Source organism: Leisingera sp. ANG-S5 (assembly GCF_000813925.1).
Classification (GTDB): Bacteria; Pseudomonadota; Alphaproteobacteria; order Rhodobacterales; family Rhodobacteraceae; genus Leisingera.
In genome coordinates this window covers 395,287-448,523 of record NZ_JWLH01000010.1, presented here as the reverse complement: position 1 = coordinate 448,523, position 53,237 = coordinate 395,287, and the positions used below count along the sequence as shown (strand labels likewise).

Sequence of the window (53,237 nt, the reverse complement as noted above, 5' to 3'; positions counted from 1 at the left end):
TTCCAGCACCGCTTCCCCGCCCCGCGCGGGAGCGGCGGCTGCCAGCAGCACCGGGTCCACCCCGGCGCGGTAGCCGCGCATTGGCTGCCACAGCTGCACCCTGCCGCCGAGGAAACCGTTGCGGGTCAGCTCATCTTCAGGGAAGCCGGTCATCGTGCAGGCCTCATCGCCCGAGCGGGATTTCGTTGTCGCGCATCACCACAAGCGCGTCGTCATAGTCATCCTCGTGAACCATCAGACGGCGCGGGAAAATTCCAATCCCGCCTTCCAGGATGCTCATATTTACGTCCATTTGAAAGCAGTCTATATCCTCTCCCTCAAGGAGGGCGGAGGCAAAGGCCATGATCGTCGGATCGGTGCTGCGCAGAAGCTCTTTCATGGGGATGGATCTAAGGGCAAGGCGTCCCCCTTGTCGAGACTTGCGAGCGGGAAAGTGATGGACCAAGTGATGACCAGGAAACCGCATGAGATGCTGGCCGCAACGCTGAGCCAGGAACTGGACGCGGTGAACACGCTGATCCGCACCCGGATGGCCTCCAAACACGCGCCGCGTATCCCTGAAGTGACCGCACATCTGGTCGAGGCGGGCGGCAAGCGGCTGCGGCCGATGCTGACGCTGGCGGCGGCGCGGCTCTGCGGTTACGAGGGCGACCATCACCTGAAACTGGCGGCAACGGTGGAGTTCATCCACACCGCCACCCTGCTGCATGACGATGTGGTCGATGAAAGCGGCCAGCGGCGCGGGCGCCCCACGGCGAACCTGCTGTGGGACAACAAGAGTTCCGTGCTGGTGGGCGATTACCTGTTTGCCCGCAGCTTCCAATTGATGGTCGAGACGGAAAGCCTGCGGGTGCTGGACATTCTGGCGAACGCCTCTGCCACCATTGCCGAGGGTGAGGTGCTGCAGATGACCGCGGCGTCGAACCTGAAGACAGATGAGGACGTCTATCTGCAGGTGGTGCGCGGCAAGACCGCGGCGCTGTTCTCGGCTGCGACCGAAGTGGGCGGGGTGATTGCCGGCGCACCCGAGGAGCAGGTGAAGGCGCTGTTTGACTATGGCGATGCGCTGGGGATTGCCTTCCAGATTGCCGATGACCTGCTGGACTACCAGGGCGACAGCAAGGCGACCGGCAAGAACGTCGGCGACGACTTCCGCGAGCGCAAGCTGACCCTGCCGGTGATCAAGGCGGTGGCGCAGGCGACAGATGAGGAGCGCGCGTTCTGGACCCGCACCATCGAGAAGGGTAAGCAGGAAGACGGCGACCTGGAACAGGCGCTGGCACTGATGGCAAAATACAAGACGCTGGAAGCCACCCGTGAGGATGCCCATGGCTGGGCTGCCAAGGCGCGAGCGGCGCTGAAGGTGCTGCCCGATCACGAAATCCGCACCATGCTGAGCGATCTGGCGGACTACGTAGTGTCGCGGCTGAACTGATACGCGGGAGGGGCTTTGCCCCTCGCGCCTGCGGCGCTCACCCCAGAGTATTTTCAACCAGAAAGAAGCGGCAAGACGATGCCGCGCTGCGTGTCAGCGCAGCGCCAGGCCCAACGGCGGGCACGCATCTTCGATGCGCCGCTCCGCGGGCGGGAGAGCCCTGTCCGCAGAGTGGCGGGTCAGGTCAGGGTGACCGCACTGCACCACCACTCGGGATGTTCCGCCCCGATCTCATAGGCCGCCATATGGGCGGCCTTTTTCGTAGGATAGAGCGCAAAGCAGGTGGCGCCGGAGCCGGACATCCGGGCCAGCAAGGCCTGGCGGGAGCTGCGCAGGTCCGACAGAACCCGGCCGATTTCCGGCGCAACGGTGATCGCCGGAACCTCCAGGTCGTTGCGCTGTTCGGCTAGCCAGGCGGCGCAGTCTTCACCTGACGTGAAAGCAGGGATGTCCTGCGGCATCGGAGCGTTGTAGCGCGAAGCAAGCGCAGAGAACACGGCCCCTGTCGGGACATGTGCACCCGGATTGACCAGCAGCGCGTGCAGGTCCGGCAGGTCCACCGGCATCACTTGTTCGCCGATGCCCCGCATCCGGGACGCCCGTGCCGCCATGCAGACTGGCACATCGGCACCCAGTTTCAGCGGCAATTCTTCGGGGATACTGCCGCCCTGGCTGGCAATTGCGCGCAAGGCCGCCGCAGCGTCGGACGAGCCGCCGCCTATGCCGGCGCCGTGGGGCAGCTGCTTGTCCAAGCTGATCTTGCCGGTCCAGCCCGCAGCAGCGGCGGCTCTCCACACCAGGTTCCGCTCATCCGCGGGCACGCCCGCTGCGAACAGGCCGGAGACCTGCAGCGACAGTTCCTGTCCCGGTTCAAGCCGCAAGCGGTCGCCGGTGTCCGCAAAGACCACCAGCGAATCCAGCAGGTGATAGCCGTCCTCGCGGCGGCCGGTCACATGCAGGGTCAGGTTGATCTTGGCGGGTGCCGCGACCTCAGCCGCCATTGGCGACCTTCAGGGGCTGCGCGCCTTCCTCGGCCAGCACCGCGTCCAGGCCCACCTCCAGCTTGCGGCGGATGCGCTCGGGGTCCGCTTCGCCATCCGTGTCCTCAGGGTCGATGAAGGAGAGCGCCCGCTTCCACTGGAATTCCGCCTCGCGCGCGCGGCCCACGGCCCAGTAGACATCACCCAGGTGGTCGTTGACCACCGGGTCCACCGGCATCAGCTCCACGGCGCGTTCCATATGGGCGACGGCCTCGTCAAACTTGCCCATGCGGTAGAGCACCCAGCCCAAGCTGTCGACGATGAAACCGGAGTCGGGGCGCGCGGCGACGGCGCGTTCGATCATGTCCAGCGCCTCGTCCAGCTTGCTGCTTTTCTCGACCAGCGAATAGCCGAGGTAGTTCAGCACCTGCGGCCGGTTTGGATCCAGTTCCAGCGAGGCGCGGAAGTCAGCCTCAGCCTGCGGCCATTGATCCAGGCGCTCGTGGCAGATGCCGCGGGCATAGAACAGGAACCAGCGGCTGGAAGAATCCTCCGGCGTCTTGTCCAGCGCCTTGTCATAAGCGCGCGCGGCAGCGGCGTAGTCCTCCTGCTGGCGCAGAAGGTCGCCAAGGCTGATGTAGACGCTGGGCTGTTCAGGGAAGTCGCGGGCCAGTTTCTCCAGCACCTCGATGGCGGCGTCCGGCTTGGCGGCGCGGCGCAGGGCCTCGGCGCGGCCCATTTCGGCGGCGTGATAGTCGGGGTGGCTGCTTGGCACCTGCTTGTAGGTGGCAACCGACAGCTCATACCGGCCCAGCTGGTCCAGCAGGCCCGCGCTGAGCAGGATCGCATCCACATGGTCCGGGCGCAGCGAAGCCGCCATGCGGGCATACATCAGCACATAGTCATTGGCGGTATCGCCGTTCAGCGCCGCACCAAGGGTGAAGAACACCTCGGCAATGCCGTCCTGCGGGCTGGGGGCGATGGTATAGGCCAGGGTTTCCCCAGCGGCGAGCTGTGCATCCAGCGCCTCGAGCCCTGGATCGAGGCTGCTGCCGAAGGCGGCGGCCAGCGCCTCGCGGGCGTCATCATTGCGGCCGAGCTGCGACAGGATCTGAACCCGCGCCACCGCAGCGCGGCGGCTGAGGGTGGCCAGGCGCCCGTTCTCTTCGGCAAACAGCGCTTCCGCCCCGCCGTAGTCGCCGGCGGAGGCCAGCGCCAGGGCGCGGTGATAGAGCACGAAGGGTTTCAGGCTGCCGTCCTTGGCGAGCCGGTCAAAGCTTTCCAGTGCGCTGGAGACGGAGCCCGCGCCGACATGCGCCCAGCCTTCGAGCAGGCCATCCACCAGCGGGTGAATGGCGTCCCGTTCCAGGTCGCGGTCCAGGATCGCCTGGTAGTCACCCTTGGCGGCAAGGCCGCCGGCGCTGACGATATTGGCCACCTGGCTGCGGGCGCCGGTCTGGCGCAGCCGTTCGGCCACTGGCACGGCAAGCTCCGCCTTGCCCATGGCGAGCTGGGCGAACACCACGTTTTCCATCAAGAGCGGGTTTTGCGGGTCGCGCGCCAGCGCCTGGGTGTAATAAAGCGCCGCAGCGGCAAAGTCGCTGTCATAGGTGGCGGCCCGTCCGGCCAGGTAGGATCCCGCCAGTCCTTCGGCCTGCACGGCGGGTGCGGCGGCGGCGGCCATCAGGGCCGCACAGGACAGGGTGCGAAGAATGGATACGGGCACTGGGGACCCCCTTACGGTTTACTGCTCTTGCCTGAATTGAAGCGTAGTCCCGTGACGGTTAACGCGCAATGGGCGTTGGGTCACGCTGCTGTCAGTTTTCAAGCCTTGTGCAATAAAATAACGCGTGCGTGAAGCCGCCTCTGCCGGTTTGCGCGACCCTTCGCCTACCAGAAAACAGCCCAGCACAGGCCAAGCAGCACAGCTGCCGCAAGATGCCGCCAATCAGGCAGGTGAGCGGCAAACCCCAAGTCCTTGATCGTGTGCTCCGGGTAGTCATAGCCCCATTTGCCAGCCAGAACCGCTTTTTCGAGCAGTTCCAGAGTGATCGGCTGGTAGGGGATGACCTTGCCAGACGCATCAAGCGGCAGCACGCGCCGCCTGCCGGGCGGCTCATCAGCGTTGTAGTGGAACTCCCAGCGAAGGCCTGACAGGTCTACGCTGAACCGCTTTGAGAAAGCCTCCAGGAATTCGTCTGCATCGTCTCCTTCCAAGCCAAAGGCGCCGAACAGATCATGCTGTTCGACGCCTTTGAGTTTCCGGCATGAATACTGCGCTGCAAAATCGAGAATCTCCTGCTGCAGCGCAGATCCCATTACATGTTCGGGTAGTTCGGGCCGTCGCCGCCCTGCGGCGTGGTCCAGGTGATGTTCTGCGACGGGTCCTTGATGTCGCAGGTCTTGCAGTGGACGCAGTTCTGGAAGTTCACCACGAACTCCGGCTTGCCGTCCTTTTCGACCACCTCGTAGACGCCGGCCGGGCAGTAGCGCTGCGCCGGTTCCGCGAATTTCGGCAGGTTGACCGAGATCGGAGTGTCCTCATTGCCCAGGCGCAGGTGGCAGGGCTGGCTTTCCTCGTGGTTGGTCATCGAGAAGCTGACGTTGGTCAGGCGGTCAAACGACAGCACGCCATCGGGCTTGGGGTAGTCGATGGGCTTGTGCTTGGAGGCTTCCTCGGTCGACTGGGCGTCGTTCTTGCCGTGGCCCAGGGTGCCGAAGAAGGAGAAGCCAAACAGGTTGTTGGTCCACATGTCCAGGCCGCCCAGCGCCAGCGACGCGGTGAGGCCCCATTTGGACCACATCGGCTTGACGTTGCGGACCATCTTGAGGTCCTTGCCAATGGCGCCGTCGCGCACGTCCGCCTCATAGGCGGTCAGCTCGTCACCCGAACGCTCAGCCTTGATCGCGTCAAAGGCGGCTTCGGCCGCGGCCTTGCCCGACAGCATCGCATTGTGGTTGCCCTTGATGCGTGGCACGTTGACCATGCCTGCGGAGCAGCCCAGCAGCGCCACACCGGGTGCGACCAGTTTCGGCATCGACTGCCAGCCGCCTTCGGTGATCGCACGGGCGCCGTAGGCCACGCGCTTGCCGCCCTTCAGCAGGTCGGCAACAACCGGGTGGTGCTTGAAGCGCTGGAATTCCATGTAGGGGAACAGGTGCGGGTTCTTGTAGTTCAGGTGCACCACGAAGCCCACGTAAACCTGGTTATTGTCCAGGTGATAGATGAACGAGCCGCCGCCCGCGTTGGAGCCCAGCGGCCAGCCCATGGTGTGGGTGACGGTGCCTTCCTTGTGCTTGGCCGGGTCGATCTCCCAGATCTCTTTCATGCCGACGCCGTATTTCTGCGGCTCCTTGCCGTCGGAAAGGCCGTATTTGGCAATCACTTCCTTGGAGAGCGAGCCGCGTACGCCTTCGCCCAGGAAGACATATTTGCCGTGCAGTTCCATGCCGGGCTCATAAGCCGGGCCGGGGGTGCCGTCGGGGTTCTTGCCGAATTCACCGGCAACCACGCCTTTGACTTCGCCGTTGTCGCCATAGACCAGCTCAGAGCAGGCCATGCCCGGGAAGATCTCGACGCCCATTTCCTCGGCCTGCTCCGCCATCCAGCGGCAGACGTTGCCCATGGAGACGATGTAGTTGCCGTGGTTGTTCATCAGCGGCGGCATCGGGAAGTTGGGGATGCGGACCTGGCCGGCTTCGCCCAGCATCAGGAAGTTGTCTTCCTTCACTTCGACGTTCAGCGGCGCGCCCTTTTCCTTCCAGTCGGGGATCAGCGCGTTCAGGCCGCACGGATCCAGCACCGCGCCGGACAGGATATGCGCGCCGACTTCGGAGCCTTTTTCCAGGACCACGACCTGCAGGTCGGCGTCCAGCTGTTTCAGGCGGATGGCCGCAGACAGACCGGCAGGGCCGGCCCCGACGATCACCACGTCGTATTCCATCGCTTCGCGTTCAATCTCGGCCATTTGCGGCGCTCCTTGGCTTTCTATTCGCTACCGGCCCCACAACACACTGCGGGCGCAATTTTCTTTCGCGGTGCTTATCGTTTGGCGCCCCCATGGGTCAATCCAAACTCCGCGTCAAACACCTGTAAAACAGGCAACTGAGACAAAAAGTGCGTCCATTTTCGTCACTCAAGGATCATTTTCCGCCTCAGCCTCTGTCTCAGGCCGGTCTCCCATAAGATACCGGGGTCCCTGCCCCTTCTGTGCCGCCCGGTCTTCAGGGTTGTAAAGTTTGCAATTCGGAAGCGAAAGACAGCCGCAGCCTATGCAGCCGTCCAGATTGTCGCGCAGTTTGACCAGAGTTTCGATTCGCTGGTCCAGGTGGCTGCGGAAGTCTTCCGAAATGCGGGCCCAGTCGTCCTTGGTCGGTGTGCGGCTGCCCGGCAGGCTGCGCAGGAAGCCGCGGATTTCCGGCAGCGAGAAGCCGAACTGCTGCGCAATCATGATGAAGCTGAGCCGCCGGATGTCGGCCCGGTGAAAGCGGCGCTGGCCGCCTGTGTTGCGCCAAGGCTCCACCAGGCCTTGCGCCTCGTAGTAGCGGATCGCGGACACGGCGAGGCCGGTGCGTTCGGCCAGGTAGCCGATGGAAATGCCTGCGGACTGGGGCATGGCAAACTCCCTGAAGAAATTACTTGAGCTAAAGTTAGGTTTAGGAATTACGGTGAGTCGCATCAACAGGTTTGCTCAAGATGAGAAGGAGATTTTCAATGAGCGCAGTTTTGGAACACGCAAATGTCACCGTGGCAGACCCCAATGGCACCGCCGCCTGGATGGAAAAGATCTTTGGCTGGCATGTGCGCTGGGAGGGTGAAGCCAAAAACGGCGGCTACACCGTGCATGTGGGCGGCGAAAACAGCTACCTCGCGCTTTACACCCCGCGCACTGCAGCAGGTCAAGCGCCGGAAAGCTATGGCATCATTGGCGGGCTGAACCATCTGGCGGTGATCGTTGATGATCTGGACGCCACTGAGGCCGCGGTAAAGGCCGCGGGCTTCACGCCGATCAACCACGGCGATTATGAGCCGGGCCGCCGGTTCTACTTCCATGATGAGAACGGCATCGAATACGAGGCGGTTCAATATGATTGATCTGCTGTGGCTGGCGGCAAGGTCCGGCTCCCCTGCCCGCGGCATTTTTCCGCGCAAACCTGTGGAAAACCCGCACAATCTGCCGCGTTAGGCGGAATTGCGTGCGGCAAAGCCCTGCGGCCACTTGAATTCAGGCGCAGGATTGGGTCAGGTATTTGTCAACCGGACCGGAGGCCCCGCGGCACATGCTGCGGGGCTGCGGTTTTCATACTGACAAGAACAATAGAGCGACCTGGACCAATCACATGGAAAAGATCCCGATGACCCCCACGGGTCACGCCGCGCTGGAAAGCGAACTGAAGAACCTGAAATCCGTCGAACGCCCGGCCATCATCCAGGCGATTGCCGAAGCGCGCGAACTGGGCGACCTGTCGGAAAACGCCGAATACCATTCCGCCCGCGAAAAGCAGTCCTTCATCGAGGGCCGTATCAAGGAGCTCGAAGGCATCCTGTCGCTGGCCGATGTGATCAACCCCGCCAAACTGTCCGGCGCCATCAAGTTCGGCGCCAAGGTCACTGTGGTGGACGAGGACACCGACGAGGAAAAGACCTGGCAGATCGTGGGCGAGCATGAGGCCAACATCGAAGCCGGCCTTCTTAACATCAAATCCCCGATTGCACGCGCCTTGATCGGCAAGGACGAAGGCGACAGTGTGGAAGTGCGCACGCCCGGCGGCGAGCGCGCCTACGAGATTCTCAAGATCGTCTATTCCTGATCCGGGAGGCCGCGAGGTCATGACAGGCTCCAGCAGCAGTCCGGGCTCTGGCCAGAAACCAGGCGGCAGCCAGCCGCTGCGCCGCCTTGACGGCCCCGCTGCGGCCAATGGCCTGGGCGGTGCGGAGCTGGCCGCCATCGGGCTGGGGGCACTGTGGCTGCTGGTGGTGACCGGGGCATTTGTGCTGGCGCCCGAAGATGCCGGGCTTTCGCAGTGGGCAGATTTGATCATCAGCGTGCTGGCAGTGGTGCTGCCCTTGGCAATGCTGTGGGTTGCGGCCTCTGCCGCGCGCTCAGCCCGGGTGATGCGGGAAGAGAGCGAGCAGCTGCAGGCCGCCATTGACGGGTTGCGCCAGAGCTATCTGGCACAGTCGCAGCAGCATGCGGCAGTGGCGGAGACGTCGGTTGCCAAGCGGCTGGAGGAAATCGCCGAGGCCACCCGCAAGACCGAAACCGCACTGGCGACCTTCCACACCAGCCGCCGCGCCAACCCGCTGCGCCCGGCGATCCCGGAGGCGGCGGCAGAGATGACGGCGGCTGACCAGGGCTCGCTGGCGCTAGGCACCCAGGCCGCAGACACTGCGCCGCCCTTGCCCGCCGAACAATTCATCCGGGCGCTGAATTTCCCGGAAACCGCCGAGGACGCGGAAGGTTTTGCGGCGTTGCGTGCAGCGCTGCGCGACCGCAAGGCGGCTCAGGTGATCCAGGCGGCGCAGGACGTGCTGACTCTGCTGAGCCAGGACGGCATCTATATGGACGACCTGCGCCCCGACATGGCGCGGCCCGAGATCTGGCGCCAGTTCGGCCAGGGCGCCCGCGGCCGGGCAGTGGCAGCGCTTGGCGGCGTGCGCGACCGGACCTCCCTGGCGCTGACCGCGGCGCGGATGAAGCAGGACCCGATCTTCCGCGACGCGGCGCATCATTTCCTGCGCCGGTTCGACCAGATGTTTGCGGATTTCGAGGCTGAGGCCAGCGATAGCGAGATTTCCGCGCTTGGCAATACCCGCACCGCCCGCGCCTTCATGCTGGTGGGGCGTGTGGCCGGGACCTTCGACTGAGGGGGCGGCCCCGCCGGGCCGCCGGCTGCGGAGCGGGTATTTAGGACCAGAAAGAAGCAGCAGGCAGTGGCGCGCCGCGTGCCAGCGCGGCGCCTGGCCCAACGGCGGGCAAGCATCTGCGATGCGCCGGGCCGCGGGCGGGAGCGCTACGCCTGCATCGCGAAACTGCCGTAAGGGATGAAACGAACCGGATCGCCGGGCTTGATCTCAGCCGCGCCGTCGCCGAGTTCCACCAGACCTTCGGCCCAGCTGAGGCCGCTGATCCGGCCGGAGCCTTCGGACTTGAACACCTCCGCCTTGCCGTCCCGCACCCGCGCCCGCAGGTATTCGCGGCGGCCCGGTTTCTTGCGCTTTTCGAATGCCGCCGGAACTTCAAACGCTTGCGGTTCCTGCCAGCCCGCCCCCGCCATCAGCCCCATTGCGGGGCGGGCAAAGATCAATGTGCAAACCAGCGCCGCCACCGGGTTGCCCGGCAGCCCGAAAACCGGCGTGCCCTGCCACATTCCAAGCGCCAGCGGTCGGCCCGGTTTCAACGCGATGCGCCATTCCTGCATCGCCCCCGCCTCACGCAGGAGCGCCGACATGTGGTCCTCATCGCCCGCCGAGGCGCCGCCAGAGGTCAGAATCACATCCGTTTTTGCCGCCGCACTGTCCAAATGCCGCCTCAGGGCTTCCCTGTCGTCAGCGGCCTTGCCCAGGTCCACCGGCACAAAGCCCAGCTGACGGATCAGCGCCAGCAGCATGGGGCGGTTTGCGTCAAAAATCTGGCCCTTGCCAGCAGGTTCCCCGGCCTCGACCAGCTCATCGCCGGTGGAGAGCACGCCCACCCGCAGCGGCAGCCTCACGGTCAGCTCCGCCAGCCCTGTAGCAGAGGCCAGGGCCAGATCGGCAGGGGTAATGACCCGGCCTGCGGGAAGGATGACCTCATCCGCGCAGACATCCTCGCCGGCCTTTCGGGTGTTGGCGCCCTGTTTCAGCGGGCCATTGAAAGCAATCTGCTCCCCATCGGTGTTGACGTCTTCCTCCAGGATCACCGTGTCCACGCCCTCAGGCAGCGCGGCGCCGGTCAGCACCCGGATGGCGTTGCCTTCAGCCACGGTACCGTCAAAGGGTACACCTGCGGCGGCCCTGCCCTCCACCAGCGGCAGCACATGCGGCCCCGCTGCCCGGCCACCGGCAAAGCCGTATCCATCCACCGCCGTGTTCGGCAGCGGCGGGTTGGAGCGTTTGGCCACAGCGTCTTCCGCCAGCACCCGGCCGAGCGCGTCTGCCAGCGGCACGGTCTCGGCACCAGTGACCGGCCCCAGCCTGTCCCGCAACAACGCCAGCGCGTCATCCACCGGGGTCCAGTCGACGCCGGCAGGCAGCGCAAAACAATCGTTGCTGAGCGGCGGCGGTGTCAGCCCTTCTGCCTCATCCTCAGCCAGCGCGTTCAAGCGGTCTTCAAAACCCGTGCCCAATATCCAGGCCTCCTCTTGTGCTTCGTCAGGTGCAGCAGCCAGCATTGCGGCCAGCTCCTGTGCTGGCAGCCGGCTGAGCGCCTGCGACAACAGCCGCATTTGCACCCGGTCGCGTATTTCATCCCGGCCGGCAACAGCCATTGCGGCCTTGACGGCCGGTTCGATCAACCCTGGCCAAATTTCTGCAAACACAATTTGCGCGTCCGCAATGTTTTGAAAAGGCCAGACAGCAGCCATGTGCCGGAGCCGCAACCGCTGCAGCACCGGCAGCCCCATCAGGACCTGGCTGCCAACCGTTGGGTTGAAGAACAGCTGGAAACAGGAGGAGGACGCCTTGGCTGCCAAGTCTGCGCGGCGCCGTTCCGCGACGTCTTCATATCTTAAGCCGACCTTGCGGTAGGGAATGTCCGGCCAGCTTGCGTCGTCCGGCTTGCCCCAGAACGGACCGGCGCCGGCAAACTGCCGGTTCATTTCCGAGGCGACATCAAACCGGTTGTTGTTGCCGTTCTGTGCGTCTTCGATCCGTTCTTCCAGCCATGCCCATATGGCAAAGGGGTCATTCGATCCGGTGATCCGGCGTGCAAATCCGCGCGGGTATCCGAAGGGGAAATCAAAGGCTGCCAGCACCCGCCGCCCTGCGGCCTGCTCCGCAGCAAGAAAGCGGCTGATCCAAGATTCTGCCTCAATCCGGCTGCGGCAGTAAACCGGCTGCTCTGCGATGCCGCCGCGCGCCACTCCGAGCCAGATCGCGTCCTTGCTGGGGCGCCGGGGTTTGCGCTTGGCCGCGGACCAGTCGACGGCCAGGACGGTATCAAAGGGGGTCACAGCCCCAATTCCGCCTGAACGAAATCCGCGATCGCTGCCGTGTCGTTCAGATCGAACACCGGGCGGTCGAGCTCCAGCGTTGTGTCGCTGGCGATAGCGCGGATGCTGGGATCCCTTGGCGCGATCAGTTCGGTGCCTGCAGCTTGCCGGAAGGCCTCGATCTTGGGGTGCGGTTCACGCTTGTAGCCCTCCACCAGCACCAGATCGACGGGGTTCAGGCGGGCCAGCAGCTCTGCCAGCGGCGGCTCGGCCGCACCGCGCAGCTCCTGCATGATCGCGACGCGGCCAGCGGAAGCCAGCACCACCTCTGACGCGCCGGCCTGGCGGTGGCGGTGGCTGTCGGTGCCGGGCTGATCCACATCAGTGGAATGGTGGGCGTGTTTGATGGTGGATACAGAGAACCCGCGGGCACAGAATTCAGCGACCAGCCGCTCCATCAGCCCGGTCTTGCCGTTGTTCTTCCAGCCGGTGACGCCGTAGATTTTCATTTCAAGAGCGCCTCGGCTTTGGCCAGATCTTCTGGGGTATTGATGTTGAAGAACGGGTCAAAGGGATCGGCCTCAAACAGCGCCTCGCGGCCGTTGTGCTGGTCGGTCCATAGGACCACCTTGCGCAAGCCGTCATGCAACGCGGCACGCAGGTCATCGCGCAGGGCCACGGGCCAGAGGCCAAAGGCCGGGTGCCGGTTAACGCGCTTGCCGCCGCCGGATTTCAGCGCCTCGTCGCCGGTGCGCGGGGTGGTGGCGAGCACCAGCGGCTGATCCATGCCCTCGGACGCTGCGGTCAGCCGGGTGACCAGATCCTGCGGGAAGAACGGCGTGTCGGCAGCGGCGGTGACGATGGTCTCTGCGCCCTGCTCTGCCGCCCAGTCGAGACCAGCCAGAACGCCAGCCAGCGGACCGGCGAAACCCTCAATTGAGTCGGCAATGACTGGCAGGCCCAGGTCAGCGAACCGCTCCGGATCGCCATTGGCGTTTAACGCCAGGCCCGCGACCTGCGGCGACAGGCGGTCAACAACACGGGAGAGCAGGCTTTGGCCGCCGACCTGCAGCCGCCCCTTGTCGCCGCCGCCCATCCGGGTGGCGAGGCCGCCTGCGAGGATTACGCCCAATGGCTTCTGTTCTGTCATCTCTTCTCCTCACGCGCCGGAAAACACGTGTTTTCCGGGCCGGATTTCGCGTGAAATCCGGTTACCCGTCCGCACTCTTCCGCCTGTGTTTCTTCTCTTCCACCGGCGCGTCCTTGGGGTCCATGTCGCGCATCAGACGTTCCTCGCCCGACAGGCAGATGAACCGCTGGCCGCGCATCCGGCCGATGAGGGTGAGGCCAACCTCGCGGGCGATTTCCACGCCCCAGGCGGTAAATCCGGAGCGCGAGGCCAGTACCGGGATGCCCATCATCGCGGTCTTGATCACCATTTCGGAGGTCAGCCGGCCGGTGGTGTAAAGGATCTTGTCCGCAGCTTCCGCCTGCTCCGACAGCATCCAGCCTGCGATCTTGTCCACCGCGTTGTGGCGGCCGACATCCTCCATATAGACCAGCGTGCGGTCCTGACGGCAGAGCACGGTGCCATGGATGGCGCCGGCCTCCAGATAGAGCGATGGCGTGCGGTTGATCTTGTGCGCCAGTGCATAAAGCCAGGAGGTTTTCACTTCCACCTGCGGCAGGCGCACGTCCTCCAGCCCCTCCATCATGTCGCCAAAGACGGTGCCGACCGCGCAGCCCGACGTGCGGGTTTTCTTCTTCAGCTTTTCCTCGTGGCTGGTTTCCACCGCGGTGCGCACCACCACGGTTTCCAGGTCCTCGTCATAGTCGACGCGGGTGACTTCATCCTCGTCGCGCAGCATCCGCTGATTGCGCAGGAAGCCGAGCGCCAGATATTCCGGGTAGTCGCCGATGGTCATCGCGGTGACAATTTCCTGCGAATTCAGGAAGATGGTCAGCGGGCGTTCCTCGACCACGGCGATCTCGCTTTGCTCGCCGTTCTGGTCGACGCCGGTGACCGCGCGCGTGAGCCGCGGGTCGGAGACACCGGGGGCGATCAGGTATTCTGACGTGATATCCATACTCACCAATTGCATTCCTTCTGCGTCCGCCGTAGGGCGGGTCAAGGCAATCTAGGACGCGCAGATGGCAATCACCACCACCAAATCGGCCTTCTGGAAAGGGTTTCGCGACAGCGCGCCGTTTCTGTTCATGGCCTCGCCCTTCGGCTTCCTGTTCGGAGTGCTGGCCGCGGAGGCCGGGCTGATCGTGCCGGAGGCCTTTGCCTTCTCACTCACTGTCTTTGCCGGCGCCGCCCAGTTCACCGCGCTGCAGCTGATGCAGGAGAATGCGCCGCTGATCATCATCCTGATTTCGGCGCTGGCGGTGAACCTGCGGATGGCGATGTATTCGGCCTCGTTGACGCCCTACCTGGGCGATGCACCAATGTGGCAGCGGGCAATTGCCGCCTATTTCATCGTCGATCAGTCCTATGCGCTGTCGGTCGTGCAGTTCGAACAGGAGCCGGAAATGCCGCTGGCGCAGCGGATGGCCTATTTCTTTGGCACCAACGGGCTGATCACACCGGCCTGGGTCATCGCCACCGCACTGGGTGCGCTGGTTGGCACCCGCATCCCGGAGAGCTGGGGTGTGGACTTCGTGTTGCCGCTGGCGTTTCTGGCGATGATCGGCCCGATGCTGCGGACCCCTGCCCATGTGGCGGCCTGTTTTGTTGCGGTGGCGGCTTCGCTGCCGGCCTCTGCCCTGCCCTATAATCTGGGTCTGATCGTGGCGGGCATTGCCGGAATGGTCGCGGGTGCGCAGGCGGAACTGTGGCTGGAGCGGCAGAAGGCCAAGGCGGAGGGCGCAAAATGAGCAGCATCCCCACACCTATCTTGTGGACCGTGATCATCGGGCTGGCGCTTGGCAGCTACGGCTTGCGGTTTGCCTTCATCGGCTTCATGGGCGGCAAGCCCATCCCTGAATGGCTGATGCGTCATCTGCGCTATACCGCAGTGGCAATCATCCCGGCGCTGGTCGCGCCGCTGGTGGTCTGGCCCGCCCCCACCGGCGGCGATCCCAGCCTGATGCATTTTGCAGCCGCCGCCGCGACCTTTGCAGCGGGTTATCTGACCCGCAATGTGCTGATCGGGCTCGGCACCGGCGGGCTGTGCCTGCTGCTCCTGTTTCTCGCCGCCTGAGCGCTCTGCACCCCGGGCGGAAGAATTACTCGGCAGTGCTGAGCGCAGCGTCGCTCTTGATGATGCCCGCTTGCAAGTCGGCGCTGTCGTTTTCGTAGTAGCGTTCCGTCACCACCCCCGGCAGCTGGCCGAACTGGGCGGAGAGCTTTTCCGGATAGAAGGTACGGTCGAGGCTTTCGAAGCCCGGGATCTGCTGCAGGATGCCGATGGTGGCCTGGGCGCAGTAGGCCCCCGGCACGCGGCCGTTGGTCACTGCCAGCTGATAGGCCTTCTGGGCCTGTTCTGGCGTCACCTCAACCCGCTGCACCACCACATGGAAAGTGCTGCGCGCATGGGCGCCGCGGTAGGCCTTTTCCACTGCCGGGGTGATACCATAGAGGACGTCGTTCCGCTCCGGCACGACTGAGGCGTAGAAAGAGCCTGCGGGATCGAAGATCACCCGTTCAGACGCGTTGATCATCAGCGACGCGTGGCCGCCCTTGCCGGTGCGGTTGTTGATCATCGTGTACAGGGTGAGCGTCGCGGGGCCGGGGTGGCGGTAGGCCACCTTGGCCAGGGTTTCAGCATCCGCATTGGGCTGCTGCGGCGCCGCGCAACCCGCAAGCGCCAGCATCACCGCGCCGAGGCAGAGCAGATTGCGCATAAGCAGGTCCCGGAATCAGGTGGCGAAAACGGCCAGGAACAGCGCGAGGAAGACCATCGCGATGCAGAAACGGGTCACGAAGGTCATGAAGCTCGAGAACATCTTCTCCTGAACGGTGATGTCCATGGTGCCGTGCTGATGATCAGCCATGTGAGTTATCCCTCAAATTCACGTGCGTTTTCCCGGTGATTACCGGATTTGCCGGGCCCTGTCACCACGTCATTCGGGCGCATCCCTGGGAAATGCCGCCCGAAAACCACAGAAAACCGCTGCGGATCCTGCGGCTGCGGCCCGGGCGGCGAATCGTGCGGCTCACTCCTGCTGCAGGTCCGAGGCGAGGCGGAAGCCGATGCGGTTGGCGGGTTCTTCCTCGCGCGCCTTGGGCACTGCGCGCAGCATCACATTGAGCTGGCTGACGTGCTGCACCAGCTGAGTGCGGGAGCCATCCGGTTCGCTGCCGTAGTAGGTGATGATATCGGGATCGAAATAGCCCATGCCCTCAATCCGGAGCACGCCGGTATTGCCGCCAGTAAAGCCCATTGCGACCTCATGCTCAGCGTCCAGCTGCTGTTCGAAATTCTGGATGTAAAGGATCAGCCGCTCATAGGCCCAGCGGGCCGGGCTTTTGGCGGCATCCGGTTTCTGCAGCTTCTCCGGCACTTTGGTGAGGCCTGCGCAGGCCTCCGGGTCGGCGTGGACTTCATGCACGCAGGGCAGCACCGCCGCCTCTGCCGCCTCGGCGCTGGTGGAAATTTCGTCGCTCATGGTGCCTCCCCTTTCCGGGGTGCGGATCACCCCTTGCTTTGATAGAGCCAGGCACCGTCTTCGCGTTTCCAGCGCGCCACCTGGCCGGTGTGGTACAGGTGATTTACATGGGCTACTGCCTCGACCAGTGCAAGCCCGTACTCACCTTCACCGATTGTGCGCTTGAACAGCGGCGCAAAGCAATCAGCAGCTGTCCGCGGCACGGAAAGGTGATCCATCAGCCGCTCCAGCGCGCCGTGGTGGTTGCCAATGAGCTGCTGCATCCTGAGCGGCAAACGTGAGAACGGCAGCTTGTGGCCGCCAAGCGCCAGATGATCCGGACGCGCCAGTTTCGCCAGCCGTTCGCAGGCTTCCAGCCATTCGCCCAGCGGATCGGCCATCGGTTCGGTCGCATAAACACCGATGTTGGGGCTGATGGTCGACAGGATCTGATCCCCGGTAATCACCAGGTTGTCGTCGCGGCTCCAGAAGGTTGCGTGCTCCGGGGCGTGGCCGTTGCCGGTATGCACATCCCAGTCGCGCCCGCCCATGCGGATCACGTCGCCCTGCTTGATGCGGGTGAAGCCCAGCGGCATCGGATGCACGGTGTCGGCAAAGTTGAAGGGCCGGTCATTGACGCGCTTCTCATAGACCTCAGGCGCCATGCCGGCGCTGCGGTAATAGGCCAGCGTCTCTTCCGGCCACGTCTCTTGCACATCCAGCGTCAGCATCCGGGCGAACAGCCAGGCGGTGCGGGTGGTGACCAATTCGGCGCCGTGGACGCTCTGGAACCAGCCCGCCAGCCCGATGTGATCCGGGTGATGATGGGTGACGACGACGCGCGTCACCGGCTTGCCCTTCAGGGGGCCGGCCATCAGGTTCTCCCAGATGCCGCGGCTTTTGCGGGAGTTGAAACCGGTGTCGATCACCGTCCAGCCGTCGCCCTCATCCAGCGCGTAGATGTTGACATGGTCCAGCTTCATCGGCAGCGGCTGGCGCATCCAGAGGACGCCCTCGGCCACTTCGATCGCCTCGCCCAGCGCGGGCGGTTCTTCCCAGGGGGTGCGGGGGGAGACGTCGGGGATGTCGGTCACGGCTGTCAGCCCGCCAGTTCGTCAAGGCTGAGGGCGAAGGTGCCTTCTGCCCCCGCCTGTGCATGGGCCAAGAGCGCACTGTGCTCCGGCAGCATCCGGGTGATGTAGAAGCGGGCCAGCTTCTCCCGCGGGCCGCCCTGATCCGCCATCGCGGCCGCCAGGTGATAATGGCCGCCCAGCACCCGGGCAAAGGCGCGCAGGTACGGAACCGAGCCCGCAAAACGGTCCTGCATGTCCTGCTGCGACACCAGCCATTCGGTGGCTTCGCGCAAGGATTCGCACGCCTGCCAGACGGATTCGGCCATGTTGGGATGGGTGGCGCGGGCGCGTTCAGCCTGCTCCTCAATCTCGTCGATCAGGGCAAAAGCCATTTCGCCGCCGTCCATCATCTTGCGCGCCACCAGATCCATCGACTGGATGCCGTTGGTGCCCTCGTAGATCGCGGTGACGCGCACGTCGCGGTAATATTGCGCTGCACCGGATTCCTCAATGAACCCCATGCCGCCATAGACCTGCACCCCGGTTTCCGAGACGCGCATCCCGGTGTCGGTGCCAAATGCCTTGGCAATCGGCGTCAGGAAGGCCGCGCGGGCCGACCAGTCACTGCCGCCGGTAGCGGTGTGCATGTCGATGGCACGGGCGCAGGCCATCAGGATTGCCCGGGAGGCAAAAAGATCCGCCTTCATTTCCATAAGCATCCGGCGCACATCGGCGTGGTCGGCGATGAAACCGCTGGCGGTCTTGCCCTGCTTGCGCTCCAGCGCATAGGCCAGCGCGTGCTGATAAGCGCCCTCGCCCGCACCGACGCCCTGGCCGCCGACACCGAGGCGCGCGTTGTTCATCATGGTGAACATCGCTGCCATGCCGCCGTGCTCCGGCCCGACCAGCCAGCCGGTGGCACCGTCGAACTGCATCACGCAGGTGGGGGAGCCGTGCAGGCCCATCTTGTGCTCCAGGCTCACGACCTTGAGATCATTGGGTTTGCCTGGATTGCCGTCCGCATCCGGCAGGTATTTCGGCACCAGAAACAGCGAAATCCCCTTGGTTCCCGGCACCCCGTCGGGCAGCCGGGCGAGCACCAGGTGGCAGACGTTGCCGCAGAAATCGGTGTCGCCCCAGGAGATGAAGATCTTCTGGCCGGTCACCGCATAGGTGCCGTCACCGTTCGGCTCCGCCTTGGAGCTGAGTGCGCCGACATCGGAACCGGCCTGCGGTTCGGTCAGGTTCATGGTGCCGGACCATTCGCCGGAGATCAGCTTGGGCAGATACAGCTCCTTGATGGCGTCGGAGGCGTGGTGCTCCAGCGCTTCGATCTGGCCCTGGCTCAGCAGCGGCGCCAGCTGCAGCGACAGGCAGGCGCCTGCCATCATCTCGTAGACTGCGACGGCAAGTGTCTGCGGCAGCCCCATGCCGCCGAACTCCTCAGCCGCGCTGATGCCGACCCAGCCGCCTTCGCGAATGGCCTGATAGCCATCGGCAAATCCCGGCGATGTGCGCAGCACGCCGTTTTCCAGACGTGCAGGATGCAAGTCGCCATTGCGCTGCAGTGGCGCCATCACCTCGTCGCACAGCTTGCCTGCTTCTGTCAGGATCGCGCTCACTGTGTCGGTGGTTGCCTCGGCAAAGAGGTCTGTGGCCGGGATGCTGTCATAGCCCACGACGTGGTTCAGCAGAAATTCATACTCGGAAACGGGGGCGCGGAATGTCATGGGCGTCCTCTGGCGGGGGTTTCTGGGGCCTGCGGCGCAGGCAGTCTTGGCTTCCCGGCGCTGGCCCATTATGGTCTGTGGCTTGTCCGATTACCTAACCGGGCGCTTATTTCAATCAACCAAAACGCCGCGTCACCCGGAATGCCCCAGCAGAGCACTGAAATCCTTGCCGCAACGGCAAGCGGCATCGCCCGCGCCGCCCGGCTTTTGCAGGCCGGGCAGCTGGTCTCCTTCCCGACTGAGACGGTTTATGGCCTTGGCGCTGATGCCCGGCAGGGCACCGCGGTTGCGGCGATCTATGAGGCCAAGGGGCGGCCGTCGTTCAACCCGCTGATCGCCCATGTGCATTCGGCAGAGGCCGCGCGGCTCTACGTGGCATGGAATGACGTTGCGGAACAGCTGGCCGCGGCGTTCTGGCCTGGCCCGCTGACCCTGGTACTGCCGCTGCGGGAGGGGCACGGGATCTCACCGCTGGTCACGGCAGGGCTGGAGACGCTCGGCGTGCGGGTGCCTGCGCATCCGGCGGCACAAGCCCTGCTGCGGGAGCTGGACGGGCCGGTGGCCGCACCATCCGCCAACCCTTCGGGCAAGATCAGCCCGACCATGGCTGCGCATGTGAAGGCCGGGCTGGACGGCCGCATTGCCGCAATCCTGGATGACGGGCCCTGCGGTGTCGGACTGGAATCCACTATCATCGGTCTGGCCGGGCCGGAACCGTTGCTGCTGCGCCCCGGCGGGCTGGCGGCGGAAGAAATCGAGGCGGTGCTGGGCCAGAAGCTGGTACAGCGCGATGTGCATGATCCGCTGACAGCGCCCGGCCAGCTGCTGTCGCATTACGCGCCCGGCGCGCCGGTGCGGCTCAACGCAGAAGCGCCGCGCGAAGGTGAGCTTTTTCTTGGCTTTGGCCCTGGTCCCTGCGATCTGAACCTGTCTGAAAATGGCGACCTGGCAGAAGCTGCTGCCAATCTCTTCGGCCATCTCCACCAGCTCGATGCGCTTGGCAAACCGATCGCTGTCACCCCGGTGCCGGAGCACGGGCTGGGCGAAGCCATCAACGACCGCCTGCGCCGCGCCGCCGCGCCGCGGGACTGATCGCCGCAGGCCCCTGCGCCCATCGCAGATGGGTGCCCGGCCCAAGGGTTTTGGGGTTATCTGTGATAATCAGAAAACGCGCGGGAGCCCTCCCGCTGTGCATCCAGATATGCGTATTCAGGCGTGGCCTGCGCTGGCCGAGAGCGTCAGCGGATCTACTCCAAGAGTCTTGAGCGCTGCGCCCCATTTGCTGTCATCCGCAAGGCCGAATACCAGCTCCGGGCTGGCTTCTGCTGTCAGCCAGCCGTTCATGGTGATTTCCGACTCCAACTGCCCTGGCCCCCAGCCCGCATATCCCAGAAGCACCAGCAGTTGCTCCGGCCCCTGACCTTCGGCGATGTCCTCCAGAATATCCAGCGTCGCGGTCATCGAGAAACCGCCAGGTACCTTCAGGGAACTCACATCCGATTCGTAATCCGGCGTGTGCAGCACAAAACCGCGCTGGGTCTCTACCGGGCCGCCAAAGCGCACCGGCAGCGCCGCTGCCGCGTTTCCGTCGCCGCCCAGGTCCAGCTGCTCCAGCAGATCGCCCAGCGCCACGCCGTCAGCGGGCTTGTTGACGATCAGGCCCATCGCGCCTTCCTCGCCATGCGAGCAAAGGAAAATCACCGAATGCTCGAACCTCGGGTCGCCAATACCAGGCATTGCAATCAAGAGCTTGCCAGTCAGATCCATGAATTTCCGTCTTTCTGCTGCCTCCCCCCACCATGACGCGCACCCGCTTGCCGCGCAAGGGGCGCATCGGCGCAACTCCGCGCAGGCTCCGGCAAATTTGCCGCAAACACAGGAGGATGAGGGAGATATGACCGGATCGTGACTTGGCAAACCAGGCTGGCAGGCGCATGTATTCACGTATGAAACGGACAATGCTCAAAACCGCTGCTGCCGCGGCAGCTTTGCTGGCTGCTGCAAGCGGGTTGCCTGCGTTTGCCGGCGCTGCGGACGGCGATATCGTTCAGGTCGAGGTGCTGGATGGCGGGATGACCTCCCGCGGCACCCATCTGGGCGCGCTGCGGATCACCCTGCAGCCGGGGTGGAAAACGTATTGGCGAGCGCCCGGCGATGCCGGCATCCCGCCCAGTTTTTCCTGGCGCGGGGCACGCAATATCGGCGGGCTGTCGATCACCTGGCCGTCACCAGAAGTATTCCTGACCTCCGGCTACCGCACCATCGGCTATCATGACCAGCTGGTGCTGCCGGTTGAGATCACGCCTGAAACCCCCGGCAAGCCTGTGCGCCTGAAGGGCCGGATGCAGCTGGGGGTGTGCAAGGACGTCTGCGTGCCGGCCGAACTGAAGTTCGACCATGAGCTGGACAGCAGCGCCGGCCGCAACCCTGCAATTGCCGCCGCGATGGCCAGCCGCCCCTGGTCGGCCAAAGAAGCGGGCGTGCGCAAGGCCACCTGCAGCCTGCGTCCGTCGCAGTACGGCATGACGGTTACCGCACGCATCTCGATGCCCTCTGCCGGCGGCGAGGAGGTTGCGGTGATCGAACCCGGCAACCCCAAGCTTTATGCAGGTGAAACCACCACCCGGCGCGATGGCGGGCAGCTGGTGGCGGAGACCGAGTTCCTGCCTGCAGACGGCAATGCCTATGCCATCGATCGCTCGCAGCTGCGGATTACGGTGCTGGGGAAAAATCACGCGGTTGATATTCAGGGCTGCAGCGCCGGATGAGCGCAGCCAGCAGCCCTGCCCGCCCGGTTCTGGGCACTATTGCCGTGGTCTGCCGCCATTCCGGCGGGCAGGACCAGGTGATCCTGGTGCAGCGCGGCAAGGAGCCGAACGCAGGCTGGTGGGGCTTTCCCGGCGGCCATGTGGAGATGGGCGAGACGGCCTTGCAGGCCGCGGCGCGCGAGCTGATGGAAGAAACCGGCGTGGCCGCCCGGCCGCTGGAATATCTCACCAACGTGGATGTGATCTCGCGCGATGCATCCGGTATGGCGCAGCGGCAGTATCTGCTGACCGTGGTGCTGTGCGAGCACCTGAGGGGCGAACCGGTGCCGGATGATGACGCCGAACAGGCCGAATGGATTCCGATTGCAGAAATCGAATCCCGCGGGCTGCAGCTTCTGGATCAGGTCGGCGACGTGGCGCGGCTGGCTCAAGCCCGCTGGCGAGCGTTGAGCCGGTAGGCAATTCCGCCCGCGGCATAGGCCAGCAGTGCCAGTGTGAAGGCCCCCACAATGAAGGCCAGCAGCCCTGCCCGCACCGGCTCCATTGCCGCCAGCGCCGGGATCATCCGCAGCGCAGGATGCAAGGCTCCGGTTGCCATCGCCCAGCCCAGCGTGAGCACCAGCCACCCAAACTGTGCCAGCGCGGTGCCCAGAACCAGCCAGCGCAGGCGCCCAGCCCCCTGCCGCAGCGCGCGGCGCAGGGATGTCAGCGGCCGCGACAGGTCGCGCTGCATGGCCACCAGCGCTGGCACCACCAGCAGCACCAGGAACATCCCGAATCCCAGGCCATAGACAAGCGTGATCACCGTGGGCTTCAGGAATTGCGCTTGCTGGGAACGTTCAAACAACAAAGGCGCGAGACCCAGCACCGTGGTCATGGTGGTCAGCATCACCGGGCGCAGCCGGTCTGCCGCCGCGTCGATGATGGAGGGGATCAAGCCGCGGTCCTGCGCATACTGGTCGATGGTGGTTACCAGCACGATGGAATCGTTAATGATGATCCCGGTCATCCCCAACAGGCCAACCACGGTGAACATGCTCAGCGGCACCTCCCAAACGTAGTGCCCCCAGATGGTGCCGACCAGACCGAAGGGAATGATCGCCATCACAACCAAAGGACGGGTCCAACTGGCGAAAATCCAGGACAGCACCAGGTAGATGCCGGTTAGGCAGAGGATAAGCCCGGTACCCGCCTCCTGCAGGAACGTCTGTTCCTGCTCTGCCAGACCGGACAGGCGCCATTCCACTTGCCGCTCGCTGGCAATGTTCGGCAGGATCTCGTTCTGCAGCGCCTTCGTCACCGCCTCGGCGCGGGCCGGATCGTCCTCAGAGATGTCGCCGGTCACGCTGATCACCCGGATGCCGTTCTCGCGGCGCACGGTGGAGAAGCCGGTGCGCTGAGTGACCGAGACGATATCGGCAAGCGGCACATAGATGCCGCTGGGGGCCCGCATCAGGGTGCGCTCCAGGAAGTCGGCGGTCAGCTCGTTTCCCGGCAGTTCCACCCGGATTGTGGCGCTGCGCGGACCGTCGGGATAGGTCGCCGCCTCGATCCCGTTGAGCCGCGCCCGAAGCGCCTGCCCCAGGCTGCCAATTGTAAAGTTCAGCGCCTGACCCTGCGGCGTAAGGTCGAGGATCACTTCTTCCTTGTCGTAGGCGAGATTGTCCTCCACTGCCGAGACTTCCGGGAAGCGCAGAAGTGCGGTTTTCAAATCTTCGGAGGCATCTTTCAGCACTTGCACGCTGGGGCCCGAGAACTGCACGTCCAGCGCGTCGCCGCCAGGCCCTGAACGCCAACTGCGGAAGGAAACCGTTTCAACCATCGGGTGGCGCACCACCCGTTCCTGCAGCTCTGCCACAAAGGCAAAGCTGGAATAGGGGCGCAGGTCGGCGTCGATCAGTTCAATCGAGATACCGCCCAGCAGGTCGGTATCCTTGGCCTCCACCCCGCTGAGGCCGCGGCCAGCATTGCCACCGGTTTCGGCCATCACGAAGTCCAGCGGGTTGCGGCCGTAGCGTTCAGCATACTCGGCACCCAGCGCCTCTGTCGCGCGCTGCATTTCCTGCATCATCGCCATTGTGTCGGCGCGGCTGGCGCCCTCCACCATGGCGAAATTACCGGTGACCGAGCCGCGCTCCGGTGCGTTGAAGAAGCGCCATTGCACATTGCCGTTTATGAACAGCGCTGCCTGGCTGGCCAGAATTGCCAGCGCCCCGGCCAGAACCGCGTAGCGCGCAGTGACGATGTAACCCATCAGCGGGCGGAAGGCATGGTCACGCAACCAGCGGAAGCCGCGGTTCACCATCCGGTTCGGCCAGTCATACCAATGGCGCGCCTGAGCGTGGGTCAGCGCATGGGCCAGGTGGTTGGGCAGGATCAGGAAACACTCCACCAAGGAGGCCGCCAGCACCGCGATCACCGTGAACGGGATATCCCGGATCAGCTCGCCGAACCGTCCGCCCACAAGGGTAAGGCCAAAAAAGGCGATGATGGTGGTGAGGGTTGCGGCGAATACCGGCATCGCCATGCGGCGTGCGGCGTTTTCCGCCGCCTGCATCGGGCTTTCGCCCAGCCGGCGGACCCGGAAATCGGCGTGCTCGCCGACCACGATTGCGTCATCCACAACGATGCCCAGAGTGATGATCAGGCCAAACAGGCTGACCATGTTGATGGTGATCCCGGCGGCATACATCAGCGCCACGGCGGCAAACATTGAGGCCGGGATACCCATTGCTACCCAAAAGGCGATGCGGGTGTTGAGGAACAGGAACAAGAGGCACAGCACCAGGCCAAGCCCCATCAGGCCGTTGTCGACCAGAATATCCAGGCGGTCGGTGATGGACTGGGCACGGGTCCTGATCAGTTCCGCCGTCACCCCCTGCGGCAGGCTGGCCTGCATCTCATCCACGACCTCCTGCACCCGTGCCTGCAGCCGGATGGCGTTGCCCTGATCAGAACGGTCCACCCGGATCGACATCGCCGGGTTGTCATCGACGAAGTAGGAACGGTTGCGGTCCACGCCCTCGACCCGGATCTGCGCCACATCACTGATGGTCAGCACGGAGCCATCGGCATTGGTGCGCAGCACGATTGCCGCAAGCTCATCCGGTTGGCGCTTTTCGCTGCCGGTGCGCACACGGGCGTTGGCGCCGGAGACGTCGCCTGCAGGGTCGGCATCGACCTCTGCCGCGATGGCCTCCGCGATCTCGCGCATGGTGATGTCGTGGGTGATCAGCTTGGCGGTGGGCACCTCGACAATGGTTTCCGGCGCTGCCACGCCGCGGATCGTGGTGCGGGTGACACCGGCCTCAAAGAGGCGCACGACCAGTTCGTCAGCAAAAAGACCCAGCTGCCCTGCCCCGACCGGCCCGGTGATCACCACATCGGTCACCCGGTCGCGCCAGGCGCCGCGGCGCACCTCAGGCTCCTCTGCCTCCTCCGGCAGGGTGGTGATGCCGTCCACCGCGGTCTGCACATCGTCGGTGGCCTGACCCATGTCGGAACCGGGCTCAAACTCCAGGGTCAGCGTCGCCAGTCCTTCGCGGGAGATGGAGGAGGTCTCCTCCACGCCGTCAACGGCCAGCAGCGCAGGCTCCAGCACCTGCACGATGGCGCTGTCCACATCTTCTGGACCGGCGCCCTCCCATTCAACGGTGACGGTAACACGTTCGACAATCACATCCGGGAAGAACTGCGCCCGCATGTTGGGCATCGCAGCCGCACCCAGCACCAGCATGATCACCAGCAGAAGGTTGGCCGCGGTGCGATGGCGAGTGAAATAGCTGAACAGCCCGCGGGCCTGCCGGGGAAGCCTGCGCGCCATCGGGTTCAGCCTCCCATCCGGGATTCAATCCGGCTTACAAGCTGGGCGGGAACTTTGGCCTCTGCCAGCTGCTGCAGCATCTTTGCCTTCATCTCCGAAGGCATCCGGCTGTTGCCCTCAACCAGCGCAACCAGCTGGGCGCGGCGCTCATCCGTGAGTTCGATCAGCACCGGCAGCGCCTGCGCTTCTGCGCCCCGACGCAGCGGGCGCACCTTGATGCCGGTCCCCAGCAAGGGCGTGCGGCCTGTCACAACTTCGCGGCCTTCCAGCCCTGAGCCGCGGATCAGCACGTCATCGCCCTGGCGACGCACCAGCTCAACGGGCAGCGCCTCCAGCCGGTCCTCTTCACCCAGCAACAGAACGGTGCCGTCTGCACCCAGCGCGGAGGCCGGAACCCGCGCGACCGCGCGGACTTCAGGCTCTGTCACGTGAACCGTCACGAAATCTTCGGGTTTGAACCCGGGGGCTGTGTTCAGGCTGGCGTAGACCAGCCGCCCGGTCTGCCCGTCCCCCGCAGCACCGCTGGCGCGTGATATCCGCCCGGTTGCGCTGAGGCCGGCACCAGCCGCATCCAGCGTCACCCGCACTGGAGCCTCCAGCAGGCGGCCGTCACCGTCCAGCAGCCGGGCGTATTGCGCGGTGGAAACCCGGAAAGCTACCTCCAGCAAGTCCGGATCGACCAGATCAGCAAGTTTTTCATTGGCGGAGACAAGCCGGCCCTGCACCAGGCTGACCGCCTGCAGGGTGCCGTCAAAGCCCGCCTTGATGGTGGTGTCCTCCAGGTCGCGCCGCGCCTCGTCCAGCGCGATCTGCGCCCGGGCCACCCGGGTAGCAGCCTGATCCGCGCGCGCCTCTGCCTGGCTGACCGCCTGGCGGCGCGAGATCACGGTTTGGCGGGCTTGAACCGCGGCAAGCTCCGCGGTTTCCACCGTCGCTGCAGTGCCAACGCCGCGCTCCTGCAGATCCACCTGCCGCTGGAAAGCGCGTTCGCGCAGCTGCGCCTGGTCCTGGGTTGCCTGAAGCTCGTCCTGTGCCAGAATCAAGGCCCGCCCCGCATCGCGTTCCTCAGCCCGGGCGTCCATCATGTCAGCCTCGGCCCTGTCCAGCGCGGCCTGCGCATCCGCAGGATCAATCTGCACAAGCACCTCGCCCGCCCGGACCGCGCCGCCTTCCTCGAAATCCTCAGAGAGCTGCACCACCCGTCCACCGGAGGCCGTTCGCAACTCCAGTGTGCGGCGGCTTTCAACCCGGCCAAAGGCCGTCAGCTCCGGTGCAACCGTCTGCAGGTCCGCGGTCACCACGTTGACCGCAAACACCCGTTCGCGCGCCGGCGGCGCCTTGCGTTCGGCATTGAGCTGCGCCTCGATGGCGCCAAAGACCAGCTGCCCGGCATACAGCAGCAAAGCGGCCGTCAGCGACGCCAGGAAAAGCCCCATCAAACTCTGACGCAAAAAGCGCATGTCTCTCCCTTCCGGTGGCGGCTGCTGCCGGGGCCGCGCATGGGCCGCAGAAGCGCGAATGCCTTGTGCCTGCTTGAAAATATAGGATTCTCCGCGCAGGTTTGCGAGGTTACACGCAGCGCTGGGTTACTTCCGGCGCAGATGTTCCTCCAATCTGGGCATGATTTCCACGAAATTGCAGGGCCGGTGGCGGTAATCGAGCTGTTTTGACAGGATTTCATCCCAGCCGTCCTTGCAGGCACCTGGGCTGCCGGGCAGCGCAAACAGGTAAGTTCCGCCCGCCACCCCGCCCGTAGCCCGAGACTGCACTGCGCTAGTGCCGATCTTCTGCATCGAGACCCAGGTGAAGACAGTGCCGAAGGCTTCAATTTCCTTTTCGTAGACGTCGCGGTGGGCCTCCACCGTCACGTCGCGGCCGGTCAGGCCGGTACCGCCGGTGGAGATCACAACGTCCACTTGCGGATTGGCAATCCAGGCCCGCAGTTGAGCGGCGATCTCGGTCCGCTCATCGGGAATGATCTTACGGTCGGCCAGACTGTGGCCCGCCTCCCGCAGCCGGTCGACCAGCACCTGGCCGGAGCGGTCGTCCTCCATCTTGCGGCTGTCGGACACAGTCAGCACCGCGATGCGGACCGGGATGAATTCCATGCTTTCGTCGATACGGGACATCTACGCCCTCTCCATGATTGCCAGCCGAACGGCCAGCCCTGTGAAAATTCCGGCCGAGATCCGGCCAAGCCAGCGCGCGAAGACCGGCGAGCCTGTCAGCTGGCGCCCGGCCTGGCCTGCGAAAATCCCCACTAGCCCGTTTATGACGAACCCGCCTGCGGCCAGGATCAGCCCGAAGACCAGGAATTGCGCCAGCACCGGCCCCGCCTCAGGCCGGACGAACTGCGGCACAAAGGCCAGCACGAACAGGATTACTTTGGGATTGGTGAGATTTACGAGGAAGCCGGAGCGGAACGCCTGCCTTGCGGGCACAGAGGGCGCATCGGCCTGCACTGCCCCGCAGCGCAATGCACCCCAGGCAAGATACAGGAGATACCCCACACCGATCCAGCGGATCACATCGAACAGCCCCGGCATAGCAGAGACCACTGCCCCCAGCCCAAGCCCGGCCAATGCCACATGCACCATGCTGCCCGCCGAGATGCCTGCGCTGGCCGCCACCGCCGCGGCGCGGCCGGAGCGCAACCCTTGGCCAAGGCAGAACATCATATCCGCACCCGGCGTCAGGTTCAGCGCCAGCGCCGCCGGGATGAAGGCCAGCAGGGTAACGGGGTCGATCACAGCTCCACCTCGAACCAGCTCACTCCAGGGCCGAGATTGGCCACCTGCGTCTTCCCCAGAGTGCCGCGGAAGCCCCAGCAATCATGCACATGGCCGCAGAGCAGCAGTTGCGGCTGCACCCGTTGCGCTGCGGCGCGGACCGCGGTGGAGCCGACGGACAGCCCGCGGGAGGTCACATCGCCGAAGCCTTTGGGCGGGGAATGGGAAATCAGGATATCCGCGTGATCGCAGGCTGCCAGCATCGTGCCCGCCTGTATTTCGCTCAGGTCGCAAGACCAGCCGCCGAACGGTGTTTCCGGCACGCCGTAGCCCAACCCGAACAGGCGAAGGCCTTCGATGTCCGTGCCATCGCCATGCAACACTGTGGTGTTGGCAAACCCTGCCGCGCGCAGTTCATCCGCGCTTTCGCCATTGCCGGGCACCGCCACCATCGGCGCCTTCAGCCCCGACAGCATGGCTACGGCACTGTCCAGCCCCATCCGCATGTTGCAGAAATCACCGGCCCCGATCACCAGATCCGCACCCGCACTGGCCGCCACGATATCCGCGGCGTGGGAGGCTGAAAGATGCAGATCGGAGAACGCCAGAATTTTCATTTGCTACCTCAGGACAGGCTCCCCAAACGGGCCTTCAGTTCCAGCAAATCCGCCCAGGCCAGCCGTTTTTGCGTGGGTTGGCGCAACAGATAGGCGGGGTGGAACATCGGTATGACCGGCTTGCCCCAGGCCTGATCCCACTGCCCGCGCAGCCTGGTGATGCCGCGTTTGCCCAGCACCGCCTGGCAGCTGATATTGCCCATCAGGACCAGCACCTCCGGCTCAGCCAGCGCCACGTGCCGTTCCAGGAAAGGTGTCAGCATGGCAATCTCGGCGGGCAGCGGGTCGCGGTTCTGCGGCGGACGCCAGGGCAGCACATTGGTGATATAGGCATTCTCAGCGCGACTGAGGCCGATCGCCTCCAGCATCTTGTCCAGGAGCTGCCCTGCGCGGCCGACAAACGGCTTGCCCTGCAGGTCCTCATCGCGGCCCGGCGCCTCGCCGATGATCATCACCCGCGCGCCGGCCTGGCCGTCGGAGAACACCAGATTGCGGGCGCCGCGTTTCAGGTCGCAGTGGCTGAACCCGTCTATCGCGTCACGCAATGCAGGCAAGGAAGCAGCTCCCTTGGCGGCCTTCTGGGCCACCTCGACCGGATCAACCTCCTTGGGCTTGGGCGGCGGCGCGGGGGCAGCACCCGGTTTCGGCTTCGGCGCGGCCTGCTCCAGCGCATAGCGGTCGACAGGGGCGTCGCACAGCGCTTCGGTTGCGCCAAGCTCCGCCTGCCACTCCAACAGCGCCCGCGCGCTCCAGTAATCCAATGCCGATTCCATGCGCCCAAGCTACTCCGCCCGCCGGACAAGCGGAACACCTCCCTGTCATCTTGCTGCAAATACTCAAATTCTCTGGCCGCACTCCGCACGCAGCCGTTGCCCGTTCCGCCCCCCCCGCCTATAAGAACCGGCAAATCAAGCGGAGCTGCCCCATATGTCCTTCGAACACCGCCACTTGCTTGGCATCGAACCGCTGAAGCCGCATGAGATCACCGCGATCCTCGATCTGGCCGACGACTATGTGGCGCTGAACCGGCGCCCGGAGAAGCACTCCGACGTGCTGGCGGGGCTTACCCAGATCAACATGTTCTTCGAGAACTCCACCCGCACCCAGGCCTCTTTCGAGCTGGCGGGCAAGCGGCTGGGCGCCGATGTGATGAACATGGCGATGCAGGCGTCCTCGATCAAAAAGGGCGAGACCCTGATCGACACCGCCATGACACTGAATGCGATGCACCCGGACCTGCTGGTCGTCCGCCACCCGCATTCCGGTGCGGTGGACCTGCTGGCGCAGAAAGTGAACTGCGCGGTGCTGAACGCAGGCGACGGCAAGCATGAGCACCCGACCCAGGCGCTGCTGGATGCGCTGACCATCCGCCGCTCCAAGGGCCGGCTGCACCGGCTGAACATCGCGATCTGCGGCGACATCGCGCATTCCCGCGTGGCGCGGTCCAACCTGATCCTTTTGGGCAAAATGGAAAACCGCATCCGCCTGATCGGCCCGCCGACCCTGGTGCCCGGCCAGTTCGCAGAGTTCGGCGCCGAGATCTATGACGACATGCGCGAGGGGCTGAAGGACGTGGACGTCGTCATGATGCTGCGTCTTCAAAAAGAGCGCATGGACGGCGGCTTCATCCCCTCGGAGCGCGAGTATTACCACCGTTATGGCCTCGACGCCGAGAAATTGGCGCTGGCCAAGCCCGACGCCATCGTCATGCACCCCGGTCCAATGAACCGCGGCGTGGAGATTGACGGAACACTTGCCGATGACATCAACCGATCGGTCATTCAGGAACAGGTGGAAATGGGCGTCGCGGTGCGGATGGCGGCAATGGACCTCCTGGCCCGCAACCTGCGCGCCGGGCGCCAGGCCAAGGCTGTCTGACGGGATGAGCGGTGTGATCCAAATCCCGGCGGGTGAGCGCGGCGTAATCCGGCTGTTTGCCCTGGACATGCGGCCCGAACAAGCGGCCTTCCTGAAGGAACCCGGCGCGCTGGCGCAGGTGCTGGGCATCAAAACTCTGGACATGGAGCAGGTGGAAATCTTCCCGGTTTCAGACCTGGAGGAAATTGGTCTGGCCGGTTACCTTATCGAAGGCTGCGGCGTGCCGCGCGCGCAGGTCGAGGAGGACCACGAAATGCTGCAGGCGCTGGACGGCCACGTTCTGCTTGTCCGCTCCCGCGCCTTCGGCGGTGAAGAGACGCGGCTGACCCCGGCAGAACAAATCGTGCTTAAGGGCACCTATGGCGAGCGGCAGACCAATTGGAGCGCAGCCCCGGCCACGTCGGAAAGCGCCAAGCCCTATTCCGCGCCCAAGCTTTCCCCGCGAGAGGCCCGCAGCCAAGCCCGCCGCATAGGCGCCGCCCTGTTTGCCATTGTCATGGTCCTGATTGCCTTGGCTGTATGGGCCATGGTGTTCTGATGACGGCGATAGAATTCAAACCCGACCGCGGCGCCTACATCCGCGCGCACGCTTGGATGGCGGCAATTGGCATGGGCGGCGCTATGACGGTCCTGTGGTTCTTGGACAGCGCCCACATCTGGACCGGCGCCGTGGGAGGGCTGGCGGCCATTGCCTTGCGCGGCTGGTACATGGCCAGCGAGGAACTGGCGGTGGTCTGGACACTGACGCAAGAGACCCTCTCCGGCCCGGCAGGGCGTTCGGTGCCGGTCTCCCAAATCGAAGCTGTCAAAACCATGGGCAGCTATGTGCAGGTCGTCACCAAAGGCGGCGACAAGCACCTGATCAAATACCAGGCCGACCCGGCCGCGACCCAAAACGCAATCGAAAGAGCCAAGGCATGAGCACTCTCTTTATCAACGCCCGCCTGATCGATCCCGAGGCAGGCACCGACACGCCGGGCGCGGTTCTCGTGCGGGACGGGCGGATCGCAGCGGTTGAAAAGGATGCTGCCGATTCCGCCCGGATGCTGCGCGCGCAGGGCCTCACGCCGGAAGATGTGACCGAGGTGAATTGCGGTGGCAAATGCCTGGCGCCGGGCATTGTCGACATTGGCGTCAAGGTCTGCGAGCCGGGCGAGCGTCATAAGGAAAGCTACAAATCCGCAGGACTGGCAGCGGCGGCGGGCGGTGTCACAACCATCGTCACCCGGCCCGATACAACCCCGGCAATCGACAGTCCGGAGACGCTGGAGTTTGTCACCCGGCGCGCCCAGGCAGATGCGCCGGTGAACGTGCTGCCTATGGCGGCACTGACCAAGGGACGCGAAGGCCGCGAAATGACCGAGATCGGCTTTCTGATGGATGCCGGCGCGGTGGCGTTTTCCGATTGCGACCATGTGGTCAGCAACACCAAAGTGTTCCAGCGGGCGTTGACCTATGCGCGGTCTTGCGGCGCGCTGGTCATCGCCCACCCGCAAGAACCGGTTCTGAGCAAGGGCGCTGCCGCCACCAGCGGCAAGTTCGCAGCGCTCTACGGACTGCCGGCTGTTTCCCCGATGGCGGAACGGATGGGGCTGGACCGCGATATTGCGCTCTTGGAAATGACCGGTGCGAAATACCACGCCGACCAGATCACCACCGCGCGCGCCCTGCCCGCGCTGGAGCGCGCCAAGGCCAATGGGCTGGACATCACTGCAGGTACCTCGATCCATCACTTGACGCTCAATGAGCTGGACGTGGCAGGCTACCGCAGTTTCTTCAAGGTGAAGCCGCCGCTGCGCTCCGAAGACGACCGGCTGGCTGTGGTGGAGGCGGTGCGGACCGGGCTGATCGACATCATCTCCTCCATGCACACGCCGCAGGATGAGGAAAGCAAGCGCCTGCCGTTTGAAGAAGCCGCCGCCGGCGCAGTGGCGCTGGAAACGCTGCTGCCTGCAGCGCTGCGGCTGTATCACGCCGAGCTTCTGGACCTGCCAGCCCTGTTCCGTGCGATGTCGCTGAACCCAGCCCGGCGGCTGGGGTTGGACAGCGGCCGCCTGGCGGCAGGTGCGCCTGCCGATCTGGTGCTGTTTAATGCGGACGTTCCGTTTGTGCTGGATCGCTTCAAGCTGCGCTCGAAATCGCAGAACACGCCTTATGACGGCCAGCGGATGCAGGGCCGGGTCGAAGCGACATATGTTGCGGGCCAGCCCGTCTACCGGAGAGACTGATGCCAGTACTGGAAAGTTCAGCGGCGGTTCTGATCCTGTGGGCGGTAATCGGATATGGCCTCGGCTCGGTGCCCTTCGGCATGCTTGTCACCAGGGTCTTTGGCCTTGGCAACCTGCGCGAGATCGGATCGGGCAACATCGGCACCACCAACGTGCTGCGCACCGGCAGCAAGGCCGCCGCGGCACTGACACTCCTCCTGGATGGCGGCAAGGGCGCAGCGGCGGTGCTGCTGGCCCGCTCCCTGGCTGGCGAGGATGCGGCGCAGGCGGCAGGTCTGATGGCTTTCCTCGGCCACTGCTTTCCGGTCTGGCTGGGCTTCAAGGGCGGCAAAGGTGTGGCCACCTTCCTGGGGCTGATGCTGGCGCTGGCCTGGCCGGTTGGCATCGCCTGCTGCCTGACCTGGCTCGCGGCAGCCGCCGTGACCCGGATATCCTCAATGGGGGCGCTGGTTTCAGCCGCTTCAGGCGCAGTCTGGGCCATACTGCTGGGATACCAGGTGGTTGCGCTGCTCGCACTGCTGCTGGCCGCGGTGGTCTTCATCCGGCACTCCGCCAATATTGCGCGCCTGCGGGCAGGCACTGAACCGCGTATCGGCCAGAAGTGACAGCAAAGGAGCTGCAGGCGTTTTTGGCAGCTTTTGACGCCCTTCCCCTTGGTGCCTTCACCGGGACCGCGGAAGGGCGCAGATACATGGTATGCCGCGAAACTCAGGCAAACGGCAAATCCCAAAAGCTGGTGGCACGGGAACTGGGCGGCACGGATTACATCAGCCTCAATCTCTACCGGCTCAGGTCCGGAGCACGGCTGAAACCCTGCGAGATGCCGGCGGAGAAAGTGATCCGCTTTGTCCTGTCCCTGCAGGCTAAGGAATGAGCCGTTCCAGCGCGCGGCCATTCGACCAGGTGCCGTGCAGCTCTCCGCTGGGCATCCGCACGTAGACCACCGGATAGGTATCGCCCCAATCGACCCAGACCACATCGCCGTTACGTGTGCCGGTCCCGGCATAAGCCTGGGCTCCGACTTGCCAGTTCATTTCGACCACGCCGCCATTGTCGTTGATCTGAACCGTACCGGAATAGGTGCTGCCATCGGGATTGCGGCCCTCGGCGCGGTAACTGCCGCTGATGCTCTGGGCTGCAGCCGCCCCTGCAAATACAGCAGCCGCAAGAAGGCTACCCAGCACTTCGCGGCGGGTGGGGAATGGGTGTGTCATCCTGTTCTCCCGTTTTACTGTGACCAGTCTGCCTGCATCTGTGCCGCCTGTCACCCGTTCTGCGCAAAAATGCACAAGCGGTATCCGGCTTGCGCACAGTCAAATTGAGTTGTTTTGAATGTGATCGCCCGGCTCTCCACATCGGTGCCGTGACCCGCAGCATACCGCGGCACACATGGTGAAACGCCGGCTGGGCAAGCATTTGGGAACGCCGCGGCCGGGATTTGAAAGGACGGGACCATGAACAAAGTAAAAGCACTGATCAGCGGTGTGGCTCTGTCGGTTGCAATGGCAACCTCGGCACTGGCGGCGGGCGTTGAGATCAACGCATCCTCCACCGGCCTGGCCATGCAGGGCTATGACCCGGTCGCATATTTCACGGACGGTGCCCCCACCAAGGGCAGCTACAAAATCACTTCCATTTACAATGACGCAACCTACCGCTTCGCCTCGGAAGAGCACAAAGCGGCGTTTGAAAAGAATCCCGAAGCCTATGTGCCGGCATACGGCGGCTACTGCGCCTTTGGCACCGCGATGGGCTTCAAGTTCGACGGTGATCCGAACCACTGGAAGATCGTCGACAACACCCTGTACCTGAACCTGTCGCAGGACATTCAGGAACGCTGGGAAGGCGACATCCCGGGCTTCATCGAGAAAGCCAGCGTTAACTGGACCGATATTGCTGATAAGACCCCGGAAGAACTTCAGGCGCAATAAGGCCTGAAGCTGCCACTCACGAAAAACAGCCGGCGGCAGGGCAACCTGCCGCCGGTTTTCTTTACAGAAGTGTCAGCTCCGCGCCTGACGGTCCACGGCCTCAGCGGTGCGTTTGGTGTTGTGGTAGATGCCAAGGAACAGATACAGCATTCCGCCCAGCATGATCACATAGAGCAGCCCGCCCAGCAGCACCAAAAGGGCGGGAAGGGTACCGCCCTTGAAGGGATCGGAGTAAATTGCAGCGGCACCACCGAGCACACCGACAACCATCAGAATGACAATCAGGCCAACAAGTTTCTCGAAGGCCGAGATGAAAAAATCGCGCATAGTTCAAACCTTTGTTTCAATGAACAGCGGCTGAATATCCGTGTGCAATTTTGCCGGCAAGCCGCAAAACAACTCTGGTCAGGCAATGCCCTGACCCCGCTGAAAGCCGCAGGCTGTGCCGGGGCCGCAGAATGGAAAAACCCAGCCCTTCCCTTGCGGAATAGCTGGGTGTGCAGGTGCAAGATTGCCGGCTGTCAGTAGGCAAACTCACCGTAGATCCGGCTGAGGTCACCTTCCCAGGCGCCGTTGTACCGCTCCAGCAGCTCGTCCGCGGGCACCTTGCCGGTTTCCAGGCTGTCCTTCAGCGCGTTCAGAAAGTGGGTTTCATCCGGCACCAGCCCGCCTGCGCCGGGGCGGGCGCGGGCCTTGAGGCCGCTTTCGGAGATTGCTACCACTTCGCGGGCCAGCTCGTGCATGCTGATGCCATTCACCTTGGCCTGCAGCCCCTGCTCGGAGGCGGCAACGCGCAGCGCGTCGCGGGTTTCCGCGTCCCACCCCTTGACCAGGTCCCAGGCGGCATCAAGCGCGGTTTGATCATAGGTGAGGCCAACCCAGAAGGCCGGCAGCGCGCAAAGGCGGCGCCAGGGGCCGCCGTCGGCGCCGCGCATCTCGATGAATTTCTTAATGCGGGCCTCGGGGAAGATGGTGGTCAGGTGGTCGGCCCAATCGCTGAGCGTAGGGGTTTCACCCGGCAGCGCGGGCAGTTCCCCTTTCAGGAAGTCGCGGAAGGACATTCCCAGCGCATTGATGTATTCGCCGTTGCGGTAGACGAAATACATCGGCACATCGAGCGCGTATTGAACCCAAGCCTCAAAGCCGAAGCCCTCTTCGAACACAAACGGCAGCATTCCGGTGCGGTCGGCATCCAGATCGCGCCAGACGCGGGCGCGCCAGGACTTGTGGCCGTTGGGCTTGCCGTCGAGGAACGGGGAATTGGAAAACAGTGCCGTGGCCACCGGCTGCAGTGCCAGCGCCACCCGGAGTTTCTGCACCATGTCGGCCTCGGACGAGAAGTCGAGGTTCACCTGCACGGTGCAGGTGCGGCGCATCATGGTGGTGCCCATGGTGCCGACTTCCTGCATGTAGCCGTCCATCAGCTTGTAGCGGCCCTTGGGCATCAGCGGCATGTCTTCATGGCGCCACACAGGGGCGGCACCCAGGCCGATGAACCCGACGCCGATCTTGTCGGCGATATCCTTGACGTCGCGCAGGTGGGCGTTCACCTCATCGCAAGTCTCATGGATGGTTTCCAGCGGCGCGCCCGAAAGCTCGAGCTGGCCGCCCGGCTCCAGGCTGATGTTGGCGCCGTCCTTGGTCAGGCCGATGAGGTTGTCGCCTTCGGTCAGCGGCGCCCAGCCATGGCCGTCGCGCAGGCCTTCCAGCACCGCCAGGATGGAGCGTTCACCGGCATAGGGCAGCGGCTTTAGCGTGTCCTTGCAGAAGCCGAACTTCTCATGCTCGGTGCCGATGCGCCAGTCTTCCTTGGGTTTGCAGCCGTCGGCAAGATACTGGGCAAGCTGCTCGTGGCGTTCGATCGGCCCGCCGCCGGACTGGGGAATGGACATGCCTGGCACTCCGTCCTGTTAGATCTGTCTTGAAGGGTCAGTCGTGGGCGGAATCGCCGCCAGTGTCAATGCAGGCGCTGATGTTCCGGGCGGCTGGCGGCGCGCTCCCAGATCACGACCTGGTGAGGGCCGCGGCGGCGCAGCTCCGCCAGCATCCGCTCCGTCTTGAGGCCGGGAAGGGCGGCAAAGACGTCAAACAGTGCCTCGTAGCCTTCGGCATTCACCGGGATTGCCAACGGCGGCTGGCCGGGCTGCTCCAGCAGCCAGTGCGGAGGTTTGGAGGTGTGATCCAGCGCCAGACGCTCCAATTCCGAAGCGGCCACGGCGCCGCCGTTGAGCGGCCCGAAATAGGCAATCTGCCCCTCATCCACTTGCACCACGCCAGGACCGCCGCTGCCGCGCCGGAACCGCATCCGCTGGACGCCGATGACGGCAGCGACAAGCCCGGTGGCAACCAGCGCCCAGCCGGTGATCGCGGTGAAGCCGGCCGCGGAATACGCCCATTTCAGCCCCAGCAGGAACATCAGCGCGGCGGCCAGGACCTCGCGCCATTGCCACAGGGTCTCGCGGGCTTCGGGGCGGATGAAACTCATGTGTTTCGCCTCATTCAAACGTCTGGCAGCCGGTACAGCCTGCCGTGCCCTCCTTACTTGTGGGGCCCGGGCCGCAGATGCAATGGCCGCGGACGCCGCGGCACACTCAAAGGTTAACCGAAAATGGTTTCCAGTCTGTGACCAGAGTCACGCAGCCTCCTTCTACCAGTCCCCCAGCGCCTGCTGCCAAAGGGTCATTGCCGCCACCGCGGCGGTATCAGCGCGCAGGATGCGGGGGCCAAGGCTGACCACATGGGATTGCGGCAGCGTGTGCAGCCGCTTGCGCTCTGCCTCGGAAAATCCGCCTTCGGGGCCGATCAGAATGGCCCAAGAGGCGCCCTTCTGCGTCTCTGCGGCCAGTTGCAGCGCATTGCCTACTTCAGCCTCATCGCAGAACATCAGCTGCCGCTCAATTGGCCATTGGTCCAGCAGGCGGGACAGCTTCTGCAGGTCCGCCACTTCCGGCACATAGGTGCCGCCGCATTGCTCCGCCGCCTCCACCGCATGGGCCTGCAGCCGGTCCTGGCGGATGCGCTCGGAATTGGTGAACTCGGTCTGCACCGGCAGGATGCGCGCAGCGCCCATCTCAGCGGCCTTTTCAACGATAAAGTCAGTGCGCGCTTTCTTGATCGGCGCAAACATCAGCCACAGGTCCGGCGGCAGCTGCAAGGGCTTGGACTGCTCCTGGCAAACCAACGTGCCGCCGCGCTTGCCAGCCTCCGCAACCTCGGCAAGCCACTCGCCGTCCTTGCCGTTAAACAACGCCACATGGGCGCCCGCCGTCAGACGCATCACTCCGAACAGGTAATGCGCTTGATCACGATCCAAGGGAAGTGATTGCCCTGCCCCCAAAGGGTGCTCTACATACAGTCTGATTTTCGCACTCATGGGGTCCTACATATGCAAGGCGAGACACCAGCACCAGAGGGTCAGGTCGCGGATGCGGTCAAGGGAAACTGGGTCGACACATATGCCCCGGAGTGGGCACGCCCCTACCTGCGCCTCAGCCGCGCTGACCGGCCGATCGGCACCTGGCTGCTGCTGATCCCTTGCTGGTGGGGGCTTGCCCTGGCGATCCTGGCGGATCAAAGCCCGCGCTGGAGCGACTTGTGGATTGCCATCGGCTGCGCGGGCGGCGCATGGCTGATGCGCGGGGCGGGCTGCACCTGGAATGACATCACCGACCGCAACTTCGACGGCCAGGTGGAGCGCACCCGGTCACGCCCGATCCCCTCCGGCCAGGTCACGGTCAAGGGCGCGCTGGCCTGGATGGGTCTGCAGTGCCTTTTGGGCCTGATGATCCTGCTGACCTTCAACCAAGCCGCCATAGCCATGGGCATCCTGTCGCTGCTGCCCGTGGCAGTCTACCCGTTTGCCAAACGGTTCACCTGGTGGCCGCAGGTGTTTCTGGGCCTCGCCTTCAACTGGGGGGCGATGCTGGCCTGGGTGGCGCATACCGGCAGCATGGGCTGGCCGCCGGTGCTGCTGTATCTCGCAGGCATCGCTTGGACGCTGTTCTACGACACCATTTATGCCCACCAGGACACAGAGGACGACGCGTTGATCGGAGTGAAATCCACCGCCCGGCTGTTCGGCACGGAAACTCCGATGTGGCTGCGCCGCTTTATCGTCGCCTTTGTCTGCCTGATGGCGATGGCGGTGATCGGTGCAATGCTGGAAAGCGCCTCTGTTCTGGCGCTGGTACTGGCGTTGGCCGCCCCATGGGCAATGGGCTGGCACATGACCTGGCAGCTGCGTGCCTTTGACGCGGAAAACAATGCACGGCTGCTGCAGCTGTTCCGCCTCAACCGCGATACCGGCCTGATCCCGCTGATCTTCTTTGCCCTGGCCATGTTCGTGTGATTGAACCGCGGCCCCGCGCAGGGTAAGAGCCACTAACTGACCAAGGGAAACTGCCGCCATATGCGCTTGTCCTCTCTGCTGATCCCAGGCTTGGCCTTCACTGCTGCCGCAGGGCTGAGCCTTGTTGCTGCCGGGTTTGCTGTCACCGCGGTGGAACGCAGCACCGAAACCGGGGTGCGCGAGACACTCGACACCGCAGGCCACACCTGGGCCGAGGTTACGGCCGACGGGCTGCAGGTACTGCTCGAAGGCACCGCCCCGGACGAAGCAACCCGGTTCTCTGTGATTTCGCTTGTCGGCGGCGTCGTCGACGCGGCGCGGATCATCGACGGCATGAAGGTCCCCCCGGCCAAAGGTCTGGCGCCACCCCGGTTTTCCGCTGAAATCCTGCGTAACGACAGCGGCATTTCGATCATCGGTCTGATCCCCGCAGGCTCCGGCCGTGCTGCGATGGTCAAACAGTTGAACGCTCTCGCCGGTGAAGGCAGTGTGGCCGACCTCTTGGAAACAGCCAAATATGCCAAGCCCGAGGGCTGGCAACAGGCTTTGGATTTCGCCGTCGAAGCACTGAAGCTGCTGCCCCGCGCCAAGATTTCGGTTGAAGCCGGCGAGGTCTCCATCACCGCAATATCCGGCAGTGAAGAGGCGAAGCATCAGCTGGAAGAGCAGCTTGGCCGTCTGGCCCCCCCGGGGCTGCGGCTGGCGATGGACATTGCGGCGCCGCGTCCGGTGATCACGCCCTTTACCCTGCGGTTCCTGCTAGACAAGGACGGCGCCCAGTTCGACGCCTGCTCTGCCGAGAGCGAGGAAAGCCGCAATCGCATCCTGGAAGCCGCCCGCAAGGCCGGGCTTGAAGGCGAAGCAGACTGCGTGATCGGCATGGGGGTGCCCTCCCCCAATTGGGCCCGCGCGTCGGAACTGAGCATCGCCAGCCTGGCCGAACTGGGCGGCGGGACCGTCACCATTGCCAACGCCGACATTACGCTGGTTGCCGCGGAAGGCACTGCCAGCGGCGCATTCGACCATGTGGTGGGTGAGCTGGAAAGCGCCCTGCCCCGGGTCTTTGCCCTGCACGCAGTTCTGCCGGTGCCAGAGGCCAGCGCCACTGCCGGCCCGCCCGAATTCACCGCAACCCTCAGCCCCGAAGGCCAGGTGCAGCTGCGCGGCCGGCTGAGCGATGCGGCCCTGCGCACGGTGGCCGACAGCTATGCCAAGGCACGTTTTGGCTCCGCCAATGTGCATACCGCTACCCGTGTCGTCGCCGATCTGCCCGCGGATTGGCCGGTTCGGGTGCTGGCCGGGCTGGAGGCGCTTTCCTATCTGCAGCGCGGCTCAGTGACAGTAACCCCGGAAAACCTGGAACTGCGCGGGATGAGCTACCGCAAGGATGCACTTGCCGAGATCTCCCGCTTCCTGTCCGCCAAACTGGGCGAGGCAGAGACTTATGGCCTCGACATCACCTATGAGGAACCACCTGCGCCTGCGGATCAGCCGATCCCGCCGGAGCTTTGCGAGGCACAGCTCGCTGGAGCCCAAGCCGAGTCGAAAATTGCCTTTGAACCCGGTTCCGCCACAATTGCCGCCGAAAGCGCCGCCACCATGGACCGGATTGCGGAGGTGCTGGGCAACTGCGGCCCGGTGCGGCTGGAGATTCAGGGCCATACCGACAGCCAGGGCCGCGAAGTGATGAACCAGAACCTGAGCCAGGCACGGGCGCAATCGGTTCTGAACGAGCTGCGCGCGCGCCGGGTGGTGACTTCGACTTTCGCGGCCAAGGGCTATGGCGAAAGTGAGCCGATTGCCGACAACGGCACCGAGGAAGGCCGCGAGGCCAACCGCCGCATCGAGTTCAAACTGGTCCGCCCGGCGGAGCAGACTGAAGTAAATGACGACGACAGCGGCGCGGCCGCCGAAAGCGCAGACGGCGCACAGGAGACACCAGAGGAATGAACAGGACAGAGTTCATCATTACCACCGCGATCATCCTGTTTGCGGCCTTCGCCATGGGCTGGTTCGCCAACTGGCTGGTGCACCGCTTCACCCGCGTGCGTCAGAGCGACGTGGCCGACCTGGACCGGATGAGCCAGGAGCTGCATGAGGCGGAGGAAACCCGCGATCAGGCGATCACCTATCTGCAGCAGCGCGAGGCGGAGCTGACCAATCAGCTGACCCAGACCGAAGCAGAGCTGCGGGCGGCAATGGAGGGCCTGCGCGAGGCCCGCCGCGAAACCGAAGAGCTGCGCAGCCAGATCCCGCACTGAGCAGCTTGAAGCAGCGGGATACTCCCGCGTCTGCAGACCGCGCTGGCTGCGCCATCACAATCTGAACAGACTTGGGCCAAGCGCCGCGCTGTCGCGCGGCGCGGGCGGCTCATACTCCGGCGGGTCAAGGAGGCTGCAGGCCCCGCAAAGCGGCTTGTTCTTGAGGCGCCAGCCTTCAACCACACTCGAACTTAGCCTGCCTGGGCAGGCCTGCCTCTTCAGGCCTTCTCAGCAAAATGCAAACCGCCTCGCGAAGCGCGGCGCCCGGCCCAACAGGCGGAAATCATCTATGATGATTGGTCGCATGACGGGAGCACCCGCCTCCCCGGAGCCTTACCAGCGTTTGAGGGCATCTTCGTCAGTGTCTTTGGCCGCGACCCAGTCCGCACTTCCACCGCTGAGGATTTCCTTCTTCCAAAATGGCGCACGGGACTTCAGGTAATCCATCAGATACTCCGCCGCCTCGAAGGCATCCTTCCGATGCCGCGCCGCGGTGGCAACCATCATGATGCGTTCGCCTGGAGCCAGACGGCCATGGCGGTGGATCACCAGCGCATCAGCCAGCGACCAGCGGCTCATGGCCTCCTCGGCTATCGCAGTCAGCGCCTTCTCGGTCATGCCCGGGTAATGCTCGATCTCCATCGCCTGGAGACCGCCCTGATCGGCGTCCCGTACCACACCTGTGAAGGTCACCAACGCACCAGCATTGTTCACACCTGCTGCAAAGGCATCGCTTTCTGCACCTAGTTCAAACGGGGCTTCCTGCACGGAAATCCGCATCGTTCAACCCCCAGTCATCGGCGGGAAGAAGGCGACCTCGCGCACGCCATCAAGCGGGGCGTCGAATTCCGACAGTTCCTGGTCCAGTGCAACACGCAGCGCAGACAGATCGGCAAAAGCGGCGGCGTAGCGGTCTTCCCGGGCGCGCAGTTCTTCGACCAGGTCCGCGACTGTGACGGCGGAGGTTTCTACCCGCTCGCGCGGCAAGCCAATGCGCTCGCGCACCCAGGCGAAATACAGGACATCCATCAATGAGCCTCCTTCAAATGCGGCATCGCCTTGCGCAAATAGTCGATCCCGGTGATGGCGGTCAGGGCGGCGGCAATCCACAGCAGCCATAGCCCGATACGGCCAGTCCAGACCATTCCGTCGAATTTCCAGCGCAGGCCCATTTCATCAGAGACCTGGCCGGTCATGATCTGTTCGATCAGCGCCTGATCCATGCCAAACGAGGACATCACCAGATAGTGCTCAAAGATACCCTGCGAGAACAGCGTAGCAATGGCGATCATTTGGGCCGTGGTCTTCCACTTGGCGAGCTTGGTCACTTTCAGCGTGCCGGCCGCTGCACCAAGGTACTCGCGCAGGCCGGACACGAACACCTCGCGGAACAGGATCACAGTGGCGGGCAGCACCAGCCATGGAGTCCAATGTTCAGCCGAATACCCCACCAGGATCATCAGTGCGATGACCACCATTGCCTTGTCAGCAATCGGGTCCAGCATCGCGCCCATCTTGGTTTCCTGCTTCCAGGCGCGCGCAAGATAGCCGTCGAACCAGTCGGTCACCGCCGCAGTCACAAACAGCAGCAGGGCAAACCAGTCCGCATAGGGGCGGCTGAAATACAGGAACATCACGGCCAGGCCGGGCGCTGCGACCAGCCGCAGCAGGGTGAGGATATTGGGCAGAGTCCACTTCATGCGGCGCACATTATCCGTCTGTTTCGCAAGTGGAAAGCGGCGTTAGCCAAAATTCAGCGGCAACAGGCACAGAAGCGCAGCGGCGGGTTGAGGTCATCGAGCGAAGTTTGCACGAGGGGCGCGTCCTCTTCACCCCACCGAAGTATCCAGCAGCGCCCCCTTCTTTTCGCCGTGATGGCTGGACCGGTCGAATTTCCGGTGCATCTCGTTCAGACGGTCGCGGTCGTCGAATATGTGAATGTTGATCACCCGCATCAGGTCTTCCTGTGCCATCTTCAGCGCATCCGCTTCAGTATCCGCCAGCCCGGTACCCTTGAGCTTGTTCAATTCCTTGGCAATCTTCTCGCATTCCTTCTTGGCCTTGCTCACATGTTCCGCCTCATGCACCAGGCAGCAAGCATAGAAGCGGTACCATTCGATCAGCGCCCGCGGCGACAACCCGCTGACAGAGCGTTTGGGGCATTTGACCGTTGTGTGCAGGATCAGTTTCAGCGCTGAGACCTTGGCCGTCACCTCGAACCAGCCGGTTTTCTTGTCGACCTTGGGTTTGCCGTCAGCCACATATTTGCCCTTGGCCGTCAGGCATTCCAGTTCCGTGGTGGTCAGAAAGGCCACCTTCTTGTTGTCGTTAGGGTCTTTGGGGCCGCTTTTCTTGATGCTCTTGGCAATGTCCGGCAGCGTTTTTCCGGACACCGAATAGGTGTCATAGACAACGTTTTTCACGGTCAGGGAGACAGGCATAATTCCTCCGGGCAGTTAAGGGCTGCCCTTCAGACTTAGCACGATTGCCTCTCAGCCCAAAATCAGCAGCCTACCCCTGCGCATGGAAGTGGTCATAGATCCGTTCAGCCAGCGCTTCGGAGATCCCATCCACGGCCTTGAGGTCGGCCAGATTGGCGCGGCTCACGGCCTTGGCGCTGCCGAAATGCGCCAGCAGCGCCCGCTTGCGCGAGGCGCCGACACCAGGGACCTCATCCAATGGCGTGGCACTGACCGCCTTGGCGCGTTTGGCGCGGTGGGTGCCAATCGCAAACCGGTGCGCCTCGTCCCGCATCCGCTGGACGAAATAGAGCACCGGGTCATTGCGCTGCAGGGCAAAGGCGCTCTCGCCGGGGCGGTAAAACTCTTCCTTGCCGTGGTCGCGATCCACACCCTTGGCGACGCCGACCATGGGGATGTCCTGAACCCCGTGCGCCTCCATAATCTCTGCCACGGCAGAGACCTGCCCGGCGCCGCCATCGATCAGCAGCAAGTCCGGCCACAAGCCCTTTTCCCGGTCCGGGTCTTCTTTCAGAAGGCGCGAGAAGCGGCGGTTCAGCACTTCCTTCATCATGCCGAAGTCATCGCCCGGCACCAGGTCGTCCCCCCTGATATTGAACTTGCGGTAGGCGTTTTTCATGAAGCCCTCCGGCCCCATCACGATCATGCCGCCCACGGCATTGGTGCCCTGGATATGGGAGTTGTCGTAGACCTCGATCCGCTGCGGCGGGCCGTTCAGCCCAAAGGCTTCGGCAATCCCGCGCAGCAGTTTGGCTTGCGTCGCGCTTTCGGCCATACGGCGGGCCAGGCTTTCGCGCGCGTTGCGCACCGCAAAGGCGACCAGCTCGGTCTTTTCGCCGCGCTGGGGCACCAGCAGCTCGACCTTGCGCTCTGCCTTCTCGCTCAGCGCAGCCTCCATCAGGTCAGCGTTTTCGATGCCGTCGGACAGGATCAGCTGCCGCGGCGGCTCCTTGTTGCTGTAAAACTGGCCGAGGAAGGCTTCCATGATCTCTGCCGGGCTGTTGTCCGCATCCACCCGCGGGTAGAAATCCTGGTTGCCCCAGTTCTGATTGGCACGGATGAAGAAAACCTGCACGCAGGCCTGGCCGCCATCCATGTGCAGGCCGATCACATCCGCCTCCGCCACCCCGCGCGGGTTGATACCCTGCGAAGTCTGCACCTGGGTCAGCGCCTTGATCCGGTCGCGCAGCGCGGCGGCGCGCTCGAACTCCATCGCCTCGGATGCGGCCATCATCTGCTCGGCCAGTTCCTCCTGCACCTTGGTGGAGCGGCCGGACAGGAACCGTTCGGCGTCACGCACGCTGGCGGCATAATCCTCCTCGCTGATCAGCCCGGTGCAGGGCGCTGTGCAGCGCTTGATCTGGTACTGCAGGCAGGGCCGCGTGCGGGTCTCGAACATCGAATCCGAGCAGTTGCGCAACAGGAACGCCTTTTGCAGCTGGTTGAGCGTCCGGTTCACCGCGCCTGCGCTGGCGAAGGGGCCGAAATAGCTGCCCTTCTGCTTGCGGGCGCCGCGGTGCTTCTTGATCTGCGGAAAAGCATGATCCTTGGCCACCAGGATATTGGGGAAACTTTTGTCGTCGCGCAGCAGCACGTTGTACTTGGGCTTCAGCTGCTTGATCAGGTTTTGTTCCAGCAGCAACGCCTCGGTTTCCGTCCGGGTGGTCAGAAACATCATCGAGGCAGTCAGAGCGATCATCCGCTCGATCCGCGGACTGTTGCCGGGACGGGTGTAGTTCGACACCCGCGCCTTCAAATTGCGCGCCTTGCCGACATAAAGCACCCGGCTGTCCGCATCCAGCATCCGGTAGACGCCGGGCGATGCGTCCAGAGTTTTCACATAATCCTGAATCACGGCATAGCCGGTGCGGACAGGCGAATCCGGGGCAGTTTCGGAAGGCTGGTCAGTCATGCGCCAAGACATATGATTCCCCGGCGATGGCTGCAATGTTTGCGTGCCAGGATCAAGAGCGGGGAAATCCACGGAAGCTGTGGATAACTGCGGAGATATCTTTGGGCTATCCCGCCTTTTCTCTTATTTCAGAGCGGTTTTGGACAAATGCCTAAATTTTAGGCGCCCTGTTAAAGTGCTGATTTAACGCAAAATTTTTCACGCCGCCTGTCAAGGTTTTGAAAAGAAAGGCACTTTTGTAACGCTTCCGTGACGGCAGGTGAACCGGTGCAAAACTTGCAGCGAAAGGGACGGTTTTCCCGGCGTTTGCGTCACTCAAGACCGTCGCTGTCCGGGGTCTGCCAGCCCAGGTGCTGACCGCCGTCGACGCAGATCATCTGGCCCGTCACGGCCTTTGCCTGCAGCAAATAGCTAAGAGCCGCGGTAACATCCCCCGCATCCGCGCCGCGCTGCAAAATAGTGGCCTTACGCTGGCGGTCGAATTGCTCCGCGCTCTGCCGCGGCCCTTGCAGGGTCGGGCCTGGACCGATGGCGTTGACGCGGATCCGCGGAGCCAGCGCCTGCGCCGCCGTCTGCGTCAGCGTCCACAGCGCTGATTTGGCCAGGGTGTAGCTCATGAATTCAGGTGTCAGCTTGCGCACCCGCTGGTCGATCATATTGACTGCCAGGCCCCAGGCTCGCGGCTCGCCGGCAGCATCCAAGTCAACCGGAACGTCCTGCGCTGCCATCGCTTGCAGCAGCACAAACGGCGCCCGCAAATTGCTGTCCAGATGCCGGTCCCAGCTGCCGCGGGTGGCCGTGGCCAGTGTGTCATGCTCGAACACGGAGGCATTGTTGATCAGGCAGGTAACCGGACCGCCCAGCGCGTCCGCTGCCCGCGGCAGCAGCGCCTGGGCTTGGTACTCTTCCAGCAGGTCCGCCTGCAACGCGACCGCCTGGCAGCCCTTTGCACGGATATGATTGACCGTATCCTGAGCCTCATCAGCTGAAGAGGCATAGTGGATAGCGACATCGTATCCTTGCGCCGCAAGCTCCAAAGCCATGGCACGCCCCAGCCGCCTGCCCGCTCCGGTCACCAATGCCCGCATCTGTGCCTCCCTGCTGAAAATGCAGAGAAACAGTTAAAACAGGACGGCCATATAAGCCAGATAAAGCGCAGTCAGAATTACACCCCAAATCCGGGTGATGTCCTGTTTGAAAAAGACAAAGGGGATCAGCAGCAGCGAGGCCCCCAGCATCACCCACAGATCGAACTGCAGGAACTCCGGATCCACGCTGATCGGGCCAACAAAGGTGGCGATGCCTATGATGGCCAGCAGGTTGAACATGTTGGAGCCGATCACATTGCCCAGCGCCACATCCGCCTGGCGGCGCAGCGCCGCCATCACAGTGGTGGCCAGCTCCGGCAGCGAGGTGCCGACCGCCACCAGCGTCAGGCCGATGACCGTTTCGCTGATGCCGTAGGTGCGCGCAATGATGCTGGCATTGTCCACCAGCAAGTCCGCGCCCAGCGGCAGGCCGATCAGTCCCAGCAGCAGGTAGATACAGACACGCCAATAGGGCATGTCAGGGTCGGCTTCCTCGATCTCTTCCAGATCCGCATCAGCGGCGCAGCCATTGCCTTTGCCGTTACGGCGGTGGTTGCGCGCCTCGCGGAAGGCGATACCCAGCACCACGGACAGCGCGGCCAGCAGGATCAGGCCGGACCAGATGGTGAAAGTGCCGCAAAAGGCCAGGCCGATGAACAGCACCGACGCGCCGAGCATGAAGATATAGTTCTTGCGTGTGCTGCATTCGCTGGTGTGCAATGCACGCATGAGGGCCGGTATGCCCAGCACCAGCAGGATATTGGCAGTGTTGGAGCCCACCACATTGCCCATTGCGATGCCGTCAGCACCCTCATGCACGGCACTGATGGCGATCAGCAGCTCCGGTGCCGAAGTGCCGAAGGCGACGATGGTCAGGCTGACAATCAGCGCAGGAACCCCCAGCCGCAGGCTGAGGTTCACCGCACCACGCACCAGCGCGTCTCCCGCCAGCAGCAGGATGACCAAACCAAGCGCCGAATACAGCCATGGCATCATTTGCCACGATCCCCCTTCTTACAGGCGCACGGCCCCTTGCCGATCTTGAAGCGGCCGCAGGACGGGCAGCGCCTGGAATTTATTTGCTTCTGGCCGGGAAACCGCAGCTTGCCGAACATCGCCAGCACAGCCATCACCACCAGAAAGATTGCAACGATCTTGAACAGCACGTCAGAGACCGAAACGCGCGTATTCGGCACGCTCCTCGATCCCGGCCAGCGCATCCTGCGCGACCTGCATGCCAAAGCGGCTCAGCAGCGGTTTCTTCAGGCCATAGCGGCGGAAACGGACCTTCTCGCCAAACCGTTCCTGCATTTTGGGCTTCAAGTGGCCGATGCCGTCGATCAGCCCCAGTTCCTCGGCCCGGCGCGCCAGCCAGATTTCGCCGGTGAACAGGCTCTCTTCGCTGTGCAGCTTGGAGCCGCGGCGCTCGGTGACGTGGTCGATAAAATTGGCGTGGATGTCGTTCAGGATCACCTTGAGGCGCTTCACATCCTCAGGGTTTTCCGGGCGGAACGGGTCCAGCATCGATTTGCTCTCACCCGCGGTATAAACCCGCCGCTCCACCCCTTGGCGGGCCAGCAGCACATGCGCCCCAAATCCAGCAGAGATAACCCCGACTGAACCCAGAACGGAACTAGCGTCGGCCCAGATTTCATCCGCGGCCGCCGCCAGCCAATAGCCGCCAGAGGCGGCAACATCTTCGACAAAGGCATAGACCGGCACTTCCAGCTCTTCCGACAGCCGCCGGATGCGGGCGCCGATCAGCGAGCTTTGCACCGGCGAGCCTCCGGGCGAATTAATCTCCAGCGCCACGGCGGCGGGCTTGCCCTTGCGGAAGGCACGCTCCAATACCGGGGCCAGTGCTGCATCGCTCAGGGAGCCGCGCCCGGGCATTCCGATAGCGCCATTGAGGCGAACCACTGCCACCAGCGGCTGTCTTTTCAGGAAAGGCAGGTGAAATCTCATGGCGCCGATGTAGAGGGCCGCCCGGGGTGAAACAAGGTGCGCGGTCTTGGGAATTGGCGTGAAATGCAAAAACCGCACAGTCGCGGGCATAATTGCAACGCTGGTTTGCGCACGGCAAAGAGCACGGCTGCTTGCCAGCCACTAAGGTCAGCGGCTTGCAGCTGTTGCCTCCCGCGGAGCCAGCACCGTGCTAACGCTCGGAACTGGCTGCAGGCGCAACATCGTGCATCAGCGCCGGGTCACGCGCGGATGCGCCAGCCCGTTTTGAAGATCCACCAGATCACGCCCACGCAAGCGAGAGTAAACCCTCCAATGGCGCAAAGGCTCAGCAGCACAGGCACATCCGCCTGGCCGAAAAAGGCCCAGCGGAAGCCGGAGACCAGGTAGACTACAGGGTTGAACAAGGTGATCGTCTGCCAGACCGGCGGCAGCATAGAGATCGAGTAGAATGACCCGCCCAGGAACACCAGCGGTGTCACCACCAGGAGCGGCACCAGCTGCAGCTGTTCGAAATTCCCGGCCCAGATTCCAATAATGAACCCCATCAGTGAGAAGCTGAGGCAGGTCAGCACCAGAAACGCCACCATCGCCAGCGGATGCTGGACCGAAAGATCCACAAACAGCGAGGCCGTGCAGAGGATCACCGTGCCGATAAACAGCGACTTAGTCGCCGCCGCGCCGACAAACCCCGCAACCACTTCCAGGAAGTTGATCGGCGCCGACAGGATCTCATAGATATTGCCGATGAATTTCGGGAAGTAGATCCCGAAAGATGCGTTGGAGATGCTCTGCGTGATCACCGACAGCATCACCAGCCCCGGCACGATGAAGGCGCCGTATTCGACCCCGTCAACCTCCTGGATGCGGCTGCCGATGGCGCTGCCGAACACCACGAAATAGAGCGAGGTGGACAGAACAGGCGAAATAAAGCTTTGCAGAAAAGTGCGCCAGAACCGCGCCATTTCCGCCTTGTAGATGGTGGCTACTGCTGTCCAGTTCATGCTGCATCCTCCGACGCCGCGCCAGCCGAAACCAGGCCGACAAAGATATCTTCCAGACTGGATTCGCGGGTCTGCACATCCGCCAGCACCAGCCCTGCCTCCGCCACGTCGTTCAAAAGCGTGGTGATACCGGTGCGCTCCGCCCGGGTGTCATAGGTATAAAGCAAGGCATCACCGCCGTTGACGATCTGCAGATTGTGCTGCGCCAGCGCCGCGGGGATTGCTTTGACCGGTGCAGTCAGCTGCACCTCCAGCTGTTTCTGCCCCATTCGGGCCATCAGCTGCTCCTTTTCCTCGACCAGCAGCAGCTCGCCGCCGGTGATCACACCGACCCGGTCGGCAATCGCTTCGGCTTCCTCGATGTAGTGGGTGGTCAGGATGATGGTGACCCCGTCCGCCTTCAGTTCCCGGACGATCTCCCACATGTCCTTGCGCAGCTCGACGTCAACGCCCGCGGTCGGCTCATCCAGGAACAGGATGCGCGGCTCATGCGCCAGCGCCTTGGCAATCAGCACCCGCCGCTTCATGCCCCCCGACAGGTCCATGATCCGGCTGTCCCGCTTCTCCCACAGCGACAGTTTGCGCAAGACCTCCTCCACCAGCGCGGGATCGGCAGGCTTGCCGAACAGGCCTCGGGAAAACGTGACAGTATCCAGAACCTTGGTGAAGGGCTCCAGCGTGATTTCCTGCGGCACCAGACCGATCAGGGCACGCGCCTGCCGGAACTGGCCGACATTGTCGAACCCGCCCACACTGACAACCCCGGAGGTCGCGGTGGTAATGCCGCAAATAGTTGAAATCAGCGTGGTCTTGCCCGCACCATTGGGGCCGAGCAGGGCAAGGATTTCACCCTCTTCAATTTCCAGAGAAACGCCTTTCAGCGCCTGGAAACCGCCATCGTATGTTTTGCGCAGATCGCGGATAGACAGGATCGCCGCCATGGTGCCTCCGGGATGGTCTCAAATCCCGGCCACCCTAGCGGCGGTTTGCCGCGCCTGCCAGCCCTGCCCGCAGGATCACGCCGCAGAATGAACTGTGCGCCAGTGCAGGGGTTAGCCGCGGCCTGTCACCTTGCTGAACCAGCCCTTCTTTTCCTCACCCTCTTCCGGTGCATCGCCATCCTGGTTTTCATCTTCCGGCGCCAGATGCGCCTGAAGATTGGCAAAGAACTGATCCGCCATCTTTTTGGCAAAGCCGTCAATGATCCGGCTGCCCAGCTGCGCCAGCTTGCCGCCGACCTTAGCTTCAACGTCATAAGACAACAGCGTGCCGGTTTCAGACGGCGCCAAAGTCACGACAGCACCGCCCTTGGCAAATCCAGCCGCGCCGCCTTTGCCTTCGCCGGAAATGGTCAGTTTTTCGTTTTCAATCAGATCCGACAGCGTGACCTGTCCCTTGAAAGTGGCTTTGACCGGCCCGACCTTCTGGGTGACCGTGGCCTCAAAGCCGTCTTCCGGCGTGCCGGTCACCTCCTGCGCACCGGGCACGCAGGCCTGCAGCACCTCCGGCGTCAGCAGCGCTGTATAGACAGTTGCCGGATCGGCGGCGATCTCTTTCTGGTCACTCATCTGCATAGGCTGGGCCTCCCTGGCGCTCCGTTGCGGTTCCCTTCAGACCTAGCCGCCCTGCCCCGCCCTGCCAAGCCCGCGGCGGCCATAAGCACCCAGCCGGGCAGTTTTATCTTGACGTCAAGATTTGTGACTATATATCTCGACATCAAGACAACCAGGAGAGCGTCATGAAAATCATTCTTTTCGGTGCCACCGGCGACGTAGGCAGCGCAGCCTTGAAAGCGGCAGTATCCCGTGGCCACCACGTGACCGCAGTGGCGCGCCAGCCGCAGGCGCTGGCCGCCATCAGCCCGAATGTCACACCGTTTGCATTGGATCTGCTGAAAGACCCTGACGCTGCGGCCGCAGCTGCCAAGGGGCATGACCTGGTGATCAGCGCCCTGCGCCCGTCTGCAGGACGCGAGGCAGATCTGGTACCGTTGACCCGCACCGCACTGGCTGCTGCACGGCAGGCAGGCATCCCCGCACTGGTAACCGGCGGCGCCGCGACGCTGAAGCTGGCAGATGGCAGCGGCCATACGGTGCTGACTGCACCGGGTTTCCTGCCCGATGGCGTCCGCCCAATCGCCGAGGCCTGCGCCGCACAGGACGCCCTGCTGGACGCAGAGACCGAAGCGCAATGGACCTGCCTCCGCCCGCCCGCGATGCTGGCAGAAGGGCCGCAGACCGGCAGCTACCGCTTTGGAACTGACACGCTGGTCACGGATGCTGAGGGCAACTCGCAAATCTCCTTTGCAGATTTCGGCGCAGCGTTGCTGGATCTAGCTGAGGCTCCGCGCGGAAGCAGCCGGAAGCTGACGGTCGCCTGGGGCGCTCCCGCCCCTGCCCTGGCGGCCGGCTGACGCCGGACCTTGGGCAGCGCGCAAGGCTCGCTGCCGCGCCGCGCTTCTGCGCGGCGCCAGACCCAAGGCTTGGCCGGGCATCTTTGATGCACTGACAAGGCACGGGAGCCCCTGCTTTCAAGTAGTAAAGCGAGTCCTCCACAGCAGTCAGTAAGGAAGCCCCACATAGTTCTCAGCCAGCGAGACCTGTGCTGCATCTGAGGAAAACAGGTAATCCAGTTCCGCCCTTTGCAGCCTCAGGTCGGTCTCCGACCCCTCCGGCGCCCTGTGCAGCAGGTTGGTCATCCACCAGCTGAACCGCTCCGCCTTCCAAACCCGCGCCAGCGCCTTTTCCGAATAGGCGTCCAGCCCGGTACTGTCGCCCTTCAGGTAGTGATCCAGGAAACCGTGGTAGAGATAGTGGATGTCTGACGCCGCCAGGTTCAGCCCCTTGGCACCGGTGGGCGGCACGATATGGGCCGCGTCGCCTGCCAGGAACAAATTGCCATAGCGCATCGGCTCAGCCACAAAGCTGCGCAGCGGCGCGATGGATTTCTCGATCGACGGGCCGGTCTGCAGGCCCGCCGCCACGTCCGCGGGCAGCCGCCGCTTCAACTCCTCCCAGAACGCCGCATCGCTCCAATCCTCCACGCGGTCGGTCAGCGGCACCTGGATGTAATAGCGGCTCAGCACCCGGCTGCGCAGCGAGCAGAGGGCAAAACCGCGCTCATGCCGTGCATAAATCAGCTCTTCGGCCACTGGCGGTGTCTCTGACAGTACCCCCAGCCAGCCAAAGGGGTAGACCTTCTCATATTCCTTCAGCACATCAGACGGGATCGACTTGCGGCTGACTCCGTGGAACCCGTCGGCGCC

The 53,237-nt window shown here is 63.9% G+C and carries 61 protein-coding genes (2 of these 61 only partly in view); 20 read left to right on the top strand and 41 right to left on the bottom strand.

The window, feature by feature from the left end; all coding sequences use genetic code 11:
• Both RA25_RS16775 and RA25_RS16770 read right to left on the bottom strand, forming a co-directional pair.
• Window positions 1-153, bottom strand: the 5' end (the start) of a protein-coding gene (locus tag RA25_RS16775; protein WP_039173861.1) for a tRNA1(Val) (adenine(37)-N6)-methyltransferase. Its footprint begins 615 nt before the window's first position; only the first 153 of its 768 coding nucleotides appear in the window; the start codon lies at window positions 151-153; its stop codon lies beyond the left edge, outside the window.
• A 10-nt stretch (window positions 154-163) separates the two neighbouring features.
• Window positions 164-379 carry a putative signal transducing protein gene (locus RA25_RS16770; RefSeq protein WP_019297107.1) on the bottom strand — a complete coding sequence of 72 codons (216 nt, stop codon included), beginning with the start codon at window positions 377-379 and terminating at the stop codon, window positions 164-166.
• 57 nt (window positions 380-436) lie between these two features.
• Between RA25_RS16770 and RA25_RS16765 the strand changes: the two genes are divergently transcribed.
• A complete protein-coding gene (locus tag RA25_RS16765) occupies window positions 437-1,435 on the top strand; it encodes a polyprenyl synthetase family protein (protein WP_039149322.1) in 999 nt (332 codons plus the stop codon).
• A gap of 179 nt (window positions 1,436-1,614) precedes the next feature.
• On the opposite strand, the gene RA25_RS16760 is transcribed toward RA25_RS16765, so the two are convergent.
• The 5 genes from RA25_RS16760 to soxR all read right to left on the bottom strand — a co-directional run bounded on the left by RA25_RS16760 (window position 1,615) and on the right by soxR (window position 7,031).
• Entirely contained in the window at window positions 1,615-2,436 is an 822-nt protein-coding gene (locus RA25_RS16760; protein ID WP_039149325.1) for a 4-(cytidine 5'-diphospho)-2-C-methyl-D-erythritol kinase, read from the bottom strand.
• Window positions 2,426-4,141 (bottom strand): tetratricopeptide repeat protein, encoded by a 1,716-nt coding sequence (locus tag RA25_RS16755; RefSeq protein ID WP_029204900.1) that lies wholly within the window; start codon window positions 4,139-4,141, stop codon window positions 2,426-2,428. Before RA25_RS16755 ends, RA25_RS16760 begins: the two co-directional genes overlap by 11 nt.
• Window positions 4,142-4,305: 164 nt before the next feature.
• Window positions 4,306-4,734, bottom strand: coding sequence for a DUF1493 family protein (locus RA25_RS16750; RefSeq protein WP_039173859.1), 429 nt, complete (start codon window positions 4,732-4,734; stop codon window positions 4,306-4,308).
• Window positions 4,734-6,383, bottom strand: a complete 1,650-nt coding sequence (locus RA25_RS16745; RefSeq protein ID WP_039149328.1) for an electron transfer flavoprotein-ubiquinone oxidoreductase — start codon at window positions 6,381-6,383, stop codon at window positions 4,734-4,736. The genes RA25_RS16750 and RA25_RS16745 overlap by 1 nt, the downstream gene beginning before the upstream one ends.
• 168 nt (window positions 6,384-6,551) lie before the next feature.
• Complete coding sequence (gene soxR / locus RA25_RS16740; protein WP_019297113.1) at window positions 6,552-7,031, bottom strand: redox-sensitive transcriptional activator SoxR; 480 nt, start codon at window positions 7,029-7,031, stop codon at window positions 6,552-6,554.
• A gap of 98 nt (window positions 7,032-7,129) precedes the next feature.
• Between soxR and RA25_RS16735 the strand changes: the two genes are divergently transcribed.
• The 3 genes from RA25_RS16735 to RA25_RS16725 all read left to right on the top strand — a co-directional run bounded on the left by RA25_RS16735 (window position 7,130) and on the right by RA25_RS16725 (window position 9,283).
• The gene (locus RA25_RS16735; RefSeq protein ID WP_039149331.1) at window positions 7,130-7,510 is read left to right on the top strand and encodes a VOC family protein; all 381 of its coding nucleotides are present in this window, start codon (window positions 7,130-7,132) and stop codon (window positions 7,508-7,510) included.
• A gap of 245 nt (window positions 7,511-7,755) precedes the next feature.
• Window positions 7,756-8,226: a transcription elongation factor GreA gene (greA, locus tag RA25_RS16730; RefSeq protein ID WP_039173961.1), complete on the top strand. Its 471-nt coding sequence runs from the start codon at window positions 7,756-7,758 to the stop codon at window positions 8,224-8,226.
• 19 nt (window positions 8,227-8,245) lie between these two features.
• On the top strand, window positions 8,246-9,283 hold the full coding sequence (locus tag RA25_RS16725) for a hypothetical protein (RefSeq protein WP_039173858.1): 1,038 nt from the start codon (window positions 8,246-8,248) through the stop codon (window positions 9,281-9,283).
• Window positions 9,284-9,429: 146 nt separating this feature from the next.
• Here the strand turns inward: RA25_RS16725 and RA25_RS16720 are convergent, their stop codons facing one another.
• The 4 genes from RA25_RS16720 to RA25_RS16705 form a co-directional block, all read right to left on the bottom strand.
• A complete protein-coding gene (locus RA25_RS16720) occupies window positions 9,430-11,568 on the bottom strand; it encodes a molybdopterin-binding protein (RefSeq protein ID WP_039173856.1) in 2,139 nt (712 codons plus the stop codon).
• Window positions 11,565-12,056 carry a molybdopterin-guanine dinucleotide biosynthesis protein B gene (mobB, locus tag RA25_RS16715; protein WP_039173854.1) on the bottom strand — a complete coding sequence of 164 codons (492 nt, stop codon included), beginning with the start codon at window positions 12,054-12,056 and terminating at the stop codon, window positions 11,565-11,567. Before mobB ends, RA25_RS16720 begins: the two co-directional genes overlap by 4 nt.
• Window positions 12,053-12,697 carry a molybdenum cofactor guanylyltransferase MobA gene (mobA, locus tag RA25_RS16710; protein ID WP_039173851.1) on the bottom strand — a complete coding sequence of 215 codons (645 nt, stop codon included), beginning with the start codon at window positions 12,695-12,697 and terminating at the stop codon, window positions 12,053-12,055. The genes mobB and mobA overlap by 4 nt, the downstream gene beginning before the upstream one ends.
• Before the next feature lie 61 nt (window positions 12,698-12,758).
• Window positions 12,759-13,634: a formate dehydrogenase accessory sulfurtransferase FdhD gene (locus RA25_RS16705; RefSeq protein ID WP_241477435.1), complete on the bottom strand. Its 876-nt coding sequence runs from the start codon at window positions 13,632-13,634 to the stop codon at window positions 12,759-12,761.
• A gap of 64 nt (window positions 13,635-13,698) precedes the next feature.
• On the opposite strand from RA25_RS16705, the gene RA25_RS16700 reads away from it, so the two are divergent.
• Window positions 13,699-14,427, top strand: a complete 729-nt coding sequence (locus RA25_RS16700) for an AzlC family ABC transporter permease (RefSeq protein ID WP_039173847.1) — start codon at window positions 13,699-13,701, stop codon at window positions 14,425-14,427.
• Window positions 14,424-14,753, top strand: a complete 330-nt coding sequence (locus tag RA25_RS16695) for an AzlD domain-containing protein (RefSeq protein WP_039173844.1) — start codon at window positions 14,424-14,426, stop codon at window positions 14,751-14,753. Before RA25_RS16700 ends, RA25_RS16695 begins: the two co-directional genes overlap by 4 nt.
• A gap of 25 nt (window positions 14,754-14,778) precedes the next feature.
• Here the strand turns inward: RA25_RS16695 and RA25_RS16690 are convergent, their stop codons facing one another.
• From RA25_RS16690 to RA25_RS16670, 5 genes are all read right to left on the bottom strand, one after another.
• Window positions 14,779-15,396 (bottom strand): hypothetical protein, encoded by a 618-nt coding sequence (locus tag RA25_RS16690; protein ID WP_039173842.1) that lies wholly within the window; start codon window positions 15,394-15,396, stop codon window positions 14,779-14,781.
• 15 nt (window positions 15,397-15,411) lie between these two features.
• Window positions 15,412-15,546, bottom strand: coding sequence for an aa3-type cytochrome c oxidase subunit IV (locus RA25_RS16685; RefSeq protein ID WP_039173840.1), 135 nt, complete (start codon window positions 15,544-15,546; stop codon window positions 15,412-15,414).
• A gap of 162 nt (window positions 15,547-15,708) precedes the next feature.
• The gene (locus RA25_RS16680) at window positions 15,709-16,161 is read right to left on the bottom strand and encodes a DUF6173 family protein (protein WP_019297125.1); all 453 of its coding nucleotides are present in this window, start codon (window positions 16,159-16,161) and stop codon (window positions 15,709-15,711) included.
• Between the two features lie 26 nt (window positions 16,162-16,187).
• On the bottom strand, window positions 16,188-17,234 hold the full coding sequence (locus RA25_RS16675; protein WP_082023092.1) for an MBL fold metallo-hydrolase: 1,047 nt from the start codon (window positions 17,232-17,234) through the stop codon (window positions 16,188-16,190).
• Between the two features lie 5 nt (window positions 17,235-17,239).
• Complete coding sequence (locus RA25_RS16670) at window positions 17,240-18,943, bottom strand: acyl-CoA dehydrogenase (protein WP_039173838.1); 1,704 nt, start codon at window positions 18,941-18,943, stop codon at window positions 17,240-17,242.
• Window positions 18,944-19,084: 141 nt separating this feature from the next.
• On the opposite strand from RA25_RS16670, the gene RA25_RS16665 reads away from it, so the two are divergent.
• On the top strand, window positions 19,085-20,035 hold the full coding sequence (locus RA25_RS16665; protein WP_039173836.1) for an L-threonylcarbamoyladenylate synthase: 951 nt from the start codon (window positions 19,085-19,087) through the stop codon (window positions 20,033-20,035).
• 117 nt (window positions 20,036-20,152) lie between these two features.
• Here RA25_RS16665 and RA25_RS16660 read toward each other — a convergent pair whose 3' ends face one another.
• Window positions 20,153-20,710, bottom strand: coding sequence for a YqgE/AlgH family protein (locus RA25_RS16660; RefSeq protein WP_039173834.1), 558 nt, complete (start codon window positions 20,708-20,710; stop codon window positions 20,153-20,155).
• Between the two features lie 179 nt (window positions 20,711-20,889).
• Here RA25_RS16660 and RA25_RS16655 point away from each other — a divergent pair, with 179 nt between their 5' ends.
• Entirely contained in the window at window positions 20,890-21,711 is an 822-nt protein-coding gene (locus RA25_RS16655) for a protein-disulfide reductase DsbD domain-containing protein (protein ID WP_241477431.1), read from the top strand.
• Window positions 21,708-22,169, top strand: a complete 462-nt coding sequence (locus RA25_RS16650; protein WP_039173830.1) for an NUDIX hydrolase — start codon at window positions 21,708-21,710, stop codon at window positions 22,167-22,169. The genes RA25_RS16655 and RA25_RS16650 overlap by 4 nt, the downstream gene beginning before the upstream one ends.
• On the opposite strand, the gene RA25_RS16645 is transcribed toward RA25_RS16650, so the two are convergent.
• From RA25_RS16645 to RA25_RS16620, 6 genes are all read right to left on the bottom strand, one after another.
• Complete coding sequence (locus RA25_RS16645) at window positions 22,139-25,534, bottom strand: efflux RND transporter permease subunit (protein WP_039173827.1); 3,396 nt, start codon at window positions 25,532-25,534, stop codon at window positions 22,139-22,141. The two genes, RA25_RS16650 and RA25_RS16645, sit on opposite strands and share 31 nt — an antisense overlap.
• A gap of 5 nt (window positions 25,535-25,539) precedes the next feature.
• On the bottom strand, window positions 25,540-26,994 hold the full coding sequence (locus RA25_RS16640) for an efflux RND transporter periplasmic adaptor subunit (protein ID WP_039173825.1): 1,455 nt from the start codon (window positions 26,992-26,994) through the stop codon (window positions 25,540-25,542).
• A gap of 126 nt (window positions 26,995-27,120) precedes the next feature.
• A complete protein-coding gene (gene moaB, locus RA25_RS16635) occupies window positions 27,121-27,663 on the bottom strand; it encodes a molybdenum cofactor biosynthesis protein B (RefSeq protein WP_039173822.1) in 543 nt (180 codons plus the stop codon).
• The gene (locus RA25_RS16630) at window positions 27,664-28,284 is read right to left on the bottom strand and encodes a LysE family translocator (protein ID WP_019297135.1); all 621 of its coding nucleotides are present in this window, start codon (window positions 28,282-28,284) and stop codon (window positions 27,664-27,666) included.
• The gene (locus tag RA25_RS16625; RefSeq protein WP_039149372.1) at window positions 28,281-28,880 is read right to left on the bottom strand and encodes a metallophosphoesterase family protein; all 600 of its coding nucleotides are present in this window, start codon (window positions 28,878-28,880) and stop codon (window positions 28,281-28,283) included. The genes RA25_RS16630 and RA25_RS16625 overlap by 4 nt, the downstream gene beginning before the upstream one ends.
• Before the next feature lie 8 nt (window positions 28,881-28,888).
• A complete protein-coding gene (locus tag RA25_RS16620) occupies window positions 28,889-29,653 on the bottom strand; it encodes a uracil-DNA glycosylase (protein ID WP_019297137.1) in 765 nt (254 codons plus the stop codon).
• Window positions 29,654-29,807: 154 nt separating this feature from the next.
• Here RA25_RS16620 and RA25_RS16615 point away from each other — a divergent pair, with 154 nt between their 5' ends.
• The 6 genes from RA25_RS16615 to RA25_RS16590 are packed head-to-tail and all read left to right on the top strand — an operon-like array spanning window position 29,808 to window position 33,860.
• A complete protein-coding gene (locus RA25_RS16615; RefSeq protein WP_039149377.1) occupies window positions 29,808-30,758 on the top strand; it encodes an aspartate carbamoyltransferase catalytic subunit in 951 nt (316 codons plus the stop codon).
• A 4-nt stretch (window positions 30,759-30,762) separates the two neighbouring features.
• Entirely contained in the window at window positions 30,763-31,296 is a 534-nt protein-coding gene (locus tag RA25_RS16610) for a hypothetical protein (RefSeq protein ID WP_039173819.1), read from the top strand.
• On the top strand, window positions 31,278-31,679 hold the full coding sequence (locus RA25_RS16605) for a hypothetical protein (protein ID WP_082023091.1): 402 nt from the start codon (window positions 31,278-31,280) through the stop codon (window positions 31,677-31,679). The genes RA25_RS16610 and RA25_RS16605 overlap by 19 nt, the downstream gene beginning before the upstream one ends.
• A complete protein-coding gene (gene pyrC, locus RA25_RS16600) occupies window positions 31,676-32,986 on the top strand; it encodes a dihydroorotase (protein ID WP_039173817.1) in 1,311 nt (436 codons plus the stop codon). The genes RA25_RS16605 and pyrC overlap by 4 nt, the downstream gene beginning before the upstream one ends.
• Window positions 32,986-33,591, top strand: coding sequence for a glycerol-3-phosphate 1-O-acyltransferase PlsY (gene plsY / locus RA25_RS16595; protein WP_019297142.1), 606 nt, complete (start codon window positions 32,986-32,988; stop codon window positions 33,589-33,591). The genes pyrC and plsY overlap by 1 nt, the downstream gene beginning before the upstream one ends.
• Entirely contained in the window at window positions 33,588-33,860 is a 273-nt protein-coding gene (locus RA25_RS16590; protein WP_039173815.1) for a hypothetical protein, read from the top strand. The genes plsY and RA25_RS16590 overlap by 4 nt, the downstream gene beginning before the upstream one ends.
• Here the strand turns inward: RA25_RS16590 and lfb1 are convergent.
• Window positions 33,850-34,200, bottom strand: coding sequence for an LIC10280 family protein (gene lfb1 / locus RA25_RS16585; protein WP_019297144.1), 351 nt, complete (start codon window positions 34,198-34,200; stop codon window positions 33,850-33,852). The two genes, RA25_RS16590 and lfb1, sit on opposite strands and share 11 nt — an antisense overlap.
• A gap of 240 nt (window positions 34,201-34,440) precedes the next feature.
• On the opposite strand from lfb1, the gene RA25_RS16580 reads away from it, so the two are divergent.
• Window positions 34,441-34,917 carry a YHS domain-containing (seleno)protein gene (locus RA25_RS16580; protein WP_019297145.1) on the top strand — a complete coding sequence of 159 codons (477 nt, stop codon included), beginning with the start codon at window positions 34,441-34,443 and terminating at the stop codon, window positions 34,915-34,917.
• Window positions 34,918-34,989: 72 nt separating this feature from the next.
• On the opposite strand, the gene RA25_RS16575 is transcribed toward RA25_RS16580, so the two are convergent.
• From RA25_RS16575 to RA25_RS16560, 4 genes are all read right to left on the bottom strand, one after another.
• Entirely contained in the window at window positions 34,990-35,244 is a 255-nt protein-coding gene (locus tag RA25_RS16575; RefSeq protein WP_019297146.1) for a hypothetical protein, read from the bottom strand.
• A gap of 194 nt (window positions 35,245-35,438) precedes the next feature.
• Window positions 35,439-36,809: a glutamate--cysteine ligase gene (locus RA25_RS16570; protein ID WP_039173812.1), complete on the bottom strand. Its 1,371-nt coding sequence runs from the start codon at window positions 36,807-36,809 to the stop codon at window positions 35,439-35,441.
• A gap of 65 nt (window positions 36,810-36,874) precedes the next feature.
• Window positions 36,875-37,402: a hypothetical protein gene (locus tag RA25_RS16565; RefSeq protein WP_019297148.1), complete on the bottom strand. Its 528-nt coding sequence runs from the start codon at window positions 37,400-37,402 to the stop codon at window positions 36,875-36,877.
• A gap of 162 nt (window positions 37,403-37,564) precedes the next feature.
• Entirely contained in the window at window positions 37,565-38,290 is a 726-nt protein-coding gene (locus tag RA25_RS16560) for a 16S rRNA (uracil(1498)-N(3))-methyltransferase (protein ID WP_039173810.1), read from the bottom strand.
• Between the two features lie 12 nt (window positions 38,291-38,302).
• Between RA25_RS16560 and ubiA the strand changes: the two genes are divergently transcribed.
• The 3 genes from ubiA to RA25_RS16545 are packed head-to-tail and all read left to right on the top strand — an operon-like array spanning window position 38,303 to window position 41,526.
• Entirely contained in the window at window positions 38,303-39,265 is a 963-nt protein-coding gene (gene ubiA / locus RA25_RS16555) for a 4-hydroxybenzoate octaprenyltransferase (RefSeq protein ID WP_019297150.1), read from the top strand.
• A gap of 60 nt (window positions 39,266-39,325) precedes the next feature.
• Complete coding sequence (locus RA25_RS16550) at window positions 39,326-41,215, top strand: OmpA family protein (RefSeq protein ID WP_019297151.1); 1,890 nt, start codon at window positions 39,326-39,328, stop codon at window positions 41,213-41,215.
• A complete protein-coding gene (locus RA25_RS16545) occupies window positions 41,212-41,526 on the top strand; it encodes a hypothetical protein (protein WP_019297152.1) in 315 nt (104 codons plus the stop codon). Before RA25_RS16550 ends, RA25_RS16545 begins: the two co-directional genes overlap by 4 nt.
• Window positions 41,527-41,859: 333 nt before the next feature.
• On the opposite strand, the gene RA25_RS16540 is transcribed toward RA25_RS16545, so the two are convergent.
• From RA25_RS16540 to RA25_RS16485, 12 genes are all read right to left on the bottom strand, one after another.
• Entirely contained in the window at window positions 41,860-42,306 is a 447-nt protein-coding gene (locus RA25_RS16540) for a molybdenum cofactor biosynthesis protein MoaE (RefSeq protein ID WP_019297153.1), read from the bottom strand.
• A 3-nt stretch (window positions 42,307-42,309) separates the two neighbouring features.
• Window positions 42,310-42,555 (bottom strand): molybdopterin converting factor subunit 1, encoded by a 246-nt coding sequence (gene moaD, locus RA25_RS16535; protein ID WP_039173808.1) that lies wholly within the window; start codon window positions 42,553-42,555, stop codon window positions 42,310-42,312.
• Complete coding sequence (gene pgsA, locus RA25_RS16530; protein ID WP_019297155.1) at window positions 42,555-43,226, bottom strand: CDP-diacylglycerol--glycerol-3-phosphate 3-phosphatidyltransferase; 672 nt, start codon at window positions 43,224-43,226, stop codon at window positions 42,555-42,557. Before pgsA ends, moaD begins: the two co-directional genes overlap by 1 nt.
• Window positions 43,227-43,355: 129 nt before the next feature.
• Window positions 43,356-43,967 (bottom strand): DUF922 domain-containing protein, encoded by a 612-nt coding sequence (locus RA25_RS16525; protein WP_039173806.1) that lies wholly within the window; start codon window positions 43,965-43,967, stop codon window positions 43,356-43,358.
• 70 nt (window positions 43,968-44,037) lie between these two features.
• Window positions 44,038-45,930 (bottom strand): excinuclease ABC subunit UvrC, encoded by a 1,893-nt coding sequence (uvrC, locus tag RA25_RS16520; RefSeq protein WP_193747988.1) that lies wholly within the window; start codon window positions 45,928-45,930, stop codon window positions 44,038-44,040.
• A gap of 299 nt (window positions 45,931-46,229) precedes the next feature.
• The gene (locus tag RA25_RS16515; protein WP_039173804.1) at window positions 46,230-47,006 is read right to left on the bottom strand and encodes an SDR family oxidoreductase; all 777 of its coding nucleotides are present in this window, start codon (window positions 47,004-47,006) and stop codon (window positions 46,230-46,232) included.
• Between the two features lie 33 nt (window positions 47,007-47,039).
• Entirely contained in the window at window positions 47,040-48,002 is a 963-nt protein-coding gene (locus RA25_RS16510; protein WP_019297159.1) for a calcium/sodium antiporter, read from the bottom strand.
• Window positions 47,999-48,202, bottom strand: a complete 204-nt coding sequence (locus tag RA25_RS22780) for a hypothetical protein (protein WP_152610542.1) — start codon at window positions 48,200-48,202, stop codon at window positions 47,999-48,001. The genes RA25_RS16510 and RA25_RS22780 overlap by 4 nt, the downstream gene beginning before the upstream one ends.
• Entirely contained in the window at window positions 48,174-48,971 is a 798-nt protein-coding gene (locus RA25_RS16500; protein WP_029204905.1) for a S49 family peptidase, read from the bottom strand. The genes RA25_RS22780 and RA25_RS16500 overlap by 29 nt, the downstream gene beginning before the upstream one ends.
• Before the next feature lie 239 nt (window positions 48,972-49,210).
• Window positions 49,211-49,972, bottom strand: a complete 762-nt coding sequence (locus tag RA25_RS16495) for an ABC transporter permease (RefSeq protein WP_019297162.1) — start codon at window positions 49,970-49,972, stop codon at window positions 49,211-49,213.
• Window positions 49,969-50,913: an ABC transporter ATP-binding protein gene (locus tag RA25_RS16490; RefSeq protein WP_039173801.1), complete on the bottom strand. Its 945-nt coding sequence runs from the start codon at window positions 50,911-50,913 to the stop codon at window positions 49,969-49,971. The genes RA25_RS16495 and RA25_RS16490 overlap by 4 nt, the downstream gene beginning before the upstream one ends.
• A gap of 111 nt (window positions 50,914-51,024) precedes the next feature.
• Window positions 51,025-51,546 carry a CoxG family protein gene (locus tag RA25_RS16485; RefSeq protein WP_019297164.1) on the bottom strand — a complete coding sequence of 174 codons (522 nt, stop codon included), beginning with the start codon at window positions 51,544-51,546 and terminating at the stop codon, window positions 51,025-51,027.
• 164 nt (window positions 51,547-51,710) lie between these two features.
• On the opposite strand from RA25_RS16485, the gene RA25_RS16480 reads away from it, so the two are divergent.
• Window positions 51,711-52,385, top strand: a complete 675-nt coding sequence (locus RA25_RS16480) for an NAD(P)-dependent oxidoreductase (protein ID WP_019297165.1) — start codon at window positions 51,711-51,713, stop codon at window positions 52,383-52,385.
• A 147-nt stretch (window positions 52,386-52,532) separates the two neighbouring features.
• Here the strand turns inward: RA25_RS16480 and pobA are convergent, their stop codons facing one another.
• Window positions 52,533-53,237, bottom strand: partial view of a 4-hydroxybenzoate 3-monooxygenase gene (pobA, locus tag RA25_RS16475; protein WP_052254279.1) — the 3' portion only. The gene runs 477 nt beyond the window's last position; 705 of the gene's 1,182 nt are visible here — the last part of the coding sequence; the start codon falls outside the window, past its right edge; its stop codon occupies window positions 52,533-52,535.

Bases quoted from the DNA above. Each gene is read 5' to 3' on its own strand.
- plsY (WP_019297142.1), top strand. From the start codon at position 32,986: ATGCCAGTACTGGAAAGTTCAGCGGCGGTTCTGATCCTGTGGGCGGTA.
- RA25_RS16550 (WP_019297151.1), top strand. From the start codon at position 39,326: ATGCGCTTGTCCTCTCTGCTGATCCCAGGCTTGGCCTTCACTGCTGCC.
- RA25_RS16645 (WP_039173827.1), bottom strand. From the start codon at position 25,534: ATGGCGCGCAGGCTTCCCCGGCAGGCCCGCGGGCTGTTCAGCTATTTC.
- RA25_RS16575 (WP_019297146.1), bottom strand. From the start codon at position 35,244: ATGCGCGATTTTTTCATCTCGGCCTTCGAGAAACTTGTTGGCCTGATT.
- RA25_RS16685 (WP_039173840.1), bottom strand. From the start codon at position 15,546: ATGGCTGATCATCAGCACGGCACCATGGACATCACCGTTCAGGAGAAG.
- RA25_RS16560 (WP_039173810.1), bottom strand. From the start codon at position 38,290: ATGAGTGCGAAAATCAGACTGTATGTAGAGCACCCTTTGGGGGCAGGG.
- lfb1 (WP_019297144.1), bottom strand. From the start codon at position 34,200: ATGACACACCCATTCCCCACCCGCCGCGAAGTGCTGGGTAGCCTTCTT.
- RA25_RS16500 (WP_029204905.1), bottom strand. From the start codon at position 48,971: ATGAGATTTCACCTGCCTTTCCTGAAAAGACAGCCGCTGGTGGCAGTG.
- greA (WP_039173961.1), top strand. From the start codon at position 7,756: ATGGAAAAGATCCCGATGACCCCCACGGGTCACGCCGCGCTGGAAAGC.
- RA25_RS16605 (WP_082023091.1), top strand. From the start codon at position 31,278: ATGGGCCATGGTGTTCTGATGACGGCGATAGAATTCAAACCCGACCGC.
- RA25_RS16700 (WP_039173847.1), top strand. From the start codon at position 13,699: ATGGCAATCACCACCACCAAATCGGCCTTCTGGAAAGGGTTTCGCGAC.
- RA25_RS16660 (WP_039173834.1), bottom strand. From the start codon at position 20,710: ATGGATCTGACTGGCAAGCTCTTGATTGCAATGCCTGGTATTGGCGAC.
- RA25_RS16665 (WP_039173836.1), top strand. From the start codon at position 19,085: ATGCCCCAGCAGAGCACTGAAATCCTTGCCGCAACGGCAAGCGGCATC.
- RA25_RS16650 (WP_039173830.1), top strand. From the start codon at position 21,708: ATGAGCGCAGCCAGCAGCCCTGCCCGCCCGGTTCTGGGCACTATTGCC.
- RA25_RS16690 (WP_039173842.1), bottom strand. From the start codon at position 15,396: ATGCGCAATCTGCTCTGCCTCGGCGCGGTGATGCTGGCGCTTGCGGGT.
- RA25_RS16485 (WP_019297164.1), bottom strand. From the start codon at position 51,546: ATGCAGATGAGTGACCAGAAAGAGATCGCCGCCGATCCGGCAACTGTC.
- pyrC (WP_039173817.1), top strand. From the start codon at position 31,676: ATGAGCACTCTCTTTATCAACGCCCGCCTGATCGATCCCGAGGCAGGC.
- RA25_RS16705 (WP_241477435.1), bottom strand. From the start codon at position 13,634: ATGGATATCACGTCAGAATACCTGATCGCCCCCGGTGTCTCCGACCCG.
- moaD (WP_039173808.1), bottom strand. From the start codon at position 42,555: ATGGATGTCCTGTATTTCGCCTGGGTGCGCGAGCGCATTGGCTTGCCG.
- RA25_RS16510 (WP_019297159.1), bottom strand. From the start codon at position 48,002: ATGATGCCATGGCTGTATTCGGCGCTTGGTTTGGTCATCCTGCTGCTG.
- mobA (WP_039173851.1), bottom strand. From the start codon at position 12,697: ATGACAGAACAGAAGCCATTGGGCGTAATCCTCGCAGGCGGCCTCGCC.
- RA25_RS16765 (WP_039149322.1), top strand. From the start codon at position 437: ATGGACCAAGTGATGACCAGGAAACCGCATGAGATGCTGGCCGCAACG.
- RA25_RS16570 (WP_039173812.1), bottom strand. From the start codon at position 36,809: ATGTCCATTCCCCAGTCCGGCGGCGGGCCGATCGAACGCCACGAGCAG.
- RA25_RS16610 (WP_039173819.1), top strand. From the start codon at position 30,763: ATGAGCGGTGTGATCCAAATCCCGGCGGGTGAGCGCGGCGTAATCCGG.
- RA25_RS16480 (WP_019297165.1), top strand. From the start codon at position 51,711: ATGAAAATCATTCTTTTCGGTGCCACCGGCGACGTAGGCAGCGCAGCC.
- RA25_RS16525 (WP_039173806.1), bottom strand. From the start codon at position 43,967: ATGCCTGTCTCCCTGACCGTGAAAAACGTTGTCTATGACACCTATTCG.
- ubiA (WP_019297150.1), top strand. From the start codon at position 38,303: ATGCAAGGCGAGACACCAGCACCAGAGGGTCAGGTCGCGGATGCGGTC.
- RA25_RS16580 (WP_019297145.1), top strand. From the start codon at position 34,441: ATGAACAAAGTAAAAGCACTGATCAGCGGTGTGGCTCTGTCGGTTGCA.
- moaB (WP_039173822.1), bottom strand. From the start codon at position 27,663: ATGTCCCGTATCGACGAAAGCATGGAATTCATCCCGGTCCGCATCGCG.
- RA25_RS16540 (WP_019297153.1), bottom strand. From the start codon at position 42,306: ATGCGGATTTCCGTGCAGGAAGCCCCGTTTGAACTAGGTGCAGAAAGC.
- RA25_RS16545 (WP_019297152.1), top strand. From the start codon at position 41,212: ATGAACAGGACAGAGTTCATCATTACCACCGCGATCATCCTGTTTGCG.
- RA25_RS16695 (WP_039173844.1), top strand. From the start codon at position 14,424: ATGAGCAGCATCCCCACACCTATCTTGTGGACCGTGATCATCGGGCTG.
- RA25_RS16745 (WP_039149328.1), bottom strand. From the start codon at position 6,383: ATGGCCGAGATTGAACGCGAAGCGATGGAATACGACGTGGTGATCGTC.
- RA25_RS16565 (WP_019297148.1), bottom strand. From the start codon at position 37,402: ATGAGTTTCATCCGCCCCGAAGCCCGCGAGACCCTGTGGCAATGGCGC.
- soxR (WP_019297113.1), bottom strand. From the start codon at position 7,031: ATGCCCCAGTCCGCAGGCATTTCCATCGGCTACCTGGCCGAACGCACC.
- RA25_RS16735 (WP_039149331.1), top strand. From the start codon at position 7,130: ATGAGCGCAGTTTTGGAACACGCAAATGTCACCGTGGCAGACCCCAAT.
- RA25_RS16490 (WP_039173801.1), bottom strand. From the start codon at position 50,913: ATGGCGGCGATCCTGTCTATCCGCGATCTGCGCAAAACATACGATGGC.
- RA25_RS16495 (WP_019297162.1), bottom strand. From the start codon at position 49,972: ATGAACTGGACAGCAGTAGCCACCATCTACAAGGCGGAAATGGCGCGG.
- RA25_RS16515 (WP_039173804.1), bottom strand. From the start codon at position 47,006: ATGCGGGCATTGGTGACCGGAGCGGGCAGGCGGCTGGGGCGTGCCATG.
- RA25_RS16750 (WP_039173859.1), bottom strand. From the start codon at position 4,734: ATGGGATCTGCGCTGCAGCAGGAGATTCTCGATTTTGCAGCGCAGTAT.
- RA25_RS16620 (WP_019297137.1), bottom strand. From the start codon at position 29,653: ATGGAATCGGCATTGGATTACTGGAGCGCGCGGGCGCTGTTGGAGTGG.
- uvrC (WP_193747988.1), bottom strand. From the start codon at position 45,930: ATGTCTTGGCGCATGACTGACCAGCCTTCCGAAACTGCCCCGGATTCG.
- RA25_RS16625 (WP_039149372.1), bottom strand. From the start codon at position 28,880: ATGAAAATTCTGGCGTTCTCCGATCTGCATCTTTCAGCCTCCCACGCC.
- RA25_RS16655 (WP_241477431.1), top strand. From the start codon at position 20,890: ATGAAACGGACAATGCTCAAAACCGCTGCTGCCGCGGCAGCTTTGCTG.
- pgsA (WP_019297155.1), bottom strand. From the start codon at position 43,226: ATGAAGTGGACTCTGCCCAATATCCTCACCCTGCTGCGGCTGGTCGCA.
- RA25_RS16725 (WP_039173858.1), top strand. From the start codon at position 8,246: ATGACAGGCTCCAGCAGCAGTCCGGGCTCTGGCCAGAAACCAGGCGGC.
- RA25_RS16770 (WP_019297107.1), bottom strand. From the start codon at position 379: ATGAAAGAGCTTCTGCGCAGCACCGATCCGACGATCATGGCCTTTGCC.
- mobB (WP_039173854.1), bottom strand. From the start codon at position 12,056: ATGAAAATCTACGGCGTCACCGGCTGGAAGAACAACGGCAAGACCGGG.
- RA25_RS16640 (WP_039173825.1), bottom strand. From the start codon at position 26,994: ATGCGCTTTTTGCGTCAGAGTTTGATGGGGCTTTTCCTGGCGTCGCTG.
- RA25_RS16615 (WP_039149377.1), top strand. From the start codon at position 29,808: ATGTCCTTCGAACACCGCCACTTGCTTGGCATCGAACCGCTGAAGCCG.
- RA25_RS16680 (WP_019297125.1), bottom strand. From the start codon at position 16,161: ATGAGCGACGAAATTTCCACCAGCGCCGAGGCGGCAGAGGCGGCGGTG.
- RA25_RS16760 (WP_039149325.1), bottom strand. From the start codon at position 2,436: ATGGCGGCTGAGGTCGCGGCACCCGCCAAGATCAACCTGACCCTGCAT.
- RA25_RS16670 (WP_039173838.1), bottom strand. From the start codon at position 18,943: ATGACATTCCGCGCCCCCGTTTCCGAGTATGAATTTCTGCTGAACCAC.